At 50.7% G+C, this 43452-nt stretch carries 34 protein-coding genes and 2 other RNA genes (1 of these 36 only partly in view); 11 read left to right on the forward strand and 25 right to left on the reverse strand.

Annotated features, from left to right (window positions below):
• The 4 genes from LVQ77_RS15925 to LVQ77_RS15940 form a co-directional block, all read left to right on the forward strand.
• Nucleotides 1-90: the 3' portion of a PTS sugar transporter subunit IIB gene (locus tag LVQ77_RS15925; RefSeq protein WP_151993845.1), read on the forward strand. The gene continues 225 nt to the left of window position 1, outside the view; only the last 90 of its 315 coding nucleotides appear in the window; its start codon lies beyond the left edge, outside the window; its stop codon occupies nucleotides 88-90.
• 12 nt (nucleotides 91-102) lie between these two features.
• On the forward strand, nucleotides 103-1428 hold the full coding sequence (locus LVQ77_RS15930) for a PTS sugar transporter subunit IIC (RefSeq protein ID WP_232863936.1): 1326 nt from the start codon (nucleotides 103-105) through the stop codon (nucleotides 1426-1428).
• Between the two features lie 31 nt (nucleotides 1429-1459).
• Nucleotides 1460-1762, forward strand: coding sequence for a PTS lactose/cellobiose transporter subunit IIA (locus LVQ77_RS15935; RefSeq protein WP_151993846.1), 303 nt, complete (start codon nucleotides 1460-1462; stop codon nucleotides 1760-1762).
• 185 nt (nucleotides 1763-1947) lie between these two features.
• Nucleotides 1948-3327 carry a carbohydrate porin gene (locus LVQ77_RS15940; RefSeq protein ID WP_232863937.1) on the forward strand — a complete coding sequence of 460 codons (1380 nt, stop codon included), beginning with the start codon at nucleotides 1948-1950 and terminating at the stop codon, nucleotides 3325-3327.
• Nucleotides 3328-3429: 102 nt separating this feature from the next.
• Here the strand turns inward: LVQ77_RS15940 and LVQ77_RS15945 are convergent, their stop codons facing one another.
• The 3 genes from LVQ77_RS15945 to LVQ77_RS15955 all read right to left on the reverse strand — a co-directional run bounded on the left by LVQ77_RS15945 (nucleotide 3430) and on the right by LVQ77_RS15955 (nucleotide 8099).
• Entirely contained in the window at nucleotides 3430-4623 is a 1194-nt protein-coding gene (locus LVQ77_RS15945; protein WP_232904954.1) for a hypothetical protein, read from the reverse strand.
• A 307-nt stretch (nucleotides 4624-4930) separates the two neighbouring features.
• Nucleotides 4931-6568, reverse strand: coding sequence for an STY4199 family HEPN domain-containing protein (locus LVQ77_RS15950; RefSeq protein WP_232904955.1), 1638 nt, complete (start codon nucleotides 6566-6568; stop codon nucleotides 4931-4933).
• Between the two features lie 112 nt (nucleotides 6569-6680).
• The gene (locus tag LVQ77_RS15955; RefSeq protein ID WP_232863940.1) at nucleotides 6681-8099 is read right to left on the reverse strand and encodes an aminotransferase-like domain-containing protein; all 1419 of its coding nucleotides are present in this window, start codon (nucleotides 8097-8099) and stop codon (nucleotides 6681-6683) included.
• Nucleotides 8100-8276: 177 nt separating this feature from the next.
• On the opposite strand from LVQ77_RS15955, the gene LVQ77_RS15960 reads away from it, so the two are divergent.
• The 3 genes from LVQ77_RS15960 to LVQ77_RS15970 all read left to right on the forward strand — a co-directional run bounded on the left by LVQ77_RS15960 (nucleotide 8277) and on the right by LVQ77_RS15970 (nucleotide 9407).
• Nucleotides 8277-8450, forward strand: coding sequence for a DUF1127 domain-containing protein (locus LVQ77_RS15960; protein ID WP_154153767.1), 174 nt, complete (start codon nucleotides 8277-8279; stop codon nucleotides 8448-8450).
• Between the two features lie 94 nt (nucleotides 8451-8544).
• Nucleotides 8545-8874 carry a DHCW motif cupin fold protein gene (locus tag LVQ77_RS15965; RefSeq protein WP_232863942.1) on the forward strand — a complete coding sequence of 110 codons (330 nt, stop codon included), beginning with the start codon at nucleotides 8545-8547 and terminating at the stop codon, nucleotides 8872-8874.
• Nucleotides 8875-8879: 5 nt separating this feature from the next.
• Nucleotides 8880-9407, forward strand: a complete 528-nt coding sequence (locus LVQ77_RS15970; protein WP_232904956.1) for a GNAT family N-acetyltransferase — start codon at nucleotides 8880-8882, stop codon at nucleotides 9405-9407.
• A 40-nt stretch (nucleotides 9408-9447) separates the two neighbouring features.
• Here the strand turns inward: LVQ77_RS15970 and LVQ77_RS15975 are convergent, their stop codons facing one another.
• Both LVQ77_RS15975 and LVQ77_RS15980 read right to left on the reverse strand, forming a co-directional pair.
• Nucleotides 9448-9693, reverse strand: a complete 246-nt coding sequence (locus LVQ77_RS15975; protein WP_064514721.1) for a YdgH/BhsA/McbA family protein — start codon at nucleotides 9691-9693, stop codon at nucleotides 9448-9450.
• A gap of 175 nt (nucleotides 9694-9868) precedes the next feature.
• Nucleotides 9869-10627 carry an SDR family NAD(P)-dependent oxidoreductase gene (locus tag LVQ77_RS15980; RefSeq protein WP_232863944.1) on the reverse strand — a complete coding sequence of 253 codons (759 nt, stop codon included), beginning with the start codon at nucleotides 10625-10627 and terminating at the stop codon, nucleotides 9869-9871.
• A 119-nt stretch (nucleotides 10628-10746) separates the two neighbouring features.
• On the opposite strand from LVQ77_RS15980, the gene LVQ77_RS15985 reads away from it, so the two are divergent.
• The 3 genes from LVQ77_RS15985 (at nucleotide 10747) to LVQ77_RS15995 (ending at nucleotide 14344) form a co-directional block, all read left to right on the forward strand.
• Nucleotides 10747-11646 (forward strand): LysR family transcriptional regulator, encoded by a 900-nt coding sequence (locus LVQ77_RS15985; protein ID WP_151993854.1) that lies wholly within the window; start codon nucleotides 10747-10749, stop codon nucleotides 11644-11646.
• Between the two features lie 55 nt (nucleotides 11647-11701).
• Nucleotides 11702-12769: an inner membrane protein YhjD gene (gene yhjD / locus LVQ77_RS15990; RefSeq protein ID WP_232863946.1), complete on the forward strand. Its 1068-nt coding sequence runs from the start codon at nucleotides 11702-11704 to the stop codon at nucleotides 12767-12769.
• Nucleotides 12770-13018: 249 nt separating this feature from the next.
• Nucleotides 13019-14344, forward strand: coding sequence for an MFS transporter (locus LVQ77_RS15995; RefSeq protein WP_232904957.1), 1326 nt, complete (start codon nucleotides 13019-13021; stop codon nucleotides 14342-14344).
• Nucleotides 14345-15064: 720 nt separating this feature from the next.
• Here the strand turns inward: LVQ77_RS15995 and LVQ77_RS16000 are convergent.
• Both LVQ77_RS16000 and pdeH read right to left on the reverse strand, forming a co-directional pair.
• A complete protein-coding gene (locus LVQ77_RS16000) occupies nucleotides 15065-17131 on the reverse strand; it encodes an AsmA family protein (protein WP_232904958.1) in 2067 nt (688 codons plus the stop codon).
• 65 nt (nucleotides 17132-17196) lie between these two features.
• On the reverse strand, nucleotides 17197-17970 hold the full coding sequence (gene pdeH / locus LVQ77_RS16005; protein ID WP_232904969.1) for a cyclic-guanylate-specific phosphodiesterase: 774 nt from the start codon (nucleotides 17968-17970) through the stop codon (nucleotides 17197-17199).
• Nucleotides 17971-18202: 232 nt separating this feature from the next.
• Between pdeH and kdgK the strand changes: the two genes are divergently transcribed.
• The gene (gene kdgK, locus LVQ77_RS16010; protein WP_151993858.1) at nucleotides 18203-19135 is read left to right on the forward strand and encodes a 2-dehydro-3-deoxygluconokinase; all 933 of its coding nucleotides are present in this window, start codon (nucleotides 18203-18205) and stop codon (nucleotides 19133-19135) included.
• A 45-nt stretch (nucleotides 19136-19180) separates the two neighbouring features.
• On the opposite strand, the gene LVQ77_RS16015 is transcribed toward kdgK, so the two are convergent.
• The 18 genes from LVQ77_RS16015 to LVQ77_RS16095 all read right to left on the reverse strand — a co-directional run bounded on the left by LVQ77_RS16015 (nucleotide 19181) and on the right by LVQ77_RS16095 (nucleotide 43445).
• Nucleotides 19181-20668 (reverse strand): M16 family metallopeptidase, encoded by a 1488-nt coding sequence (locus LVQ77_RS16015; protein WP_232904959.1) that lies wholly within the window; start codon nucleotides 20666-20668, stop codon nucleotides 19181-19183.
• A 216-nt stretch (nucleotides 20669-20884) separates the two neighbouring features.
• Nucleotides 20885-22171, reverse strand: a complete 1287-nt coding sequence (locus LVQ77_RS16020) for a dicarboxylate/amino acid:cation symporter (RefSeq protein WP_232904960.1) — start codon at nucleotides 22169-22171, stop codon at nucleotides 20885-20887.
• 163 nt (nucleotides 22172-22334) lie between these two features.
• The gene (hmsP, locus tag LVQ77_RS16025) at nucleotides 22335-24329 is read right to left on the reverse strand and encodes a biofilm formation regulator HmsP (protein ID WP_232904961.1); all 1995 of its coding nucleotides are present in this window, start codon (nucleotides 24327-24329) and stop codon (nucleotides 22335-22337) included.
• A gap of 169 nt (nucleotides 24330-24498) precedes the next feature.
• Nucleotides 24499-25494, reverse strand: coding sequence for a family 8 glycosyl hydrolase (locus LVQ77_RS16030; protein ID WP_232904962.1), 996 nt, complete (start codon nucleotides 25492-25494; stop codon nucleotides 24499-24501).
• Nucleotides 25495-25503: 9 nt separating this feature from the next.
• Nucleotides 25504-25971, reverse strand: a complete 468-nt coding sequence (gene bcsD / locus LVQ77_RS16035) for a cellulose biosynthesis protein BcsD (RefSeq protein WP_232863953.1) — start codon at nucleotides 25969-25971, stop codon at nucleotides 25504-25506.
• 2 nt (nucleotides 25972-25973) lie between these two features.
• Nucleotides 25974-29822, reverse strand: a complete 3849-nt coding sequence (locus LVQ77_RS16040) for a cellulose biosynthesis protein BcsC (RefSeq protein ID WP_232904963.1) — start codon at nucleotides 29820-29822, stop codon at nucleotides 25974-25976.
• Between the two features lie 11 nt (nucleotides 29823-29833).
• The gene (gene bcsB / locus LVQ77_RS16045; protein WP_232863955.1) at nucleotides 29834-32224 is read right to left on the reverse strand and encodes a cellulose biosynthesis cyclic di-GMP-binding regulatory protein BcsB; all 2391 of its coding nucleotides are present in this window, start codon (nucleotides 32222-32224) and stop codon (nucleotides 29834-29836) included.
• Nucleotides 32221-34341, reverse strand: a complete 2121-nt coding sequence (gene bcsA, locus LVQ77_RS16050) for a UDP-forming cellulose synthase catalytic subunit (RefSeq protein ID WP_232863956.1) — start codon at nucleotides 34339-34341, stop codon at nucleotides 32221-32223. Before bcsA ends, bcsB begins: the two co-directional genes overlap by 4 nt.
• Nucleotides 34342-34360: 19 nt before the next feature.
• Nucleotides 34361-35164 carry a cellulose biosynthesis protein BcsQ gene (bcsQ, locus tag LVQ77_RS16055; RefSeq protein ID WP_034460607.1) on the reverse strand — a complete coding sequence of 268 codons (804 nt, stop codon included), beginning with the start codon at nucleotides 35162-35164 and terminating at the stop codon, nucleotides 34361-34363.
• Nucleotides 35155-35745: a cellulose biosynthesis protein BcsO gene (gene bcsO / locus LVQ77_RS16060; RefSeq protein ID WP_232863957.1), complete on the reverse strand. Its 591-nt coding sequence runs from the start codon at nucleotides 35743-35745 to the stop codon at nucleotides 35155-35157. The genes bcsQ and bcsO overlap by 10 nt, the downstream gene beginning before the upstream one ends.
• A gap of 614 nt (nucleotides 35746-36359) precedes the next feature.
• On the reverse strand, nucleotides 36360-36677 hold the full coding sequence (locus LVQ77_RS22380; RefSeq protein ID WP_370645048.1) for a type II toxin-antitoxin system RelE/ParE family toxin: 318 nt from the start codon (nucleotides 36675-36677) through the stop codon (nucleotides 36360-36362).
• A gap of 76 nt (nucleotides 36678-36753) precedes the next feature.
• Nucleotides 36754-37758, reverse strand: coding sequence for a dipeptide ABC transporter ATP-binding subunit DppF (gene dppF / locus LVQ77_RS16065; RefSeq protein WP_232863960.1), 1005 nt, complete (start codon nucleotides 37756-37758; stop codon nucleotides 36754-36756).
• A complete protein-coding gene (gene dppD, locus LVQ77_RS16070; RefSeq protein ID WP_064514762.1) occupies nucleotides 37755-38738 on the reverse strand; it encodes a dipeptide ABC transporter ATP-binding protein in 984 nt (327 codons plus the stop codon). Before dppD ends, dppF begins: the two co-directional genes overlap by 4 nt.
• An 11-nt stretch (nucleotides 38739-38749) precedes the next feature.
• On the reverse strand, nucleotides 38750-39652 hold the full coding sequence (dppC, locus tag LVQ77_RS16075) for a dipeptide ABC transporter permease DppC (RefSeq protein ID WP_232863961.1): 903 nt from the start codon (nucleotides 39650-39652) through the stop codon (nucleotides 38750-38752).
• Between the two features lie 9 nt (nucleotides 39653-39661).
• On the reverse strand, nucleotides 39662-40681 hold the full coding sequence (gene dppB / locus LVQ77_RS16080) for a dipeptide ABC transporter permease DppB (RefSeq protein ID WP_232863962.1): 1020 nt from the start codon (nucleotides 40679-40681) through the stop codon (nucleotides 39662-39664).
• Nucleotides 40682-40794: 113 nt separating this feature from the next.
• Complete coding sequence (gene dppA, locus LVQ77_RS16085; RefSeq protein ID WP_064514767.1) at nucleotides 40795-42402, reverse strand: dipeptide ABC transporter periplasmic-binding protein DppA; 1608 nt, start codon at nucleotides 42400-42402, stop codon at nucleotides 40795-40797.
• A gap of 780 nt (nucleotides 42403-43182) precedes the next feature.
• Nucleotides 43183-43296, reverse strand: a non-coding RNA gene (locus LVQ77_RS16090) — RtT sRNA.
• A gap of 35 nt (nucleotides 43297-43331) precedes the next feature.
• Nucleotides 43332-43445: non-coding RNA, RtT sRNA (locus LVQ77_RS16095), on the reverse strand.
• Between the last annotated feature and the right edge of the window lie 7 nt (nucleotides 43446-43452).

Consider the following 43452-nt stretch of genomic DNA (forward strand, 5'->3'; position numbering starts at 1 on the left):
GTTCAAGCCATCGACATGATGGATTACGGCATGCAACGTGGCGATAAGGTGTTGGATTATGCTTTGTCGCTTATCGAAGCGGCTCACTAAAAGGTGGTTCATATGAGTTCGCTATATCAATCAATGGTGACGGTGATTGAGCAATCCATCACTCCGCTGGCAGGTCGTCTGGGGCAACAAAAGTACGTTATCGCCATTCGTGATGGGTTCACCGCAGCCCTGCCGTTTATGATTATCGGCTCCTTTATGCTGGTATTTATTTTTCCACCGTTCTCGGCCGATACCACCCTTGGTTTTGCCCGCGCGTGGCTGGATTTTTCACAGACTTACCGTGAACAACTGATGTTGCCATTTAACTTGAGTATGGGCGTGATGACGTTCTTCATATCAGTCGGGATTGGCGCAAGTCTGGGGCGTCAATTTAATCTCGACCCAGTGATGTCAGGTTTGCTGGCCTTTATGGCATTTTTACTGGTTGCAGCACCGTATGCTGATGGCAAAATCTCGACTCAGTACCTTTCAGGCCAGGGCATTTTCACCGCGCTGATTACCTCGATTTACTCCACACGTATTTACGCCTGGCTTAAAGAGCACAAAGTCACGATTCGTCTGCCAAAAGAAGTGCCGACAGGCGTGGCGCGTTCATTTGAAATTCTGATCCCTGTCGTTGTCATTATCGGCACGCTGCACCCGCTGAATTTATTCATCGAAGCGCAAACCGGCATGATTATGCCGCAAGCAATTATGCACCTGCTGGAACCGCTTGTTTCCGCATCTGATTCCCTGCCCGCTATTTTATTGTCTGTTTTGCTGTGCCAGATTTTCTGGTTCTCTGGTATTCATGGTTCGCTGATTGTTACCGGCATCATGAGCCCGTTCTGGATGACAAATCTTGCTGCAAACCAGACTGCGCTTGCCGCTGGCGCTGCATTACCACACATTTACCTGCAAGGTTTCTGGGACCACTATTTATTGATTGGCGGCGTCGGCTCCACTCTGCCGTTAGCGTTCTTATTACTGCGCAGCAAAGCCACCCACTTACGCACCATAGGTAAAATGGGCATTGTGCCAAGCTTCTTTAATATCAACGAACCGATTCTGTTCGGTGCACCAATTATCATGAACCCGTTGTTGTTCATTCCATTCGTTTGCGTACCGATGGTCAACGCCGTTCTGGCTTATACCGCCACAAAACTGGGTTGGCTGGCGCAAGTCGTTTCCCTGACGCCATGGACGACCCCCGCACCAATTGGCGCTTCATGGGCAACAAACTGGGCCTTTAGCCCAGTGGTGATGTGTTTGATTTGTATGGTCGTTTCCACCTTAATTTATCTGCCATTCCTGCGTGCTTATGAGCGTTCATTACAGAAAACAGCCGTGGAAAATGAAACACGCTCTCCTCTGACAGAAACGGCTATTAGCAATTAATAATCGCCGTCTAATAAATCTGGGAAAAATGATGATCGAATTAGAAGAAGCAGTAATGGAAATTATTATGAATGCAGGGCAATCACGTAGCCTTTGTTTTGAAGCACTGCATTCTGCACGTCAGGGAAATATTGAAGAGGCCAAGCTTTTATTACACGAAGCGGATGGTTACGCGCGTGAAGCTCACAAAATGCAGACCAAACTGATTGAGCAAGATGCTGGTGAAGCCAAACAGCCAATGACGTTAATTATGGTACACGCTCAGGACCATTTAATGACTTCAATGTTAGCACGTGAGTTGTCGAACGAAATTATCCATCTTTATCAACGCTAAGCATTATGTAAAAACAAAAACTATTTAACCTCTGGCACGGAGAAGTAATTACGTAAATAATTTTAATTAAGTCCAATCCGATGAAAGTATAAAAATATAAATATGCTTTGGCCATAGAGTCGCCTCTATTAATCCAGAGCAGGATATTTATTGTCTGAAAAATAAATTACTAAATTGAGATTATAATGAAATTAATTAAACAACTTCCATTAACAATGGCGGTAATCGCCGCGCTTTGCCCGATTTCTGTACTCGCACAAGAACCAATGACTCAAGAACAGATCGATCAAATAGTGGCGAAAGCGGTGGATAAAGCGCTGGCTGACCGCGATGCGAAAATAGAAGCGGCACGACTCAATAGAACCGATACCCTGGTTACGCCGCAAGTTCCCACTACGCCAGATAAGGCTGTTCCGTTGGGGCTTAAATTCACCGGTTATGCTCGTTACGGTGCGCATTTCCAGGCAGGCGATCAAAAATACATTGGCGTTGACGGTTCTTATAACGGTTCCTCCGCAATTGGTCGTTTAGGTAACGAAGGCAACGGCGGCGAATTCCAGCTCACCAAAATCATAAAAGCCGATAACGGGGCCATCTGGGATATTGGCGTGATGATCGACCACTGGGGCGACGAAGTTAACCTGAAAAAGGCCTACGCGGGCGTCACCAATCTTTTTGAAGCACAGCCAAATGCCTATTTCTGGGCGGGTCGTGACTTCCACCAGCGTCCACAACAAGGCATCAACGACTACTTCTGGATGAACCACGACGGGCAAGGTGCGGGGGTGAAAAGCCTGGATCTGGGCTTTGCACAACTGGATATCGCAGCGGTTGCCGCCGTCGATCAGTGTAACCCTGAAATGATTGATGACGGCGATAACCCGTCGCGCATCTCATGTACCGGCGGCTCCGGTACCGGCGATAAAGGCAATTACGCGGCAACGTCAAAACTGCACGGCATCAAGTTTGGCCCGATTGATTTCGAGCTGTACGCCAACTACGGTTTTGATTCCAAAGCCATCGACAGCGACGAACGCTCCAAAGCCTGGCAGGCCGCCGTGGTGTTAAGCCATACTGGCGACAATGGCGTGAACAAAATTATCACCCGTTATTCTGACCACTCAGATAACAGCGTATATAACAAAACCAATGGGTTACACACTGTGTACGCCAGCTTCGAGGGGAACTACAAGTTTACTCAACAAGCACAGGTGGAATATCTGTTGGCCTTCCATGATTACGATAATGACGAACAAACGCAGGATAACCGCCGTAACTATGGCGCGATTGTTCGCCCGATGTATTTCTGGAACGACATCCATTCGACGTGGCTTGAAGCGGGTTATCAGCGCGTAGATTACGAAAACGACGGGGATAACAAAGGCTGGAAACTGACGCTGTCGCAGAATATTTCAATTGCGATGGGACCTGAGTTCCGCCCAATGCTGCGCTTCTACATGACTGGCGGCCAGGTGGAAAACAACCACACCACGCGTGTTACGGGTGAGCCAAACACCCAGTTGGATTCGTTCAATGTGGGCGCGATGTGGGAAGCCTGGTGGTAATCTGACCTGCACCATATCTGATCGAAGTAAAAAACCATCTGCATTGCAGATGGTTTTTATTCAGATATAAAAAAGCCTGACTTCTGTGATGTATCAGGCTTATTAATCATAGTTGGCAATTATCTCTACAACTGCACGTGCAGGTCCAAGCTCAACCTCCTCATTATTAAGGCGAAAAAAACGCGCAGCCATTTTAATGTGTTGAGTCACATTCTCGCCCAAATCATAACTTCTGGATTCATAGCTTGAAATGGTTTCAGCAGCCAGAGTGGTATTAAATACTACCGGCTTAGCAGGTACTCCCGCACCTCGCGGCTGATTTGACACATCTCCCCAAGCCAGTTGTACGCCATAACCTTTTGCCCCTGTTCCATCTAATGCAATAATCCCTTTGCTACTGTCTTTAATCTCAGTTCTGGGAACAACCTTAATATTTAACCCACTGTTTTTTATCGGGATCGACCTTGTACCAATCCCATTATCGCCCACTTTGGCTATGACCCCGCTTCCCCATGCTAGCGGGCATCTCAATGTGAAACTTGCATCTACCCACGAAGAAGCCGGATCAGGGATTGCTCCGTGATTATAGTGACCCAAGTACACACTTACATTGGTGAAAGTGCAGGTAGCTGGATAAAGATTTAACCCTCCCGTGAATGAAATATAGTTTGCCGTCCAACTGTTAGGTAGTGGGGCCGGGCCAGTACCTGCCCGGGAGTCCGGGCTTATGGTATCAGGCGGATAAACCATAATAGCCTGCACGTAACTTGGCCCCGTAAATGCCAGAACCCCATTGCTGTTAACTTCACCTAACGACCCAGGAATTCGCCATAATGTAACCATCGGTGTTGACCATTCCGGTGTACTTGTCGCCCCCGGATAAGTACGGCGAATATCAGGTGAAATGGCATTGAGCGAAGGCGTTGGGTTTGGGTCTCGGCCCGATAATGTGTCATTAAATGACATACCAATCCCACTCAATGATGTGGGAAAAATCAAATAATCAATACCACCATCTGAATGTCTAATCGGCTCCTGGCCATTAACAGGTATCGCATAATAAACAACACTCCATGGCCCTTTATTACATGCCAGCGTAACGCTCCCGGCGTTTATCGAATAATAGGTAAAAATCTTACTATATATTTTCCCACCGACAATCGTCCTGTCTCCATGATCATGGTATGGCAGTGTAATAGCGGTTGGGGCTTTTCCTCGCGAACAAGTAATCGCAGCGGCGTGGGCTTGCGCTGCGAAGACAATGCTGGCCAGAAGGAATATCATATATTTATACATAGACAATACCGGCAGAGATAATTAATGAAACCGCTAATAGAAAATGTGTGTAATTATAATATTTTCAGGCTCATAGCCTATAACAAAAGCATATCTACTGTATTTGAGATACTTACTCTTTTTAGTATGAAAATCTTATTCCTAATACCGAATATGTTTTCCCGTACATTTATTCACTTATACATACCAAAAATAATTCGAGTTACAAGATAAAGGCTTTGGCATTTTGAACAGCCCATACGCTGACCTCAAGGGGCGAGGCCAGAGAGTAAGTAAACACAGCCAAAGCCCCCTTTCTCAGAAAAATTTAGCTGCGCATCGCGCTGTATATTGCCTGTTGAATTCGTGCCTCATCCGAGTTCACTACTTCAACCTGTGTGCCCTGAGCTTTGGCTCCATCCTGACGCGTCTCCCAGGCAGCCTTGCGAAGCAGCGCTCTTTCCAACTCCTCTTTTTGCCGCTTGATAGCATCCGGCGAGCTACAAAAGGTTTTCAAAAACTGTTTTCGCAGTGAAGTCAGACTTTGCCCGTCGTGCATCGCCTGACTCATGGTTCTGATCATGCGCCGGCATGGCCGGTCTTCATCCATCTGCGAACGATACTGCAGCAAAGTATTGAGCGCGTCGCGGTAATCTCCCGCCAATGCCGATTCGGTGAAATAGACTTTCCAGTTCATCCCCCCTTGCATAAACAGCCGCACGACAGTGGTATCGCCGCGTTCGATTGCCGAGCGTAAGTTGCCTTCATCCCAAGTGATTCCGATATCGGCCAGCTTTTCGCGCGCGCTTTCGGTTTCCGGGAGAGAATCGATCATAGTGATTTTGACTGGCGTATTTTTCGCAACGGCAGGTTTATTGGTGACATCACTCAGCAAGTACATACCAAAAATGCCGGCGCTAATCACAGCCACTCCCGCCATGCACCACATCAGCATCAACAACGTTTCGCCGGAGTCCTGCTTTCTTTTGGTATTACGCAACTCAGGCCGTTCGATAGCATCGCGCACCTCTTCGGTATCGCGTCCGGTTGCCTGGTATTTTTTCTGTGCCTGCATGAGCCAGGTCTGTAATTGCGAATCATCGGCAGCCAGAAGCATCGCCGGATTCACCTTCGTTCGCCCTTCATCGAATGCGCGCTGAATGGCGTCGCTACTTTCCTGATAGTAACTATCGAGCAAGGTGAGTTGTACGGAAGTGAGGGGCTGCTGTTGAACCAGATCATTGCGAATTTCACGCACATCGTTGAGAAAAGTTTGCAGTGTTTTGCGCTGATCTATCAGTAAGCTTAGTTTCGAAGAGTGCTGGAATAGCCCGGCGTAATGGTTCGCGTACTCTTTTTTATCGACCACCATCAAGGCCAACTCGCTAAAGCGCATCCCACTTAGCACATCGCCACGTTCGCCATTTTTCAACCAACGACGGACGCAATCAGCACCAAACTGCGTTTTCAGCTTATGCACCAACTGTGATTGGCTGGCATAGCTTTTATCTACCAGACCTTTAAGCATCAGCTCCAGCGCACGCATCTGGCGTATCGCTTTATGTTGCTGACTATTATCATTATTTTCTATTTCTGTGGAGTAGCCAAGCAAAGGCTGTTTTGCACGCACCAGCTCGAGATAACTCACAAAGCGTAATGCTGCAATTAGCTGGTTATGGCTGACTTCCTGGCCGCTTTCATACTGCGGCACCAGTTGCTGTAGATGACGTAGCAACAAAGTGAAATGTGAAATCTCAGCATCATTAAGATTTAATCGTTTTGCCACCGCCATCCAACTTCCCAGCGCCAGGCGAGCTTGCTCAAGCTGTTGAAAAAACCATTGCGGATCTTTGCCTTCACTGGCTTTGATGGTGAGAAGTGGCAGGATTTGCAATGACGCCTGGCGAATCACACTCAGGCAAGTCTCGAACTTTTCCCGCATCAGCAACTGTGCAGCGCTGGTCATGATTTTCCTTTCAATTAAAAACGCATATACGCCCGGCATGGGTATACAACGCCATGAGGCGCAATTTTATCTCAGATGGGTAACCGTCTATGGCTTTAAAAGAGTAGGAAAATTAACCATTTTCAAAAACATGGCCGATGATCTCGCCCATATTACGCAGCGCGGTTTCAGTCTCGGCATTGAACGGCAATGCATAATTCAGGCGCATACAGTTGCGATATTTCCCGGAAGCCGACAGCAACGACCCCACCGCAATGCGGATATTGTGCTGACGCAGCGTTTCGCTGATCGGTACGATATCAATGTGTTCCGGCAGCTCAATCCACATCAGAAAACCGCCCTGTGGCCGAGAAACACAGATGCCACATGGGAAATAGTGGCGCACCCAGCAGGTGAATACATCCAGGTTGCGCTGATAGTGCTGGCGCATGCGCCGTAGGTGGCGATGGTAATGACCGTTACGCACAAACTCCGCGACCGCCATTTGGGTAAAAGTGGTAGTGCTGCCGGTCACGATATATTTCATATGCATGGCGCGGTCGAAATAGCGCCCCGGCACAATCCAGCCCACACGCAGCCCCGGTGCCAGCGTTTTTGAAAATGAGCTGCACAACAGCACCCGTCCATCCACATCCAGCGATTTAATCGTCATCGGGCGCGGGTATTCATACGCCAGTTCGCCGTAAACATCGTCTTCAATAATGGCGATATCAAAGCGTTGCGCGAGGTTCAGCACCGCTTTTTTACGCACATCTGGCATGATAAAACCGAGTGGGTTATTGCAGGTTGGAACCAGAATGACCGCTTTAATCGGCCACTGTTCGAGCGCCAGTTCCAGCGCTTCCACACTGATGCCCGTTTCGGAATCCGTTGGTATTTCAACCACTTTAATGCCGAATGCGCGCAGCATTTGCATGGTGCCGTGGAAGCATGGCGATTCAACCGCCACAATGTCTCCTGCTTCGCACACGGCACGAATCGCAATCGACAATGCTTCATGGCAACCGGTGGTCACCACAATATCGTCTGGTGTGACGACACAGCCGCTGTCGAGCATCAAACGTGCGATTTGTTCGCGCAGCACCTGCTTACCGTTAATGCAGTCATAACCCAAAATTTCGGGTTCCTGATGCTGCACAATGCGGCTCATTTCACGCCATAGCGGTTTAATCGTTGCCTGGGTGACATCGGGAAAACCGCTGCCAAAAGCTATACTTCCGGCATCTTCTCTTCCGGTTAATTGTTCCAGCACCGCATCCCATTGGGTAATCTCTACCGGGCGCTGTGCTGGGCGAGTGAGAGGCGGAACGGGTGGCTGAGATTTTTTCGGCGCCACAAAGTAGCCAGAGCGCGGCTGCGGGGAGATGAGCTGACGGTCTTCAAGAATATGATAGGCCTGCTGTACGGTGCTGATACTAACGCCGTGTTCGCTACTCAGGTTGCGCACCGAAGGCAAGCGTTCGCCACTGCGATATAAGCCTTGTTCAATGCGTTCTGCCAGCAAAGTGGCAAGGTGTTGGTAACGCGTCATGCTGTATCCTCTTAATTCACCATACAGACAGAAAAAGCAGTACAGAGTGATGGCAAAACCACCATTCAGATCTTGTTTTAGCGCGTCTGTATGTTAAATAAAAGTTATTTTTGAGTCTGCCTGCAAACTGTATGGCGGCGCATGATTGTTCCCATCAACACGATGAGGAGCAAGATCATGGGCTTTGAAGAGAACCGTCCGCATAAACCGTTTTATGGCTTTGTGATGATTTACCGTTATTTGCGCCAGAGATGGTTAAACCGCCAGACAGCACGCACACTGCAAGGATTGAGCAAGGAACAATTACGAGATATTGGGCTGACATGTGATGATTTATCCCACTGGAAGTAACCCTTAATAACGGCGCATAAATATGGCGCCGTTAATTTTTTGCTGATATCACTAAAGGAGCAAATACCACCTAAAAAAATAATAAGGATCAGCAATGCGTATTAACGACCTGCCGTTTAACACCACCGACTGGGCGACACTGAGCGCTACAGAACATCCAGGCATCACGGGTAACGCTCTATGGCGCACTCAGCAATTCGGGGAAATACGTGTTCGGATGGTGGAATACAGCCCTGGATATCTCGCTGATCACTGGTGCCAGAAAGGGCACATTCTGTTTTGCCTGGCGGGAGAATTACAAACTGAGCTGGAAGACGGGCGCGTATTTACTTTAAAGCCGGGAATGAGCTATCAGGTCGCCGATAATGCTGAACCGCATCGCTCCTCCACCGCTATTGGCGCAACTCTCTTTATCGTGGATTAAAAACCATGTTCCCACTTGTGACCTCCAGACTGAATTTAACCCAAATTACCGAGCAAGAATGGCCGTTCTTTTTACGCTTACAGCAAGATCCAGACGTGATGCGTTATGTTTCCGATGAACGTCGAGAAGCTGAGGTTCGCCAGATTTTTAATTCACGCCTTGTACGCTGGGAAACGCATAGTCGACACTGGCTTTGCCTGGTCATGCGCGACAGACATAACGGCACGCCTATTGGCTTTACTGGGTTTGTGCGTGGCGATGATGAAATGGCAGAAGTGGGGTTTATTCTCGATCCGGAGTTTCATGTGCAAGGCTACGGTTATGAATCGCTTCATGCCGTGTGCAAATTTGCCTTTGAGAAATGCGCGATCCGCAAACTGACAGCAACAGTCACGGTAGGGAATATCGGTTCGAAAAAAACGCTAGAAAAAGCCGGTTTTCAGCCGGAAGGGATACTGCGAGAAAACTATTTTCTTGCTGGAACCTGGCAGGATGACTGGATATTTGGTTTGTTACGCAGCGAGTTCAGATAAAACACGGGCCGCACAACGGCGGCCCATACAGCGTGAATTCTTAGTTATACATCTCGGCAACACCAAACACTTTGTTATCGCCACCAGCAGAAATGATGCGGATTGATTTCGCACCAGCCTGCTCAGCTTTTGCTTGCAGTTGTGCCTGTAGGCTATCGATATTCGCAGCACCGCTCACCGAAACTGTACCGATTTTCTGGCTTTCAACAGATTGAGTGGTTGCAGCAAAACTTGAGAATGAAGCAGCCAGAGTCATAACTACGGCAAAATATTTGATGCTTTTCATAATGTATATCCTTGAGCTTTTTTAAGTGAGAAAGCTTGTTCGCTTTCGATGTGATAAGAATAATGCCGTATCACAAATGGTGATAGTGGAATGATTCGCTCATATCATTCAGTATTTTTGACCAATATTTAACAGGCGAGAGTGAGATGAATATCACCCCCGCAAATGCCCCTTCTTATAAGAACATTCCACCAGAAACTTCAATGCGCTGCGCATTCATCCAGCGGCTTTCATCACTGAGCAGCACAGCAATTGCATCACCAATATCATCCGGCTGCCCGACACGCCCTAATGCCGTTTGCGCAGCAATGGCATTCGCTACCTGTTCGTTGTCACGCACTGCACCACCACCGAAATCAGTCGCAATTGCACCCGGTGCGATAATGTTCACCGAGATCCCACGCGCACCCAACTCTTTGGCCTGGTACTTCGTCAACACTTCCATCGCACCTTTCATTGCGGCATAAGCAGCTTTCCCTGGCAGCGCAAAACGCGTCAGGCCAGTCGAAACATTCAGGATACGACCGCCGTTTTTAATCAGCGGCAACAGTTGCTGCGTCAGGAAGAATGGCCCCTTCAAATGGATATTCATTAAATCATCAAATTGTTCTTCTGTTGTTTTTTCGAACAGCGCATCCAGCCCGGTTCCGGCATTGTTTAATAAATAATCAAACGAATCGCGCTGCCACACGTCATGCAACTGCTGCTTCACTTCTTTAGCAAATGCGCTAAATGAGGCGCTTTCGGCGACATTCAATTGAATTGCCACAGCTTTTACGCCAATTAGCTCAATTTCGCGCACCACATTTAGCGCCTCTTGCTGCTTACTGTTGTAGGTCAGAATAATATTCACGCCGCGCGCTGCCAGCTTCAATGCTGCGTTTTTACCTAATCCACGGCTGCCGCCGGTCACTAATGCGATTGTTTGACTCATGATTTGCCTCGTTGATAACTGTCAGGTGATTGAGATAGAGCTTATTAGATGCTACAAAATCAATAAAGACTGTCAATTGAGCATCACTGTTTCAACCACAACAACAATAAGGAAAGATAGTGGATAAAATACAAGCAATGCAGCTATTCATTAGAGTGGCTGAACTGGAGAGTTTTACTCGCGCAGCCGATTCTCTGGGCCTACCTAAAGGTAGCGTATCGCGTCAGATTCAGGCGCTAGAAGGGGTGCTAGGAACAAGGCTATTGCATCGCACCACGCGTCGGGTACAACTCACCCAGGATGGAATGGTCTATTACGAACGCTGCCGCGATTTACTCGCTAACCTGGACGAATTAGATGGGCTTTTTTTACACGACCCCAAAAGTGTCAGCGGGCGTTTGCGCGTGGATATGCCGGTCGGCGTGGCTAGAAATTTAGTTATTCCCAAACTGCCCGCATTCTTGCAGCAATATCCAGGTATCGAGCTGGAATTAAGTAGCAGCGATCGCATGGTCGATGTAGTGCGCGAAGGGTTCGATTGCGTTATTCGTGTTGGGCACCTTAAAGATTCGGGACTGGTGGCGAGACCGCTAGGGAAACTGACTTTAATTAACTGTGCCAGCCCCGATTATCTGGCGCGCTTCGGTTATCCGGAGAACCTTGACGATCTCGCCTCTCACGCCGTGGTGCATTACGCACTCAATCTCGGCAACCGACCGCAAGGGTTTGAATTCCTGGAAGATAAAAACACGCGCTGGGTAAAAACGGGTGGTGTGATAACGGTGAATAGCACCGAAACGTATCAGGCGGCATGCCTTGCCGGGCTTGGTATCATCCAGGTACCTCGTATCGGCGTAAAAGAGTTACTCAAGAGTAAAAAACTGGTGGAGATCCTGCCGCAATATCGCGCCGAACCGATGCCGGTTTCCCTGCTGTATCCACATCGTCGCAATCTTTCACGCCGGGTTCATTTGTTTATGGAGTGGCTGACTGGGCTGGTTAAAGGTTACGTCGACTAGCTCCAGGCTATAATTTCGTGAAGAGCTTGTTTTATCTAAAGGAAAAAATAACCTGATGACTACATCGGATAACAGCGAGAAACGCCCAACTGAATCGCTCGATTATGAGCCTGTCGCCAAATTTCAGACCCAACCCAAATCCGAACCAGTTGCGCCTGAGAAACCCGATGAATCGGAGCCGTTGGTCAATATCAAGACAAAAAATGAGACGGTTAATCATACGATTGCCAGTGTCAATAAAGCCGCGAAACGCCCGATGGTCGCGCACCTGTTACGTGCCACCGAACGGTTTAATGACCGCATGGGCAATCAGTTTGGCGCAGCTATCACCTATTTTTCGTTCCTGTCACTGATCCCGATTTTGATGGTGGCGTTTGCCGCCGCCGGTTATATCCTCGCCTCGCATCCCACACTGCTGGAAGAGATTTTCGATAAAATCCTCATCAACGTTAGTGAGCCAACGCTTGCTGCCACGCTGAAAAGCACCATCAATACTGCGGTGCAACAGCGTACAACCGTTGGCCTGGTCGGGCTGCTGATTGCACTCTATTCCGGTATCAACTGGATGGGGAATTTGCGTGAAGCGGTGCGTGCTCAGTCGCGCGATAAGTGGGAAAGGAATCCACAAGATCAGGAGAAGTTCTGGGTAAAGTATCTGCGTGATTTGGTGTCGCTAATTGGTTTATTGGTGGCACTGATTGTGACGCTTTCAATCACGTCGGTTGCCGGTTCAGCCCAGGCATTCCTGATAACTCTTTTGCATCTCGACGGTATCGAATGGTTAAAACCGGTTTGGCATTTAGTCGGGTTAGCGATCTCTATTTTTGCTAACTACCTGCTGTTCTTCTGGATTTTCTGGCGTCTTCCACGCCATCGCCCACGCAAGAAAGCACTGATTCGTGGCACATTGATTGCGGCAATTGGTTTTGAGGTTATCAAAATCATCATGACCTATAGCTTGCCAGCGCTGATAAAATCCCCCTCCGGCGCAGCATTTGGCTCTGTTTTAGGTCTGATGGCCTTCTTCTATTTCTTCGCCCGCCTGACGCTGTTTTGTGCCGCGTGGATTGCCACCGCACAATACAAAGATGACCCGAGAATGCCGGGTAAAACCCATAGTTGATTGATAACAGGCTGGTACGAGATATTGTTTCAGCACATAAATCCAGCCTGTAACTTTTATTTAACCTAAAAGCAGTTTTATTCGCTGATTTTTTAAATATGAGAAGCACGACGTGGATATTTATTTTCTGGACTAAAAATTATCCTCTTATTGCGCGTTAATCGCACAGCGAAGGAGGCAACCGCGCGTTGAAATGCGCCTTTTGCTATGCGTAATATGGCTTTCGTTCGCTATAAATAAGAAAAATCTATGCAAGCCACCATCGCTGATTCAATCAATACCGAAACTGACGCCACACCCGTCAACTCACGCGGAAAAGTTGTCGTTGCCTCGCTTGTCGGCACCGCCATCGAATTCTTTGATTTCTATATTTACGCTACTGCTGCGGTCATTGTTTTCCCGCATATCTTCTTCCCGCAAGGTGACCCAACCGCTGCCACGCTACAGTCGCTGGCAACGTTCGCTATTGCCTTTGTTGCACGCCCAATTGGTTCCGCGCTATTTGGCCACTTTGGCGACCGTGTAGGCCGCAAAGTGACACTTGTGGCATCACTTCTGACAATGGGTGTTTCAACTGTCGTTATCGGCCTGCTGCCGAGCTACGAAACTATCGGTGTGCTGGCACCAATGTTGTTAGCACTGGCGCGTTTTGGGCAGGGCCTGGGGCTGGGTGGCGAATGGGGCGGAGCGGCATTGCTCGCAACCGAGAACGCACCACCACGTAAACGTGCACTGTACGGCTCTTTCCCACAGTTGGGCGCACCAATTGGCTTCTTCTTTGCCAACGGCACCTTCCTGCTGCTCTCATGGCTCTTAACCGATGAGCAGTTCATGTCATGGGGCTGGCGCGTGCCGTTTATTCTTTCTGCGGTGCTGGTGATAATCGGCCTGTATGTGCGTGTTTCACTGCATGAAACGCCAGTGTTCGCCAAAATTGCCAAAGCGGGCAAGCAGGTGAAAATACCGCTCGGCACACTTCTGACCAAGCATTTAAAAGCGACCATTATCGGCACCTTTATTATGCTGGCAACTTACACACTGTTTTACATCATGACGGTCTATTCAATGACGTTCAGCACCGCGGCGGTGCCAAAAGGCCTCGGTTTCTCGCGCAACGATGTGTTGTGGATGCTGATGATGGCGGTAATTGGTTTTGGCGTGATGGTGCCGATCGCGGGCTATCTGGCGGATAAATTTGGCCGCCGTAAGTGCATGATTGTGATCACCAGCCTGATGATTGTGTTCGCATTAGCGGTGTTCCAGCCGCTGTTGGGTTCCGGAAACCCGACGCTGGTGATGGTGTTCCTGCTGATTGGTCTGAGCCTGATGGGATTAACTTTCGGACCGATGGGTGCACTGCTGCCAGAGCTGTTCCCAACCGAAGTGCGTTATACCGGGGCATCGTTCTCGTATAATGTGGCGTCGATTCTGGGTGCGTCTGTGGCACCGTATATCGCGACCTGGTTGCAGGCAAATTACGGTCTGTTCTATGTCGGCTTGTATCTGGCAGCGATGTCAGCGATTACGCTGATTGCGCTGTTGGTGTCGAAAGAGACGCGTCATTTGTCGCTTTAGGTTTTTCACCCTCCCCACTAAAGGCTTTCTCTTATAACCATCTCGCTCTGGCAATCTATCGGGGCGAGATCTGTAAGATGAGAGGTTTTTCCGTTCACCCGAACGTCTGGCGACTTCTGCAACCATTGTTAACGGTGAACGTATCAAGGAGAGAACGCCCTCTCCTTGATAATCCTGGCGCCCGGTCATTAAATTGCCGCTGCGCGGTAAACCCCAGCTTATCCCCAACGTTCAGGGTCGTTCGCGACTCGCTCCCGGCGATCGCTCTCTTTCGCTGCTCCCGGCAGCTCAACCCTGACTTATGGGTAACGCTGGGGCAATTTATACCGGGAACAAGGTCAAAACCGGCTCGGCTTTAGACTTTGACCTTCGCTTTTGATTTTGACCTTCGCTTTTGATTTTGACCTTTGAGTCCGGCATAAATCGCCTCCGTTTTGACTGTAAGGCCGGGTCGAGCCGTCGGGAACGGCGAGAGGTTGTGATCGCCGGGAGCGAGTCACAACCGACCCTGGGACTGAAAGGAAAAACGGAGGTTTACCGCAAAGCGGCGATTTAAACGCCGGGAGCCGGGATTGCCAAGGGTGCTGCGGTAGCACCCTTGGCTCGTTCACCGGTTCGGTGGCTTTATAAATCACAGAACAGTAAGTGAACGGAACCTTCGCCTGACTCACATAGATATGTTTAAGAGCCAGCCTTGGCGGTGACAACCGGAGGAGGGCCTCACTTCTTCATCTGCCCCAAAATACGGCTGCACTGATTGTCACCGCCCTCGGACGGCGAGATCAGCGCCAACAGAGCCGCGGCTGGTGTCACCAACGTCGCCAGAGCTGCCGCTACCGCGCCACGCGCAATTAGCGGCCCGGCTTTCACGCCTGCATCCGGATTCTTAAAGGTGCCGCGCACATAGAGCGGCGAACGCAGCGTGATAATACGAATCCCTTTGCTTTCAGGATCGATGGTTAAATCGAGCCGTTCGCTGGCAAAGTTGGTAGTCCCTGTAACGTTAATCAACGCGTTTTCAGTATCAAAGGCGAATATTCTCGGCGTCGCGACTCCACCACGTAAATCAAGGTTTGCCGCCGCACAGTTAATCCGCACCTCGTCATCACCAAAGATTTGCCCAACAATATAGTTCCCGACGTTTAAGCCGACGATTTCCATCAGGTTGCGGCTGATTAACCCGTCGTTCATCAGCAGTTTCAGGTTGCCGTCGCTGCTGCCCAGCAACTCAGCAATAGAGTTGCCACGGCCCCGTAATTCCGCATCGCCGTTTAACTCACCGAGCGTTTTCTGCATCGACTCCACTTTTGGCATCAACTGTTTGAGCTGCAAACGCCGCGCCTGAATATCCGCTCTCCCCTGCATCGGCTTTTTGTCGCCTTCCAGGTGGATATTGGCGCTGATGGTGCCGTTCGCCATGCCAAATTTCAGCGGCTGGAGCCGCAGGTCAGCGTTCTTCAAAATCACGTGCGTGGATAAGTTACTCAGTGGCAGCGTGCCACTGTGTTCGATACGGCCGCCTTTAAAGCGCACATCGGCGTCCATCACATCCCATTTGTCGGTTTCGAAGCGGTCATACGGCAGCACTTTGTCGGCGGGCTGATTCGTTTTCTCGCCTTTCGCCTGCTCTGACTTTTTGCTTTGCTGCGCACCTTTGCCCGAATCCACGCCAATTAACGGGCCGAGATCCGCAAGACGGAGCTGTTTAGATTCGAGATCGCCTTCCAGTTTCGGGCGCGGTTTGCCTTGCGAGTAGGTCAGCGAGCCGTGAATGTCGCTGTCGCCAATGCGTCCGTTAAAGTTTTGGTAGCGGAATACCGAGCCTTTTTCAGTGTCGATTTTTGCCAGCAGGTGCCCATCCGTTTCAAACGGTGGCGTATCTGGTAGCAACACGCCGGTTAAATCGTAGAGATTACCCAGCGAATCGCCGGAGAATTTAAGCTGCAGATCGACGCCGCCCATTTTCATCGGGTCGTTAATGGTGCCGATAAACGCCACGCGGGAATTACCGGAATGCACATCAGCCTGCACCGGGAAGGCGGTGTCGCCTTCACTACGTAACGCCAGCATGCCGCCAATTTTGCCGCTGCCTTCCAACGGCGCACCGTTATAGCGGCCTTTCATTTTCAGGCCAAAGACATAATCCCCGGCTTTTGCAGCGTCTTTTCCTTTGGGCTTTTTCCCTTCGACTTCGCTAAACGGCAGCGGCTTGCCGAGCGGGTCGACGAGGATTTCAATATCCGCTTTGGTGACCTTGTCGTTAACGGCGATGCGGCCTTTATCAAACAGAATATTGTCCATTCTGAATGACCAGGCAGACGGCGACTGGTTGGGATCTTTTGTCCCATCGCTGGCAAGTTTAAACGTCCAGTTGTTGTTTTTTTCTGACAGTCGAATAATCCGCGCATCAGGTTGCACCAGCTTAATCCATGGGATATAGACGGTTTTGGTCAGCAGCGCGAGCGGTGCCAGGGTGGCGTCAACACGCGGTAGATGCACCATCGTTATTTCAGGAATATCAGGCGGGTTACCAAGAATAATATCTTCGGCATGAACATGCGGCCAGGGCACCCAACTGCGCCAGCCCGTCTCTTCTTTGTTACGTTCCCAAACCACACCTAAATCGCCACGAATGGCGAAGGGCCGGTTCAGTTCTGTCGAGACTTTTTGGTTGATGGTCGGTTTGAGCCGATTCCAGTCAAACGTCGCAATCACAATGATTGCCACCACAACCAACAACAATAAAACCCCGACGACACCGCTTACAATTTTTCCAGTTTTAGTCATGCCTTGCCCCCTTTCCTGATGTGGCTCGCTTTAACTAAAGATAGTTGAGCGGGGCCAAAACGGCATCAGGAGAGGCGAATCAGCACATTCTCCAACTGTTCAAATGGAATGGGCCGTGAGAGAAAATAACCTTGCGCGGCATAGGCGGGCGAGCGTTGGACATCACGCCATTCATCTTCAGTTTCAATACCTTCAACGATGACACCCTTGCAGTAGCGGTTCATCAATTGCAGCAGCATGGTGAATAAATTGCGACCTTCATCGGTGGTGCGCAGCATGATAAACAACTCACGCGCGACTTTGATGTAGTCATAGTGCATCTCACTTAATGCGGAGAAATTCGCAACACCTGTACCGAAATCATCAAGCCACAACGGGCCAAATTCCTGCATCCCAGCAAGCGTCACAGCCTGTGGTTGGGTGATGTGCTCAACCAGCTCAAAACGCACCCACGGCATTTTATTGATAAGCGTAAGAATCGGCTGGTGCTGTTTCATCGCCATCAATGTCGGGCCATCAACATTTACCGAGGCTAAAATTTTATAGCCAAGGAAGATGGATTCCCACTCAGCCAGCAGGCTAAGTTGCTCTTCGATAACCATCAGTCGCGTACGGTAAGAGACAGATGTGAAGTAACGATCGGGTGGAATACGAATTTCTGGCTCATCCGGGTGAGTCACCACCGTCAGCAGCTCTATCGCCATTAAATGGCCGTCGATTTTATAAATCGGCTGGAAGGTGTACTGCCGCTGGCATTGCAGCCAGAACCGCCGCTCCTGCAAACTTTCGACACTCGCCTCAAGCGTATTCAGCCGGTGAGTGATCTGCTTAAACTTCATCATGTACGTCCTGTTTACCTTGATAACTCAGATGGCTCATCGAGAAGTTATCGGCGTGGCGCATGAGAACTTTATGTTCGCTTTCAGTACAACCTCAATCAATGCGAGTTATCTAACATCGGCAATAAACTGCCTTAGCTCAAAGTTTTCCGAAACATCGTTTTAAATTGTTTGACTCGTTTTTAGCCGACCAGCAAACTAGTGCCAATTTCATTAATTCAGGTTTACTGCTATGCCAACGCGCAAAATCGCCGTTATCGGTGAATGTATGATTGAACTGTCGCAAAAAGGTGCGGAAGTTAGCCGCGGCTTTGGTGGCGATACCCTAAACACTTCCGTTTATATCGCACGTCAGGTTGACGCAGCCGATCTTGAAGTCCATTACGTTACAGCACTGGGTGAAGATAACTTCAGCCAGCAAATGCTCGACGCATGGCAGCAAGAAAACGTTCACACCGAACTGACACAGCGCCTGGAGCACCGTTTGCCGGGCCTGTACTACATCGAGACTGACTCTACCGGTGAGCGCACGTTCTATTACTGGCGCAACGAAGCCGCAGCCCGTTTCTGGCTGGAGAGCGATCAAGCTCAGGCTATTTGCGCAGAACTGGCACAGTTCGACTACCTGTATCTGAGCGGTATCAGTCTGGCTATCCTCAACGCGGCTAGCCGTGAAAAGCTGATGGCTCTGCTGACTCAGTGCCGTGCGAACGGTTGCAAGGTTATCTTCGATAACAACTACCGTCCGCGCCTGTGGGCAAGCCGTGAAGAGACGCAACAGGTCTATCAGCAAATGCTGACCTGCACCGACATCGCGTTCCTGACGCTGGATGACGAAGATTTGCTGTGGGGCGAGAAGCCTGTTGAAGAAGTGATTCACCGTACTCAGGCAGCTGGTGTGCGTGAAGTGGTTATCAAGCGTGGCGCTGATTCTTGCCTGGTAGCGATTCAGGGTGAGTCAACATTAGAAGTGCCAGCGGTGAAATTACCGAAAGAAAAAGTTATCGATACTACGGCTGCTGGTGACTCTTTCAGCGCGGGCTATCTGGCGGTGCGTTTGACCGGTGGCAATGCAGAAGAAGCAGCAAAACGCGGGCATTTGACCGCGAGCACCGTGATTCAGTATCGCGGCGCGATCATTCCGAAAGAAGCGATGCCAAAGTAATAAGGGTGTCAAAAAGGCGCCGAAAGGCGCCTTTTTATTTTACGGTCACTGAGCCGGAGGAATATCTGAAGTCGTATCCTGCTTAGGTTCATCCGTTATCGGAAGTGCCTTCGAAGGAACCATCACTTTATCCCACGTGGCTTGCAAATCCTTCATATTGAACTCAGGTTCACCCTGCGGTTGCAACAACACCAGAGCCATGTCCTGAGACAACTGCTGGCGCAAATCCTGGTTCAGCATGTTCAGCGTCAAACTGTTCAGGAAATTCTGACGCAGCTTCTGATACTGTTCCGGTGCGATATCAACCACCTGGTTTTGCAGTGAACGCATGCGCTGGCTTATCAACACGTCGGTGTCAGTACGCGCATAAGTGGCAAACAACTTGGCAAGCTCAGCTTTTTTCTGTGCAATTAACACATCAAATTCTTCCTGCGAAAGCCCTTTATCACGCACCTTAAGCAACTCTTTGCCCACGGTCGCCAAATTAGCATTCAGTTTATCGTTAGGTGAATCAAGGTTAATGCCACATTGCGCACGCTGGTATAGCACACGGCAATCGAAGCTCAGGTTGAGGTCTGTCTGGTTCTGCTTGCTCAGATTCTGCTGCACATGCCAGAACAGCGCCTCACGGGCGAGATCTGCACGCCAGTAATGCAATAGCGCAGAAGACTCACGAATAGGCTGCCAGGCGTTATCCCACATCAGTGAGAGCCTGTCCTGACGCACACTATCGGTCATCAAACTTACCGGAGTGCGTTTAAGCGAAGAAAGGGTTGCAACCGGTGCTGGTGATTCGCGCTTGCCGGTCAGGGTGCCAAAGGTTTTGTTGATTTGATCGGCTACGCTGCGGCTATCGACATTACCCACCACAATCAGCGTCATTGCATCCGGGGTATACCATTTCTGGTAAAACGCCTTCAGTTGTTCGTTATCAACCGGCTGCTTGAGATCTTCTGCCGGGTCATGGCCCAACAGCGAGGAACCTTGCAGGCGATAGCGCCACCAGTTGTCTTTGGTGTTCATCGGCCAGGTGGCGACCATATCCTGAGCTTGCAGCGCGACATTCACCGTTTCTGGGGTAATGGCCATTTTGCCGCTACTGTCTGAAAGATAGGTTAAGGCTTCTTTGAGTAAATCATTGCGGTTATTTGGCAGGCTGAGATTAAACAGCGTGAAGTCATAAGAGACGATAACCGGGGGCAGCGGACGCGTTGGGTCCACACTTTGCTGCCATAGAGAACGAGCCTGTAACGGCTGCAAGCTGCCGCTTTGTGTCAGCGCCAGTCGTGGTAAGAAGTGGCTATAGCCGCTCTGTTGGGTGGTTTCAGTCAATGAACCAGTATTAACCAACAGACGAATTTCAATACGATCGCTAGGACGTTGAGGTGTGGCCAGGACTTGCCATTGAAAACCGTTGGCCAGCGTCCCTTGTTGCCAGGCTGGGTCGGGCTGAAGTGCTTCTGCCTGCACATTACTGGCGGCGGCGACCAACAGCAATCCGCCAGCTAAGAGTCGAATTTTGGTGCCCTGCATGTGAACCCCTGGAAAACAATCCTGATTAAAAAGTGTAATAGCGACATAGCATTACGCAATAAAGCCACCACAAGTGGCATTTCACCACTCCGTTTGACCGCATCTTCGCGGAAACGTCACTTTAAAATTGAAAAAAACGCCAAAGAAAATGGCTCAGGGGTCAATTATGCGCAGCAGCCCACAGCGAGGGCAAGTCACTGTGGGCAATTGAGAGGGTTAAGACGAGACTTCGCTCACTTTTTTTGCGGAATGTGGATTATCAAGAGTTTCTTTCAACTGTTTCTCATCCAGTTGCTTCACCCACTTCGCCACTACGACCGTCGCAACACCGTTACCGACCAGGTTTGTCAGCGCACGGGCTTCCGACATAAAGCGGTCAATACCCAAAATCAGCGCAAGTCCGGCTACCGGCAAATGCCCGACAGCGGAGATGGTCGCAGCCAACACAATGAAGCCGCTTCCGGTCACACCCGCCGCTCCTTTGGAGGAGAGCAGCAACACCACCAGCAGCGTGATTTGATGGAAAATATCCATATGACTGTTGGTTGCCTGCGCGATAAACACCGCCGCCATCGTCAGATAAATGGAGGTACCATCAAGGTTAAACGAGTAACCGGTTGGAATCACCAGCCCCACAACCGATTTGCGGCAGCCGAGTTTTTCCATTTTATCGAGCATTCTTGGCAGCGCAGATTCAGATGAAGATGTGCCCAGCACAATCAGCAGTTCTTCTTTGATGTAACGGATAAATTTGAAGATGCTGAAGCCTGTCACGCGGGCAATAGACCCCAGGACCAGCACAACAAACAGAATACAGGTGATGTAGAAGCAGATAATCAGCTGGCCGAGCTGTACCAACGAGCCCACGCCATATTTACCGATAGTAAACGCCATGGCCCCGAAAGCACCGATTGGCGCAAGACGCATGATCATATTGATGATGCCGAAGATGACCTGCGAGAAACTTTCAATGACGTTGAAAATCAGTTGGCCTTTGTGGCCCAGACGATGCAGTGCAAAACCAAACAACACTGCAAACAGCAGCACTTGCAAGATATTGCCACTGGCAAAAGCACCGATAACGCTACCTGGAATAACATCCAGCAAGAACGCCACGATACCCTGTTGTTGCGCCTGTTCGGCATAGATTGCTACCGCTTTAGCATCAAGAGTTGCCGGGTCAACGTTCATGCCAGCACCTGGCTGCATCACGTTTACTACGATCAGGCCGATAATCAGGGCGATGGTACTGACCACTTCGAAGTAAAGCAGCGCCACGGCACCGGTACGGCCGACAGCTTTCATGCTTTCCATGCCAGCAATGCCCGTCACAACTGTGCAGAAGATAACCGGCGCGATAATCATTTTAATCAGTTTAACGAACGCATCGCCGAGCGGTTTCATCTGCGCGCCTAACTCTGGGTAGAAATGTCCCAGCAAGATGCCGACAGCTATCGCCGTCAGAACCTGGAAGTAGAGGCTTTTGAAAAGAGAGAGTTTCATAGGGTGTCCTTGAGAGGTGAAGATTCCGCAAACCTTTCGGCTTGCGGCATCAAAAATAACACCCACAAAAACACTCAAAAGTGATATGGCGCTAATTTGTAAACATAATTGTTAAATAATTGAGCTGACTCGCGCCAGCCAAGTAACAATTACAACAAATCATTTACTGTTGAGGGGTAGATAGATACTGCGCATCAAACTCTTTAAGAGTCATGGCCCTGGAGAATAGATAACCCTGAGCAAGAGTCACACCTTCGTTTAATAGCCAGTCACATTGAGCCTGGTTCTCAATCCCTTCGGCTACAAGTTTCAGCCCAAGAGTTTTCGCCATACCGATAATCACGCCAGCCATCGCACTGTCTTCCGGCAGGCCATCGATAAAGCTCTTGTCGAGTTTCAGGATATCTACCGGCAGCGCTTTCAAATGGTGCAAATGGCGCAGGCTGGCATAGCCCATCCCAAAGTCATCCAATGCGATGCGCACTCCGGCTTTACGCAACGGGCGCAAAATACCGATCGCCCTTTTCGGATCGTCGATATGATGACTTTCCGTCACTTCCAAAATCAACATGCCCGGCTGAATGCGATAACGTGTCAACAACTCTAACAACGACGAGCCCATTTCTTCGTGCAGCAACTGATGTGCAGAGACATTCACACACAACGACATCGTGATGCCCTGGCTCTGCCAACCCGCCAGGACGCGGCAAGCTTCTTCAAGTACCCAGTTGCCGATGGTGAACATCAGGCCACAGTCTTCAATACGCGCAATCAAATCGTCAGGTAACGCCCAACTGCCATCAGGCTGTCGCATACGCAGCAAAACCTCAGCACTGACAACTTCACGGGTAAGCATGTTGACTTGCGGTTGCAGCCAAATAGCGAACTGCTGGTTCTCTAAAGCGTTCAATAAATCCTGTTCCTGAGTCAGATGGCGTTGAGCTAATTCCATCTGCTCAGGGTCAAAGAATTGAATCTGATTTTTGCCATGGCGACGGGCGGAAAATGCCGCCGATACCGCGCGACGATACAATTGTTCTGCTGCCAAACCGCCGTGATACATCGCAATACCGATGCTGGCCGTAGGCTTAAGGGAGATCGATTGAATCGGTAATTTTTCGTTGAGCACAGTGAGGATTTGCTTTGCCAGTGCCATGGCCTGCCAGGCGTCCTGAACACCATGCGCAATAATGCCGAAGTCATTGCCACTAAGCTGTGCCAGAACCATATTCGGCGAGAGAACACTTTTAATTTTTTCGACCAGCGTCAGCAACAGCATTTCGCGCTGCTCTTCATTTAATACACCGGCTGCATCCTGCAAGGTTTCGCTGGCAATCACGATCAGTGTGCTGTTCTTCCCACTCGCCGTGAGTTGCTCAAGCAACGCCAGGAACAGGGCTTTATTTGGCAGTTCTGTGAGCATGTTTCTGGTGCTCACAGCGCTCATTTCTTCATGCAAGCGCAGCGACATTTGTTGATTGCGGTTATAGCTACGCACCAGCATACCAATCTCATCATCATGATGAAGATGCGGCAGTTTGAGCTGATGACTCGCCGCATCTTGCGGACTCAAGCTGTCGAGCTCACGAGCGATTTTGCGGATCGGGTGCACAATTAAACGGTTAATCGACCAGCTGATGGCAACCGAGAGAATTAGCGCCAATAGCAAATATGTGGTCAACAACGTGGAAATCGTACTAATGATGAATTTGTACATCCGCCAGGAATCCGCCTGCAACACAAGATAAGCCAACGGCTGCGGGTTTGCCGGGCGCTCAAGTGAATACAGCGGTAACGAAATTTGCACCGGGAGCTCAAACAGGCGAGCAATCCACATCGGAATCGGGCGTTCCGGTGCAAAGCTCTGGCGTAACGCCTGGAACTGGTTTGGTAAAACAACATCTGCCCGGCTGATAATCCCGGAGGGTTGTATTTGATTAAGAATGAATTCAGCTTGGGGAATATCTGCTTTAAGGATTGCTGCAGACAGCGGAATACGCACCGAATGGGCGATTTTCTCCATCTGGCTTGCAGTGTCGTAGCGGCTTTGCTGCACAAAGTGGAAAAGCTGTACCACGATAAAAATGAAAATAAACAATATGGAAACGGCTGACACCATTGCCATTTGTTTAATCGTTAATGAACGACTGACTCGCAAACTTACTCTCCGCAATTACCGTGCCGTATAGGGCATATTCTTAAGCAGGCTGAGTATACTGCATTGTAGTGATGTTTAGGTGTTGAGGCTGGCTTATCAGGGAAATCTTCAGGATGTTCCCTCTCCTGATGGAGAGGGTTCGGGTGAGGGGGTTGTGCACGAACAAACATCACCTCACCGACAGCGCCACCAGCATCTTTAAACTCGCAGAATAATAATCATCCTGAGCCATAATTTGCGGCTGCTCCACGCTTGCCGACTGTAGCACTAAATCGCGCACCGCCAACAATCCACCGTTCATCATATATGGAGCTGGATCGCCGGTTGTCACATTCACCCAGGCAGGAGTTTTGTCGCGTGCAAAACGTCCCCACCAGTTTTTGTAAACCTGAAGCTCCGGGCTGCTATGGTTAAACCATGATACATAAAGTGGAACGCGAATCGCATCATAACTAAAACGAGCAGGCCACTGTTTGGCTGGAACGGTGTGACCATCAGAATAGAGTGAAACCCAGTCAGAAGGGAGTTGTGGATCACCAAAGTGCATTTTCCCCAACAACTTCTGCCCGTCGCTAATCAAATCCTTCCACACCATTAAATGGCTGCGGTTAGCAAAATCCTGCCAGGCCGGAAGAATAAAATAGGAAGGGTTAAGATTCACGTAGGTATTAAGATTAAAACCTTTGGCTCCGGGCAGCATCACCTGGTAACCAGCAAAACGGACCACGTTATGTGCAACCAGAGCCTTGGTAATCGCATCTGATTCGTTGAGATAATCCTGGTTTTTCCACTTTGCTCCCGCCTTAAGCAACGCCCATGCGATAAAAGTATCGCCATCGGTGGCGTTATTTTTATCGGTGATCGGCTGCGCCTCGACCGGGTTATATCTCCAGTAGAAGAGACCATTTTCGGGATTTTTCAGGGTTTTTCGCGTCCAGCTCCACATTTTATCAAAACTGGTTTGATCATCGTTGACCACCGCCATCATCATGGCAAAACCCTGGCCTTCAGTGTGGCTGACGTTTTTATTTCCGGTATCGACGATGCGACCATCAGGCATTAAAAACCGTGATTTATAGCTATCCCATGCATTATCTGCCAGCGCTTGCTGGCAGAAGATCAAGGCAAAGACTGCCACTATCAGCGTTTTGCATCGCTGCAACATTGAAGCACCTCATCGACTATTTTGATATCGAAAGTGTACCACTGTTGCCGACGGTGAAGACTCGCGCCACAGCGACACATGCGGTTTGCCGCCCTGATCACGTAACCAGCGGGCGTATACTCCTTCCAGAACCGCGCTAAACGCGCTATTCCAGGAAGCCTGTTGCGCTTCATCCGCAGGAACAGGTAAAGCCATGTGGCGAATCAACATCACCGTTTCGCTGGCTTCGATATCAATATAGCCCCAGTTGAAACGAGCGAGCTGAACATTTATCTGCGTTTCGAGCTCACCCACAGTTCGCGCTAATGCTAACGGGTGACGCCCAGCCAATGTATCACCCATTTGTATCAGAAACGGGCGGCTTTCTGCTTCGCCAGCATTAGCCACCATGCTGTCTATCATGATATGGAGCAGAGAAAACCATCCCGGTTGCGTCTGCTGATTTTGAAAATACTGCAAAAGCTGCGCGTCATTCATGATTAATTATTCCCCAGCAGGTAACGGAAGTAGAGTTGCGCGGTACTTTCGTTGTAATCACCAAAGGTGTCATAGCCAACCTGACCACCAATCGTCATATCTTTATTAACTTTGTAGTCGGCTGCGGCACGCAAGTTATATCCCATACCGCTTTCGCTACTACCGCTGTACCACGCCTCTTTGGCAAAACCTCTGGAGACGTAATCTTCCAGTTGTGATTGCATGGCTGCATCAGTCGGGAAATACGGGCTTTCGTCCTGGCTGTAAGACTGATAACCCAGCGATGCGCCAACAGACATATTCCAGTTATCAAACTTCTGGGTGTAATCCACCGGGAAGGAGACGCTGATATAGTCCTGCGGGCTAAAGTAGCCGCCTTGCCCATAACTGAAGTAGCTAAGGTTTTTCGAGAAGTCCATATACGTCATGCTGATACCGGTTTTCAGCTCGCGGTCATCAGCACGATATGGACGAATATAAACACCCGCGTTGCCGGTGAAGTTGTCGTTGCTCGGTACGTTTTCACCGATGTAGTTATACAGCCCGACACCTGCGTAGAAACCGGCATCACCATCATCGTAGCTCAACTGCGCGCTACCGCCGTTTTTGGTGACCTGGCCCCATTTTTTGCCGCTGTATTTATCTTCCACACCGACATAAGAGAGCAGGCTGTCAACTACCGCACGGCGTTCGCCAGTCAAAATCAATTTCAGGTAGTCAGTCAGTTGTGGTGACCACTGCACGCCACCAACAACAGTATTCAAATCCTGACCTAACGGTGTTGAGCCGACATCAAGTTTGTACTGCTCACCCGTTAACGCCATGGCGACTTCTACGCCCGCAGTGCTTTGCGAGCCTTGTGAAGGCACCTTGATCTTGTCGATATTTGGCAGTTCAGGCGGCGTAGTGGTTGAGGAGTCATACAAATCCTTGGCAACTTCCCCTTGAATTAATGCTCCCGTACCAAAACGACGGCTGGATTCATCTGACGAGCTACCGGCATTCAGACTAATTGGCGTAACGTTAAGATCTAAACGCGAATCGCCAAATGGCACCGTTGACCACTGTAGCGGAGCCTTTATCTCGGTGAGTTTGCTCAGGCCACTTTCGCCATCACGACCGCGTACAGATACCGCACCTCGTGCCCATGTGGCCGTTTTGTCGGTCAACTGCTCCATCATGTTATCCACCTGGCGCAACGTGCCTGCCTGAGCCGTTTCTACCGGCAGATCGGTACGCGTCGTGCCCGGATATGCAGTTTGCGGATTGCGTGCCAGTTGAGCAACTTGCCACGGCATCGCTTCGCCATACAATGAGCTAGATGCGGTGTCTTGCGGGGCGACAGAGGTTTTCGGGGTAAACGGGTTATCCGCCAACGCCAGGCCACCTAATGTCGGAGCAGTGCCATCACCCACACCTTGCAGGCCAAGCAGTTTCCCACGCGCAGTGCGTAAATAGCTCATCGCCTGTTGGTGGTTGCCATCAGCTTCTGCCACACGCGCCAGCAACAGCAAGCGATCCGGCGTTTCATCGTTACGCAAACCAGCCGCTAGCTGCTTCGCTTTATCCACATCTTTGCTGGCGAGTGCGACATCGATAGCGCCCGCGCGTGCATCTTGCTCAGGCGTGTCACGGGTCATCAGGTAGTCGTAAACCACGCCAGCTTCTTTGTTCATTTTGCCGGACTGATACAAACGCGCCATAGCAAACATCAGGTCGGTATTTTGCGGGTCGCTCTGCATGGCGCGGATCAGTTTGTCGTACGCTGCCGCATAATTACCTTGAGTCCGAAGCTGGTCAGCTTCGTTGATCACATAACCATTACGAACGCTGGCAAGCTGTGTCGGCGTGCTGCGCGACTGCAATTCCGGGCTCGCCAGGAACGCCTGCGCTTCACGCCCAAGACCTGCCTGATTAAGGACGGCAATCTGGTCGCCATAATCACCCGCATTGCCCTGTACACCACGACTCATATTGCCGCGCACAATCGCAACGGCGGTACTGACATCACCGCTTTGCGCCAGCATTTTTGCCAGTTTGCCAGCATCTGCCGGGCTTTGCGGTGGACGCGTAGCCAGTGCTTTTAAGGTATTAGCCGCAGCCACGGTATCACCCTGCGCCAGATAACGTTCCGCAACAGACATTTGCAGGTTGTAGTTAACACGCGCCGCAAGTGCGCGCATATCGCTGGTCTGGCTGGAAGCCGGTATCCGCGACAGCAAAGTCTGCGATTGCTGCCAGGCGTTGTTTTCGCTGGCAAACAAAGCGCCTGCATAGAGTTCAGTATTGGAGGCATTCGGCCGGAAAGACGGCGCCATCACGTTGCTGGCTTCCGCGCTGTTGCCCTGTTTTTGTAGCTGGCGTGCTAAATCAAGACGCAACCATGGGTCAGACGGATAGCGTGCGACACCCTGCTGCAAAATGGCGATGGCACGTTGTGGATCGCCATTGGCTGCCGCCTGCTGCGCCTGGCGGCGTACTGGGTCAGTTGGGTTGCCACCGGAAACTCGCGGCTGCAACTTAGCTTGTAAGCTTGCAGGCAAGGTTTGCAACATAGCCTGCGCTTCGGCGGTTTTATTCTGCTCACGCAGCACATAGTAGAGGTTTTCACGGGCCGAGCCGTTATTCGGCAGCTCGTTCAAGATGCCGCGCAGTGTCTGCTCTGCGGCGGCGTAATCTTTATTGTGGCGCTGCACATCAGCACGGAATAATTTCGCCGCGGCACCTCGCTCACCGCTTTGCTGCGCCAGAGGTGCACTCAGTGCCAGCGCCTGGCTGACATTGCCTTGTTTGAATGCCGCCTGAGCGCTCGCCAGTTGCCCGTAGAACGCGGCGTCATCAGCTTGCTGTTTGCGCTCATCCGACTGGTCGCCACCGAGGCTTGCCGCACGATTTAAGTATTCTGATGCAGCGGTGTAATCACCTTTGCGTTGTGCGATGTAACCCATCCCGGCAAGCGCATCGGCATCTTGCGGGTTAGTTTGCAGCACTTGTTCAAACTGGCTTTTTGCCGCGTCAGTATTGCCGCTATTGAGTGCGGTAAAGCCTTCACCTTTCGCTGTACCACCAATACTTTTACGGTAGTGGTCTTGTACCGCTATGTCTTTTGGATGGCGTTGCAGGAAGGTTTGATAATAGGTTTCGTCACTCGCCGTTGGGCCAAGCCACAACAATGCCTGGCGCAGCGATTTATCAGCGTCTGAGCTGCCGCTCGCCATATTCTGCAACAGATCTATCCCTTCACGGCGCGTGCCTTCCTGATAGGTCAGCACTTTGCCGAGCGCAATTTTCCCACCGTTATCCTGTGGGTTTTGCGCGACAAACTGGCGTAAACCCACCACTGCTTGCGGATACAGTGATTTATCACCCGCCATCGTCAGATAATATTCTGGTGCGAGGCTTGGTGGCGGTTGATCGCCATTAAACAAACTGCGCCAGGTGGCAAGTGCGGCGGGAATGTTGCCGCTTCGCGCCTGTTGGCGCGCCAAATCCAACTGCCCACGCGGGATTTGCTGAATTTGTTTCGCATTATCCAGCGCCTGCAAATTGTTATCTTGTGGTGACACCGCCGCGAGGCGTTCGCGCCACTGGGCAGCACCTTTGATATCCCCGGCCTGCTGCGCCCACAACGCCATCAGGTACATCGCCTGCGTGTTATTGGCATCAACCATCAGCACCTTTTGCAGCGCTTCTTTTGCCAGCTCGTCATGCGACTTTTCATGCCAGTAATTGGCCTGGTCAAACAGCGCTTTTAATGCCGGATTGTTTTCCGCGGCCTGGGCGCCGAACGTCAGGCTGCCAAAGAAGCACAGAGTTAACAAGCGACGGGCGGTTTTGTTTTTATGATTCATGAGCACCACCTTTACTTACCATCATCCTGAGGATTAAGACGTTTATGCGCGCGTTTTTTCAGTAAGGCATACAAGCTCAAGCCAATCACTGTGGCGAACAACAAACCTAAAATGGCCAGCAGTGCAGAATGCTGGTTGGCGTACCAGACCACCATCATGTACCAGGGCATTTGGCCGCTTGGGAACTGCTGGCCAACACGGAAGCTACGCACGCCATTTTCATCGGTAATGATTGAGGCATCACCACGAATTCCGGCGTTAATGCGTGCCGAGGCTAAGTCGGTCTGAAGACGTGAAAGCTGTTCGTCAGTGCTGCCAATCGCCATCACCACCACGCGGTCAGGATTCCACTGCGAGCGGAAACTGACAAACCCACGCCATGCCTCGTTAGAGGAGAAGTAACGGTCGGCGGCAATACCGGTCGAGCCCCAGTCGCCTTCAAGCCAGCTCTGTACTTTTTGCCAGATTGAACGCTCCCGCACACCGAATGAGTGTTCGTTGCTGGTAAACGGTGACTGAGCCAGCAGCGTTCGGTTAAAGGTATTTTTGTTGATGGTAGAAACCGCAAGCACGTGGCTTTCTTCGAGGCGTTGCAGGTTGGCACCCGCCGTCGGCACCCCGAACATCACGGCGTTATTGTTAAGCGACGTTCCGGTCGCATTACCTGAACGCGCGGCCATATTCAGAAGTGTGCTGATTTCAGCCTCACCAGGGTTTTCTGGCAGCAACAACACGGTATGCGCGAAGTCAGCAAAGCGCGAGAACGGGAACGATGCACCGACGAAGTAAGACAGATTTGGCAGCAGCGAGAAGTGGCGCGTTTTGCTCAAATCAATCGATGAGTTTTCATCGATACGGCTCTTAATGTTGTTATTGAGCAGTACGCTACACGGTGCCGTTTCTTTGGTCTGGATGTTGAAGTACAACGACAACTGGTTGTCGCCGTAAATCAGGTAAGGCTCCAGCGCCAGGTTGTAATCTTCCTGACGCGCATCGCCGCCCACTTTGCGCCACAGGGTTTCCAGCGCACCTTGCTTGTTTACCGGCAGGTTGTGCAGGAAGGTACCGTTGAAGGTCAGTGAAAGATAAGAACGCTCTTCATCAATCCAGGATTCCGTCGGGAAGCGGTAGCCAATCTTCACGGGAATAGTTTCACCATCCCACAAGAACAGGTCCGGGGCGGCGCGGAAGGCCACACTTAACGGCTCATGCCAGATACCCGTTGCCGTCAGGCTTTGGTCTTTACGCATCAGCTCAGTCAAACGTACCGGACGATCGGTCGGAATCCAGCGCGGCGCGTCATACGCTTTGCTCATCGGGATTGTCTGGTTTTCAACCAATGTGCTTGCAGTTTGCCCCGGGAATTTACCCTGAGTTAAACGCCATGCCGCAGCACGTAATTGCTGGTCTGAATTACCCACAACCAGCAGCAGCTTATAAACCGGGTTGCCTGGGTTATCGATAATTTGCAGCATCGGTTTTTGCGTTTCTGGCAGCGTCAGACCGCCAATCTGCTCACCCGATTTGCCAAACAGAATGCCGTTCTTCTCCGGTAATGTGTCGCGCAATGCGTTAAAGGAGATGCCACGATAGTCCGCCTCAATCCCCAACCAGGAAGCGACTAATGCCGCAGCACTCACTTGCTCTGGTAACGTTTTTGCCGGGAAGGCAAATGTCACGGCAGCCGGAGTCATTTGCATCGCGTCAAAGAACGGGCGCGGGAAATGGCTGAGGTCTGCGCCAATATTGAGCTGTTGCCCTTCCAGATCCAGGCGCGTATTCGGCATGATGGTGACCTGGTATTTTTCAGACAGGTCGCGCAGGCACAGTAAGGCATCGCCATCATTAATTTTGAAGCTGATGTTGTTGCTCGACACCACCATCGCCGCCGGGATTTCCAGCTGATAGCTCGAGACATCGCTATCGGCAGAACCCAGCGGAACAGTCCCTAGCGGCTGTCCATTCATCATCAACTGCAATGTCGTATTTCGTGCCGCCATTGCCGGAGACACTTTTAGGTTCAGCGCCAATTGTGCATTAGTAATGACCTGATCCGAGGGCAGCGTGAAATCAATCCCCGCCTGCAACTGGCCACCGCTGAGCGTAATACCACGCGGCTGGCCCATTTGCGCCATAGTAATGCTGCTGACACTCCCCGGAACAAAGACCGATGGTGTCGCCGCAGGAGCAGGAGCCGGCGTTGGAGCTTGCACAGGATCGGGAACAGGCACCGTTTCTGGTGCTGGCATTGAATCTTGCGACTCCACGGCATCTTGCCCCGGAGCCGGTAAATCTACCGGAAGCAACGACTCCACTGTCGTAGGCTCTTCGGCCATAATCGGTGAAGTCAGTACACTAAATGCGAGCAACAACTGACAAACTTTATAGGTCATCCGTTTCATGCAACATTGTCCTCGCCGGCTGCTGCCATACGTCTTGCTTCTTCCTGACGTAAACGGCGATTTTCGCGGCGTGATTTCCACGTCAGCCAGAACAGGTCAAATACACAACGAATAATGATTAACAGGGAACGGAATGGGTTGTCCTGCGGCTTTGGCGGGTTAATCCACGCATCAGCACGCGCCAGAACCACACGCACCAGTTCCCGGCGACGGTCCAGAGGGATCTCTTCAAACTGCAGGCGAATCGCCTGTTCGTCGCTGGCAACCACTTGCACCGGAATACTGATTGAACCGGATTTCAGTTGCAGCTCGATCTCTTCAATTTCGTCAGTGAGGTGTCGGTCATCCGGCACCGCAATTCGGCAGCCGCCCATCGACAAATCGAGCGTATTACTGCGCGATGAGATACCGCTGGCGTAGTGAATAACGACAGGCACTTCGACATCAATACGGATGGTTTTACGCGTCTGGCGCGTTTCACGGGCTACCGCAATGGCCGCCAGCAAGAACACCAGGCTATACAAGCCCCAACCAACGTTGAGCGCAATTACGTTCGGGTCGACACCAAAGTAGTCATGCGCACAGGCGCGCACTATCCCGGCTATGACCGCCACCGTCAGCAACACCGCGATAATCACATGAGGCCGCACCACGCTGAAATCGAAGTAACCCACGTTCAGCAGCGCACCTTTGTCCGTCACGTTGAACTTGCCACGTTTCGGGAAAATCATCGTGATAACCGTTGGCAAAACCAGGTGGAACGCCAGCACCAGGTCGTAAATCTCACCCCAGAAGCTATAGCGGTAGCGCCCATTCATTCTCGAGTTAAGGTAGATGGTTAGCAGCAAATGCGGCAACGCATAAGCAAAAATCAGGCTCGCCGAGGAGTGAATGATATTCAGGTTAAACAGCAAATACGCCAAAGGTGCGGTGAGGAACGCCACACGCGGCAAAGCGAACTGGAAGTAGAGCATCGCACTGAGATAACAGCAGCGCTGTTGCCACGTCAGGCCGCGGCCAAACAGCGGGTTATCCATACGGAATATTTGCGTCATGCCGCGCGCCCAGCGGGTTCGCTGAATCACGTGCAGCACCAGACGCTCAGTCGCAAGCCCTGCCGCCAGCGGAATATCCAGGAACGCGGATTTCCAGCCAAGGCGCTGCATCTTCAGTGCGGTGTGGGCATCTTCAGTGACGGTTTCAACCGCAAATCCACCAATCTCTTCAAGCGCGCTGCGACGAATAACGGCACAAGAACCGCAGAAGAACGTTGCGTTCCAGTTATCGTTGCCTTGCTGAATCGGGCCGTAGAACAGCGAACCTTCGTTAGGAATATTGCGTCCACCCGATAAATTGCGTTCAAACGGATCGGGTGAATAGAAGTAGTGTGGCGTCTGCAACAGTGCCAGTTTTGGATCTTTCAGGAATGCGCCAACCGTCGCTTGCAGGAAAATACGCGTAGCAACGTGGTCACAGTCAAAGACCGTAATCAACTCGCCTTTGGTCAGCTTCATGGCATGGTTGAGGTTACCGGCTTTGGCATGCGAGTTGTCGTTTCGCGTGATGTAACCCACGCCGACGTCTGCCGCAAAAACCGCAAACTCACGCCGCTTACCGTCATCGAGCAGATAGATTTTTATCTTGTCGCGCGGGTAGTCGATGCACTGCGCGGCAAGGACGGTATCGCGCACCACTTCAAGGCTTTCGTTATAGCTGGGAATATAAACGTCCACCGTCGGCCAGGTCGACGTATCGGCTGGCAACGGCACGATGCCCCTTTTTAGCGGGAAAGAGGTTTGCAGATAACTGAGTAATAAAATGACCCAGATATAAAGTTCCGCCAAAAATAACCCTATTCCGAGAATGGCTTCTATTTCAGAATTAAAATGCAGCGTTTGGGTGGCTCGAAAATAAATATAACGCGTCGACATCAAGACTGAGACCAGCATCATGATCATCGACACGCTGTGCTTTTTGCTGAAGCCTAATACAAACATTATCGCGAGACTGATAAAGCCAAAGATATACTGCTTTTGGCTGTCCATAGGCGTAATGATGATAAGCACTGCTATTGGTGCTAACACCAATAGCAGTAAATAGAACAGGACCTTTTTCATAGGACATCCTGAATGATTGTCAGAAATTTGATGTTCTTAAGGCGGTATGAACCGCGCCATCACCAATTTTTATACCGAGAAGAGCGGCTACACGTTTACTAATAAGCTCAATATCAAAAGCCGCAGCGGAAGCAGGGCTGAAATCGAATATTGATTGCTGAGAGGCGTTAGCTTCAGCCACACTTTCATCGCGGTTAATAACACCAAGCAGGCGATCGCCAAGACGTTGCTGCATAAATGCAGTTACGTCGCGGCTTATATGACGACGGTTATCACTCTGGTTGAGGACAAAATAATATCCTGCTTTATTGTTTAGCGGCTCGCCAATCAAGCGGTGGTTTTCAATATGCGGCAACAGGGAAAGTGAAGCGGTATCCGCAAGCATCGTCACCAAATGCAAATCGGCCAGATGCGATACGGCTTTCAGCGCAGGATTCGGCCCTGGCGGGAAATCAGCAATAATCACAAGACCTGGATAGTTCAGCAAAGTGCTTAACCCACGTAACAGAAAGTGGCTGTCGTTAGTCAGACGTTGTTCAAACTCAAGTCTTTGATCTTCAGTGACATCACCATATGGCAGCACAAACATATTGCTGCCTGCCGTCAGAACCGACTGGCTCCAGTCTGCAGATTCAATGGCTTTAGCGACATAACCTCGTCCATCAGACAAAGGCACACCAAAGTGCAGGCGCAGCGCGTTCTGCACATCAAAATCAATGGCTAACACTTTGCTACCTGCGCGAGCCAACGCATACGCCAGATTGGCGGTAACCGTGGTTTTTCCTACTCCGCCTTTTGGCGAGCAAACACAGACTAACGGCATGACGCAATCATCTCCAGCAACGGTTGCAGCGGTAAGTCTTTGGCGGGATGACTCCGCGCCGTATTCCCTTTGGCTACGAACAGTTTGTCAAAACGCACGGGCTCGGTTGTGACCGGTGCAGGGGCCTGCGGCGCAGACACGGCGGCAGGTTTCACGGTTTCTTTTATGGGTTCTATAACCGGTTCAGGTGATGCAACCACGGGTGCCAGTTGTTCAAACAATGTATTAGTGGTCGGTTTACCAGGCTCTGGCTGCGAAATCGCAGACTTAGCTTCAGGCAATGCACTATTCAGGCTATTGAGAATCGAACCCTGTGATGCAGTGTTGCTGATAGGTTGTGCTGCAAGCGGCCTGAAGTGGCTGGCATCAAACTCATCAGCCTTCACAGCTTGCGGTGCAGGAACAGAAATACTCCCGGCCTGAGCAAGCACAGAATCATCATCGCCAGTATTCATCAACTGTTTAATTATTGTCCAGTTACTGGTTTCTGACTGTTGATTTTGCGCCGACATATCCTTGAATTCGATAGCGCCTGTGCGGGTCTTATCCTTGAATCGTTGCAAGTCATCATAGTTTTTCATTGCGACACTCATGATTTATAAGACGTTTCGATAAAATAGTTATTCAAAGCTTATACCAATACTATTAAAAAGGTTTTTTAGTTAATGATTTTGGCTTATTGACTTCATGAATAGTTATTAATTGCCATGCGTTATCATTACTTATTTTATTATTCTTTTTTTGATAAATCGACGGCATTTCAAACCAATATATAGGCTCAGGAGGTCATTTCTCCACCTTTTTTTCTTATTAATATCTATCTAAGCATGAAGATGCATAGATTTGTGATTAAACGTCATTTAATTCTGATCGGTAAAGGTAGCAGACTTTGTTTGTGATTCAACACACATAAAGAGTATTTATAGCCCACTAATATTTCATGATGGAAATTAACTTTATAAGGAAAATAAATGTTTCTAGGGAGTTTTGTAGGACAAATACGACAGGATTTGTAGGGATAATATGACAAAAGGAAAGCTCTGGGATTATTTTTGATAATTATCCACTTTGTGTGTGTGGTTAATTTATGAGAATTAAGGAGAAAAAGAAGCTTGTCGCCTTCACCTCAACCCTCCGCTTTGTACGGAACCATAATCCCTGAATTTGGTCGACAGGGGCATGTAATTTTAACGATCTACAGTTCACTAAAATGCACTAACGGCTCCATTTTATGATGCAATATTCTGAGGATAAAAATATCGTTATCGCGGATACGATAGAAGATGGCATGTACGCGGTAGTCCACCCTACGAACACCTTCCGCAATTTCTGAGTTTTCCCGCCCCATTCGCGGCGAATGGACAACCGACAGTAAAACCGAGCGATCGTCGGGAACGAGTCGCGAACGACCCTGAATGTTGGGGAAATAATCGGGGTTTACCGCGCAGCGGCGATTTACTTGCCGGGCGCCCGGGTCGCCAGGGGGCTGGCGTGAGCCACCTGGCACGTTCACCGTTTACAACGGTTACAGAGATAAACAAATGTTCGGGTGAACAGAAAACAACAGAGCTTCCATGCTCACACTCCTGCTACCGAATTTCCCCGTTCTCATCCTGATCAACAGCGAAACACGCCACCAGTTGACCGCCGTACTCTTTCAGCTGTGGTTGCAACTGCGTGCACGGCCCAAAGCGACGGCGGCAGCGGGCGTTGAACGCGCAGCCTGGCGGCGGGTTCAGCGGGCTTGGTAGCTCGCCGGTAAGTTTGATGCGCTCGCGGCGGTCGTCCGGGTTCAGACGTGGAGTCGCTGACAGCAGTGCCTGAGTGTACGGGTGGAGTGGGTTTGAGAAGATCTGATCTTTCGTCCCTTTCTCTACACAGCGTCCCAGATACATCACCATCACTTCGTCGGCAATGTGCTCTACCACGGACAGGTCGTGGGAGATAAACACGTATGACAGCCCCATTTCCTGCTGCAAGTCCATCATCAGGTTCAACACCTGTGCACGCACAGAAACGTCGAGAGCAGAAACCGGTTCATCGGCGATCACTACGTCCGGGTCAAGCATCAGGCCGCGGGCGATAGCAATACGCTGACGCTGGCCGCCGGAGAACATATGCGGGTAGCGGTCGTAATGTTCGGTTTTCAGGCCGACTTTCGCCATCATCGCCAGTGATTTCTCACGGCGCTCGGCTTTACTCAGGCTGGTGTTGATTTGCAGTGGCTCTTCAAGAATTTGCCCCACTTTTTTACGTGGATTCAGCGAGCCGTACGGATTCTGGAACACAATCTGGATTTTCTGGCGACGCAGCTTTTCAGCTGTTTCATCAGGCTTGAGCAGATCCTGGCCCTGATAATACAGTTCACCACCAGTCGGGATTTCGATCATCGTCAGTAGCCGGCCCAGCGTGGATTTACCACAGCCAGATTCGCCCACTACCGCCAGCGTTTTGCCGCGTTCGAGTTCAAACGAAACTCCATCCAGCGCTTTTACCAGGCGTTCCTGGCCGAAAAAGCCTTTCTTCACCGGGTAGTGTTTTTTCAGGTCGATGGCCTGCAACAGAGGTTGCGCGGTGGCCTTATCGGTACTCATAGCGTTGGCCTCCCGGCATCATCGAGTGGGAAGTGGCATTTGGACTGACGCCCGTTATCCACCATATTCAGTTCTGGCTCTATGCTGCGACATTTGTCGGTGGCATACGGGCAGCGTGGGTTGAGCAGGCAGCCGTTCGGACGGTCGTACTTACCCGGAACCACGCCCGGCAACGAGGCCAGGCGCGCTTTGTCCTGCGCAAATTCAGGCAGCGCTCGCAGCAACGCCTGAGTGTACGGATGGCGTGGCGCGCGGAAGATATCTTGCGATGCGCCCGTTTCCACCACTTGTCCGGCGTACATCACGATGATTTTGTGTGCCGCTTCAGCCACCAGCGCGAGGTCATGGGTGATAAGAATCAGCGCCATGTTCTCTTTTTGCTGCAGTTCCAGTAACAGTTCGATGATTTGCGCCTGGATGGTCACGTCCAGTGCGGTGGTTGGTTCATCTGCAATCAGCAGTTTTGGACGACAGGCAATCGCCATCGCGATCATTACACGCTGGCTCATACCGCCGGAAAGCTGGTGCGGGTAAACGTCCAGACGCGAAGCCGCATCGGGAATACCCACCAGGTTCAGCAGGTCGATAGCACGCTGAACACGGGTTTTCTTGTTGCCGCCCTGGTGCACCTTGATAGCTTCCATAATCTGGAAACCAACGGTATAGCAAGGGTTGAGGCTGGTCATCGGGTCCTGGAAGATCATCGCCACTTCGGCGCCCACCAGGTTACGACGCTCTTTCTCAGAAATCTTTTGCAGATCCTGGCCGTTAAACTCCAGTTTTTCCGCCATCACGCGGCCTGGGTAATCAATCAGCCCCATAATCGCCAGCGAACTGACCGATTTACCGGAACCTGATTCCCCAACGATACCGACAACTTCGCCCTGATTTACGCTGTAACTCACGCGGTCTACGGCACGGAACGGTGTCTTTTCGTCGCCGAAATGCACCGATAATTTATTTACATTCAATAACGCCATTTCGTCGCCCTTTACTGCTTGAGTTTAGGATCGAGCGCGTCACGCAGCCCGTCACCCATCAGGTTAAATGCCAGCACCGTCAGCAGGATTGCAACACCAGGGAAGGTGACAACCCACCAGGCACTTTGGGCAAACTGCAACACATCGGAGAGCATGGTGCCCCACTCTGGTGTTGGCGGTTGCGCACCCATGCCGAGGAAGCCGAGAGCGGCCATATCGAGAATGGCGTTAGAGAAGCCAAGGGATGCCTGCACGATAAGCGGTGCAAGACAGTTTGGCAGAATGTTGATGAACATCTGGCGCATAGAACCTGCACCCGCAACGCGCGAAGCGGTTACGTAATCGCGGTTCACTTCCACCAGCACTGCACCGCGCGTCAGTCGCACATAGTGCGGCAAGGCGACGAAAGTGAGCGCCAACGAAGCATTGACTATCGACGGGCCGAAAATCGCCACCAGCACCAGCGCCAACAACAGGCTTGGCAGTGCCAGCATGATGTCGACAACACGCATAATGATGTTATCGATAAGCCCACCGAAGTAGCCCGCAACCAGGCCGAGCACCACGCCCATAATCAGCGACAGCACAACCACCAGACAACCTACCAGCAGCGACAGACGCGCGCCGTACATCAGGCGCGCCATGATGTCGCGGCCAACGTCGTCAGTACCGAGCAGGAACTGCCAGCTTCCGCCATCCTGCCAGACCGGGGGGTGCAACAGTGAGTCACGGAACTGTTCTGCCGGGCCGTGTGGCGCGAGCACGTTGGCGAATATGGCGATCAAGATCATCACGGTGACATACACCAGACCAATGACCGCCCCTTTATTACGTTTAAAGTAGTGCCAGAATTCCTGGAATGGCGTCATTGGAACTGGCGCCGCTACCACTTTGTTTTCAGTTAATTGCGTCATGATGGCCCCTTATTTCTTATGGCGTATACGCGGGTTCACCACGCCGTACAGTAAGTCGACGATCAGGTTCACGAGGATAATCATCGTCGCCACCAACAATACGCCACCCTGTACTACCGGGTAGTCACGACGTTGCAATGCATCAATCAGCCAGCGGCCAAGGCCCGGCCAGGAGAAGATGGTTTCCGTCAGGATTGCACCCGCCAGCAACGTACCGACCTGCAGGCCGATAACCGTTACAACTGGCAGCATAGCGTTGCGCAGCGCATGAACCACGATGACGCGCATACGCGTCAAGCCCTTCGCACGAGCGGTACGGATGTAATCTTCACCGAGCACTTCCAGCATGGATGAGCGGGTCATACGCACGATAACCGCCAGCGGGATCGTACCGAGCACTACGGCTGGCAATATCATATGCATCACTGCATCGATGAAGTCGCCCGGCTCACCCCAAATGGCGGTGTCTATCAGCATAAAACCGGTGAGTGGCAAGGTATCGTCAAGGAATACTGTATCGCTGACGCGCCCTGATACCGGGGTGAGGTTCCAGTAGACGGAAACCAGCATGATTAACATCATACCCCACCAGAAAATAGGCATTGAGTAGCCGGTCAGCGCCAGGCCCACAGAGGTGTGATCGAAGATTGAACCGCGTTTAACCGCAGCCAGAACACCGACCGGAATACCCACGGCAACGGCAAACAACATCGCGCAAACGCCGAGTTCCATAGTCGCTTTAAAACGCGGTACGAACTCGTCCCACACAGGAAGACGGCTTTTTAACGAAATGCCCAGATCGCCGTGCATCACGCCCCAAATATAATGGACGTATTGCTGCCACATAGGCTTGTCGAGGCCAAGTTCAGCCAACAACTGAGCATGACGTTCAGGAGAGATACCGCGCTCACCGGCCATAATCATCACCGGGTCACCGGGAATCATATGCACGAAGGCGAAGGTAAGAAGGGTGATACCGATAAAAGTGGGGATAACTAACCCCAGACGTCGGAGGATGAACTGCAACATAACCCGGATTCTCTGTAGTGACTGAAAGCCTTGCAGCCTTCAGTCTGTATTGCTCACAAATCTTTCACCCTCTCCCCATTGGGAGAGGGAATAAAGCACGCTACTGTTATTTATTATTCGACAGACACGTTCTCAAAGTGGTGTTTGCCCAATGGGTCAACCACATAACCTTTCACTTCTTTGCGCACAGGCTCGTATACCGTGGAGTGAGCAACAATCAGCGCCGGAGCCTGGTCATGCATCACTACCTGAGCTTGCTTGTACAGTTCGATACGCTTGTTGTGATCGTCTGTTGCACGCGCAGGTTGGATCAGGTCTTCAAACGGCTTGTAGCACCAGCGAGAGTAGTTAGAACCATCTTTCGCAGCCGCACAGCTGAACAGAGTCGCGAAGAAGTTATCCGGGTCCCCATTGTCGCCAGTCCAGCCCATCATCACAGCCTGGTGCTCGCCCGCTTTGGCGCGTTTCAGATACTCGCCCCACTCGTAGGTGACGATTTTGGCGGTCACACCCACTTTCGCCCAGTCAGCCTGAATCATCTCAGCCATACGGCGAGCGTTCGGGTTGTACGGACGCTGTACTGGCATTGCCCACAGGTCAACGGTGAAGCCGTCAGCGTGGCCAGATTCTTTCAGCAGCGCTTTAGCTTTCTCAGGATCGTAGGTGTAATCCTTCACGTCATCGTTGTAGCCCCACATAGTTGGTGGGATCAGGTTTTTAGCCGCAGTACCTGCGCCTTGATAAACCGCTTTGATGATCGCTTCTTTGTTCACCGCGTAAGTCAGCGCCTGACGCACTTTCACGTCATCAAACGGTTTCTTCTCGGTGTTGAAGGACAAGTAACCCACGTTCAGGCCAGCCTGTTCCATCAAGTTGATGCTCTTGTCTTGCTTCATGCGAGCGATGTCAGCCGGGTTTGGATACGGCATAACCTGGCACTCGTTTTTCTGCAATTTGGCGTAACGCACGGAGGCATCAGGCGTAATGGAGAAGACCAGACGATCGATCTGCGGCTTGGTGCCCCAGTAACCTGGGAACGCTTTGTACAGAATGCGAGAATCTTTCTGGTATTGCAGCAGCTGGAACGGACCGGTACCGATTGGGTTCAGGTCAGTTTTTTCCGGCGTGCCGGCTTTCATCATGTTGTCAGCATATTCTTTGGAAAGAATAGAGGCGAAGTCCATCGCGAGATCTGCCAGGAATGGTGATTCTGGACGAGTCAGCACGAATTGAACGGTATTGTCGTCCACTTTCTTAATTTCGCTGATCAGGTCAGATAAACCCATGCCTTCGAAGTATTCGTAGCTGCCGCCAGAAACTTTGTGGTACGGGTTGTTGGCATTTTTCTGACGATCAAATGAGAACACGACGTCATCAGCATTCAGATCGCGCGTTGGTTTGAAATCTTTGTTGTCCTGCCACTTCACACCCGAACGAAGGTGGAAGGTATAGGTTTTACCGTCTGCACTGACTTCCCATTTCTCAGCAAGGCCCGGGATAATTTCAGTGGTACCTGTTTTGAACTCGACCAAGCGGTTATAGATTGGCACTGAACTGGCATCGTAAGTTGTACCAGAGGTGAACAACTGCGGGTTAAAACCTTCTGGGGAACCTTCTGAGCAATACACCAGGGTTTTTGCCTGAACGCTAGCTGCTACGGTCAAGGCCACCAGGCTCAGACCAAACTTCAGCATCCCTGACTTCTTCAAGGAAAGACTCATTCTTCTGCTCCGTTGTGATGTTCCCTTTATCTTTCTTGCCACGGCTTTACAGGCTGCCTTTACTCACACCGATCGCTTACACAAGTAAGCTCACAATGATTTGTTCAGTTACCGCAGTGCTGCAGCAAGAAATAATTCGGGGACATATGTCGTGTTGTTTTTTCCGTTAGACCTTTGTTATTTGTGTGCGGTCCGTTCGGTATGCCCGGAGGCGGTAGTGAGGCCAGGTGTTCCTTTCGTCAGGCTAGCTGTGTGGTAGTGCGGACTGTCCATAATTTGCCCCTCACGCCCTACAATCTGTCAATAGATGAGTAAAACGTCAATATAGGTAACGGGGATTTACAACCGAGGTGAGAATCAGCGAACAAAGTTTAAAAAAAGCCAGCCGCTCTGTTTCCAGCAGGGAAATTTATGCTACTGCCATGTAGCCAGAATTATCCACTGATTAAAAGACGAGCGGGAGTGGTATGCAGTTGTGCTATTTCTGTAAAATTTCTTGCCAGATGCTGATTATCTGAACGATAAGTTTTGTGATCCACATCTCTTACAGCGAATCATGCTGGTATGAAACATAAGCAATGGCGTATTAACCCTCGATTTTCCATAACAAAATACGATGGGAAATGTCACAAAAGCATATAAAGACAGATGTTGGACGATGAAGCGGATATTTTTGCAAGATTAGGGATTTAACGTGGGGCGGATGAGCGAGATGTCAGATGCGTGGCGGTAAACTCCAGATGCAAAAAGACCAACCCGAAGGTTGGTCTTTTTTAAATTTGGTCGGCGAGAGAGGATTATTCCCCTGCGGGCCGTTGCTGAAGCAACGTTGTCTCGCTTCGCTCGGCTCAAACCTCCTTCGGAGGTTCTCATCCTCTTCAAACTCCAGATGCAAAAAGACCAACCCGAAGGTTGGTCTTTTCTAAATTTGGTCGGCGAGAGAGGATTATTCCCCTGCGGGCCGTTGCTGAAGCAACGTTGTCTCGCTTCGCTCGGCTCAAACCTCCTTCGGAGGTTCTCATCCTCTTCAAACTCCAGATGCAAAAAGAC

It is taken from the genome of Buttiauxella cochleicola, assembly GCF_021282435.1.
GTDB lineage: Bacteria > Pseudomonadota > Gammaproteobacteria > Enterobacterales > Enterobacteriaceae > Buttiauxella > Buttiauxella massiliensis.

What these genes read in the sequence shown, in the direction of transcription:
- LVQ77_RS15930 (WP_232863936.1), top strand. Translation starts at nt 103, where the DNA reads ATGAGTTCGCTATATCAATCAATGGTGACGGTGATTGAGCAATCCATC.
- LVQ77_RS15955 (WP_232863940.1), bottom strand. Translation starts at nt 8,099, where the DNA reads ATGACGCGTTACCAACACCTTGCCACTTTGCTGGCAGAACGCATTGAA.
- dppD (WP_064514762.1), bottom strand. Translation starts at nt 38,738, where the DNA reads ATGGCGTTATTGAATGTAAATAAATTATCGGTGCATTTCGGCGACGAA.
- kdgK (WP_151993858.1), top strand. Translation starts at nt 18,203, where the DNA reads ATGCCAACGCGCAAAATCGCCGTTATCGGTGAATGTATGATTGAACTG.
- dppC (WP_232863961.1), bottom strand. Translation starts at nt 39,652, where the DNA reads ATGACGCAATTAACTGAAAACAAAGTGGTAGCGGCGCCAGTTCCAATG.
- LVQ77_RS15960 (WP_154153767.1), top strand. Translation starts at nt 8,277, where the DNA reads ATGGGCTTTGAAGAGAACCGTCCGCATAAACCGTTTTATGGCTTTGTG.
- LVQ77_RS16040 (WP_232904963.1), bottom strand. Translation starts at nt 29,822, where the DNA reads ATGAATCATAAAAACAAAACCGCCCGTCGCTTGTTAACTCTGTGCTTC.
- LVQ77_RS16030 (WP_232904962.1), bottom strand. Translation starts at nt 25,494, where the DNA reads ATGTTGCAGCGATGCAAAACGCTGATAGTGGCAGTCTTTGCCTTGATC.
- LVQ77_RS15940 (WP_232863937.1), top strand. Translation starts at nt 1,948, where the DNA reads ATGAAATTAATTAAACAACTTCCATTAACAATGGCGGTAATCGCCGCG.
- LVQ77_RS15970 (WP_232904956.1), top strand. Translation starts at nt 8,880, where the DNA reads ATGTTCCCACTTGTGACCTCCAGACTGAATTTAACCCAAATTACCGAG.
- dppF (WP_232863960.1), bottom strand. Translation starts at nt 37,758, where the DNA reads ATGAGTACCGATAAGGCCACCGCGCAACCTCTGTTGCAGGCCATCGAC.
- bcsD (WP_232863953.1), bottom strand. Translation starts at nt 25,971, where the DNA reads ATGAATGACGCGCAGCTTTTGCAGTATTTTCAAAATCAGCAGACGCAA.
- LVQ77_RS15980 (WP_232863944.1), bottom strand. Translation starts at nt 10,627, where the DNA reads ATGAGTCAAACAATCGCATTAGTGACCGGCGGCAGCCGTGGATTAGGT.
- yhjD (WP_232863946.1), top strand. Translation starts at nt 11,702, where the DNA reads ATGACTACATCGGATAACAGCGAGAAACGCCCAACTGAATCGCTCGAT.
- LVQ77_RS16015 (WP_232904959.1), bottom strand. Translation starts at nt 20,668, where the DNA reads ATGCAGGGCACCAAAATTCGACTCTTAGCTGGCGGATTGCTGTTGGTC.
- LVQ77_RS15995 (WP_232904957.1), top strand. Translation starts at nt 13,019, where the DNA reads ATGCAAGCCACCATCGCTGATTCAATCAATACCGAAACTGACGCCACA.
- LVQ77_RS16020 (WP_232904960.1), bottom strand. Translation starts at nt 22,171, where the DNA reads ATGAAACTCTCTCTTTTCAAAAGCCTCTACTTCCAGGTTCTGACGGCG.
- LVQ77_RS15935 (WP_151993846.1), top strand. Translation starts at nt 1,460, where the DNA reads ATGATCGAATTAGAAGAAGCAGTAATGGAAATTATTATGAATGCAGGG.
- dppA (WP_064514767.1), bottom strand. Translation starts at nt 42,402, where the DNA reads ATGAGTCTTTCCTTGAAGAAGTCAGGGATGCTGAAGTTTGGTCTGAGC.
- dppB (WP_232863962.1), bottom strand. Translation starts at nt 40,681, where the DNA reads ATGTTGCAGTTCATCCTCCGACGTCTGGGGTTAGTTATCCCCACTTTT.
- bcsB (WP_232863955.1), bottom strand. Translation starts at nt 32,224, where the DNA reads ATGAAACGGATGACCTATAAAGTTTGTCAGTTGTTGCTCGCATTTAGT.
- bcsO (WP_232863957.1), bottom strand. Translation starts at nt 35,745, where the DNA reads ATGAAAAACTATGATGACTTGCAACGATTCAAGGATAAGACCCGCACA.
- pdeH (WP_232904969.1), bottom strand. Translation starts at nt 17,970, where the DNA reads ATGAAGTTTAAGCAGATCACTCACCGGCTGAATACGCTTGAGGCGAGT.
- bcsQ (WP_034460607.1), bottom strand. Translation starts at nt 35,164, where the DNA reads ATGCCGTTAGTCTGTGTTTGCTCGCCAAAAGGCGGAGTAGGAAAAACC.
- LVQ77_RS15945 (WP_232904954.1), bottom strand. Translation starts at nt 4,623, where the DNA reads ATGTATAAATATATGATATTCCTTCTGGCCAGCATTGTCTTCGCAGCG.
- LVQ77_RS15950 (WP_232904955.1), bottom strand. Translation starts at nt 6,568, where the DNA reads ATGACCAGCGCTGCACAGTTGCTGATGCGGGAAAAGTTCGAGACTTGC.
- LVQ77_RS15975 (WP_064514721.1), bottom strand. Translation starts at nt 9,693, where the DNA reads ATGAAAAGCATCAAATATTTTGCCGTAGTTATGACTCTGGCTGCTTCA.
- LVQ77_RS15965 (WP_232863942.1), top strand. Translation starts at nt 8,545, where the DNA reads ATGCGTATTAACGACCTGCCGTTTAACACCACCGACTGGGCGACACTG.
- bcsA (WP_232863956.1), bottom strand. Translation starts at nt 34,341, where the DNA reads ATGAAAAAGGTCCTGTTCTATTTACTGCTATTGGTGTTAGCACCAATA.
- LVQ77_RS16000 (WP_232904958.1), bottom strand. Translation starts at nt 17,131, where the DNA reads ATGACTAAAACTGGAAAAATTGTAAGCGGTGTCGTCGGGGTTTTATTG.